General features: G+C 57.3%; 59 protein-coding genes (2 of these 59 cut by a window edge). 28 read left to right on the forward strand and 31 right to left on the reverse strand.

The genetic code is table 11. The features are described from left to right. Positions 1-665, forward strand: partial view of a DUF3772 domain-containing protein gene (locus ETG88_RS04085; protein WP_129034748.1) — the 3' portion only. The gene continues 1,759 nt to the left of window position 1, outside the view; 665 of the gene's 2,424 nt are visible here — the last part of the coding sequence; its start codon lies off the left edge, out of view; its stop codon occupies positions 663-665. A 128-nt stretch (positions 666-793) separates the two neighbouring features. Then, positions 794-1,819, forward strand: coding sequence for a TerC/Alx family metal homeostasis membrane protein (locus tag ETG88_RS04090; protein ID WP_100778514.1), 1,026 nt, complete (start codon positions 794-796; stop codon positions 1,817-1,819). Between the two features lie 75 nt (positions 1,820-1,894). On the opposite strand, the gene ETG88_RS04095 is transcribed toward ETG88_RS04090, so the two are convergent. Continuing rightward, complete coding sequence (locus ETG88_RS04095) at positions 1,895-2,554, reverse strand: HAD family hydrolase (RefSeq protein WP_100780795.1); 660 nt, start codon at positions 2,552-2,554, stop codon at positions 1,895-1,897. A 240-nt stretch (positions 2,555-2,794) separates the two neighbouring features. Here ETG88_RS04095 and ETG88_RS04100 point away from each other — a divergent pair, with 240 nt between their 5' ends. Beyond that, a complete protein-coding gene (locus ETG88_RS04100; protein ID WP_129034749.1) occupies positions 2,795-3,322 on the forward strand; it encodes a C40 family peptidase in 528 nt (175 codons plus the stop codon). Here the strand turns inward: ETG88_RS04100 and ETG88_RS04105 are convergent. Next, positions 3,319-4,113, reverse strand: coding sequence for an SDR family NAD(P)-dependent oxidoreductase (locus ETG88_RS04105; protein WP_129034750.1), 795 nt, complete (start codon positions 4,111-4,113; stop codon positions 3,319-3,321). The two genes, ETG88_RS04100 and ETG88_RS04105, sit on opposite strands and share 4 nt — an antisense overlap. 527 nt (positions 4,114-4,640) lie before the next feature. Here ETG88_RS04105 and arnB point away from each other — a divergent pair. The 7 genes from arnB to arnF are packed head-to-tail and all read left to right on the forward strand — an operon-like array spanning position 4,641 to position 12,016. Continuing rightward, on the forward strand, positions 4,641-5,789 hold the full coding sequence (gene arnB / locus ETG88_RS04110; protein ID WP_100778517.1) for a UDP-4-amino-4-deoxy-L-arabinose aminotransferase: 1,149 nt from the start codon (positions 4,641-4,643) through the stop codon (positions 5,787-5,789). Continuing rightward, the gene (arnC, locus tag ETG88_RS04115) at positions 5,782-6,765 is read left to right on the forward strand and encodes an undecaprenyl-phosphate 4-deoxy-4-formamido-L-arabinose transferase (protein WP_100778518.1); all 984 of its coding nucleotides are present in this window, start codon (positions 5,782-5,784) and stop codon (positions 6,763-6,765) included. Before arnB ends, arnC begins: the two co-directional genes overlap by 8 nt. After that, positions 6,762-8,744, forward strand: a complete 1,983-nt coding sequence (gene arnA, locus ETG88_RS04120; RefSeq protein ID WP_129034751.1) for a bifunctional UDP-4-amino-4-deoxy-L-arabinose formyltransferase/UDP-glucuronic acid oxidase ArnA — start codon at positions 6,762-6,764, stop codon at positions 8,742-8,744. Before arnC ends, arnA begins: the two co-directional genes overlap by 4 nt. Next, entirely contained in the window at positions 8,741-9,643 is a 903-nt protein-coding gene (arnD, locus tag ETG88_RS04125) for a 4-deoxy-4-formamido-L-arabinose-phosphoundecaprenol deformylase (RefSeq protein WP_123429822.1), read from the forward strand. The genes arnA and arnD overlap by 4 nt, the downstream gene beginning before the upstream one ends. Then, complete coding sequence (arnT, locus tag ETG88_RS04130) at positions 9,640-11,295, forward strand: lipid IV(A) 4-amino-4-deoxy-L-arabinosyltransferase (protein WP_129034752.1); 1,656 nt, start codon at positions 9,640-9,642, stop codon at positions 11,293-11,295. Before arnD ends, arnT begins: the two co-directional genes overlap by 4 nt. Continuing rightward, complete coding sequence (gene arnE, locus ETG88_RS04135) at positions 11,292-11,630, forward strand: 4-amino-4-deoxy-L-arabinose-phosphoundecaprenol flippase subunit ArnE (RefSeq protein ID WP_107702675.1); 339 nt, start codon at positions 11,292-11,294, stop codon at positions 11,628-11,630. Before arnT ends, arnE begins: the two co-directional genes overlap by 4 nt. After that, complete coding sequence (arnF, locus tag ETG88_RS04140) at positions 11,627-12,016, forward strand: 4-amino-4-deoxy-L-arabinose-phosphoundecaprenol flippase subunit ArnF (protein ID WP_129034753.1); 390 nt, start codon at positions 11,627-11,629, stop codon at positions 12,014-12,016. The genes arnE and arnF overlap by 4 nt, the downstream gene beginning before the upstream one ends. Here the strand turns inward: arnF and acpT are convergent. The 20 genes from acpT to ETG88_RS04240 form a co-directional block, all read right to left on the reverse strand. Next, positions 11,982-12,581 carry a 4'-phosphopantetheinyl transferase AcpT gene (gene acpT / locus ETG88_RS04145; protein WP_100778524.1) on the reverse strand — a complete coding sequence of 200 codons (600 nt, stop codon included), beginning with the start codon at positions 12,579-12,581 and terminating at the stop codon, positions 11,982-11,984. The two genes, arnF and acpT, sit on opposite strands and share 35 nt — an antisense overlap. 2 nt (positions 12,582-12,583) lie before the next feature. Continuing rightward, complete coding sequence (locus ETG88_RS04150; RefSeq protein WP_100778525.1) at positions 12,584-13,813, reverse strand: beta-ketoacyl-ACP synthase; 1,230 nt, start codon at positions 13,811-13,813, stop codon at positions 12,584-12,586. Further along, entirely contained in the window at positions 13,810-14,541 is a 732-nt protein-coding gene (locus tag ETG88_RS04155) for a 3-ketoacyl-ACP reductase FabG2 (RefSeq protein WP_102105293.1), read from the reverse strand. The genes ETG88_RS04150 and ETG88_RS04155 overlap by 4 nt, the downstream gene beginning before the upstream one ends. Beyond that, complete coding sequence (locus ETG88_RS04160) at positions 14,538-15,011, reverse strand: hotdog family protein (protein WP_129034754.1); 474 nt, start codon at positions 15,009-15,011, stop codon at positions 14,538-14,540. The genes ETG88_RS04155 and ETG88_RS04160 overlap by 4 nt, the downstream gene beginning before the upstream one ends. Further along, positions 15,008-16,177, reverse strand: coding sequence for a beta-ketoacyl-[acyl-carrier-protein] synthase family protein (locus ETG88_RS04165; protein ID WP_129034755.1), 1,170 nt, complete (start codon positions 16,175-16,177; stop codon positions 15,008-15,010). The genes ETG88_RS04160 and ETG88_RS04165 overlap by 4 nt, the downstream gene beginning before the upstream one ends. A 1-nt stretch (position 16,178) precedes the next feature. Continuing rightward, the gene (locus ETG88_RS04170; RefSeq protein ID WP_129034812.1) at positions 16,179-16,760 is read right to left on the reverse strand and encodes a DUF3261 domain-containing protein; all 582 of its coding nucleotides are present in this window, start codon (positions 16,758-16,760) and stop codon (positions 16,179-16,181) included. Beyond that, a complete protein-coding gene (locus tag ETG88_RS04175; RefSeq protein WP_129034756.1) occupies positions 16,760-19,081 on the reverse strand; it encodes an MMPL family transporter in 2,322 nt (773 codons plus the stop codon). The genes ETG88_RS04170 and ETG88_RS04175 overlap by 1 nt, the downstream gene beginning before the upstream one ends. Continuing rightward, complete coding sequence (locus ETG88_RS04180) at positions 19,050-19,655, reverse strand: LolA family protein (protein ID WP_129034757.1); 606 nt, start codon at positions 19,653-19,655, stop codon at positions 19,050-19,052. The genes ETG88_RS04175 and ETG88_RS04180 overlap by 32 nt, the downstream gene beginning before the upstream one ends. Further along, positions 19,652-20,074, reverse strand: a complete 423-nt coding sequence (locus ETG88_RS04185) for an acyl-CoA thioesterase (protein WP_129034758.1) — start codon at positions 20,072-20,074, stop codon at positions 19,652-19,654. Before ETG88_RS04185 ends, ETG88_RS04180 begins: the two co-directional genes overlap by 4 nt. A gap of 3 nt (positions 20,075-20,077) precedes the next feature. After that, positions 20,078-21,769, reverse strand: a complete 1,692-nt coding sequence (locus ETG88_RS04190) for a glycosyltransferase family 2 protein (protein ID WP_129034759.1) — start codon at positions 21,767-21,769, stop codon at positions 20,078-20,080. Continuing rightward, entirely contained in the window at positions 21,760-22,113 is a 354-nt protein-coding gene (locus tag ETG88_RS04195) for an ApeI family dehydratase (protein WP_100778534.1), read from the reverse strand. Before ETG88_RS04195 ends, ETG88_RS04190 begins: the two co-directional genes overlap by 10 nt. Then, positions 22,100-23,461 carry a class I adenylate-forming enzyme family protein gene (locus ETG88_RS04200; protein ID WP_129034760.1) on the reverse strand — a complete coding sequence of 454 codons (1,362 nt, stop codon included), beginning with the start codon at positions 23,459-23,461 and terminating at the stop codon, positions 22,100-22,102. Before ETG88_RS04200 ends, ETG88_RS04195 begins: the two co-directional genes overlap by 14 nt. Next, a complete protein-coding gene (locus tag ETG88_RS04205) occupies positions 23,454-24,041 on the reverse strand; it encodes a COG4648 family protein (protein WP_129034761.1) in 588 nt (195 codons plus the stop codon). The genes ETG88_RS04200 and ETG88_RS04205 overlap by 8 nt, the downstream gene beginning before the upstream one ends. 6 nt (positions 24,042-24,047) lie before the next feature. Further along, positions 24,048-24,299: an acyl carrier protein gene (locus tag ETG88_RS04210; RefSeq protein ID WP_100780796.1), complete on the reverse strand. Its 252-nt coding sequence runs from the start codon at positions 24,297-24,299 to the stop codon at positions 24,048-24,050. Between the two features lie 13 nt (positions 24,300-24,312). Then, positions 24,313-24,570, reverse strand: coding sequence for a phosphopantetheine-binding protein (locus ETG88_RS04215; RefSeq protein ID WP_100778537.1), 258 nt, complete (start codon positions 24,568-24,570; stop codon positions 24,313-24,315). Further along, positions 24,551-25,366, reverse strand: a complete 816-nt coding sequence (locus ETG88_RS04220) for a lysophospholipid acyltransferase family protein (protein ID WP_129034762.1) — start codon at positions 25,364-25,366, stop codon at positions 24,551-24,553. The genes ETG88_RS04215 and ETG88_RS04220 overlap by 20 nt, the downstream gene beginning before the upstream one ends. Continuing rightward, a complete protein-coding gene (locus ETG88_RS04225; RefSeq protein ID WP_129034763.1) occupies positions 25,363-26,085 on the reverse strand; it encodes a beta-ketoacyl synthase chain length factor in 723 nt (240 codons plus the stop codon). The genes ETG88_RS04220 and ETG88_RS04225 overlap by 4 nt, the downstream gene beginning before the upstream one ends. Positions 26,086-26,149: 64 nt before the next feature. After that, positions 26,150-27,214, reverse strand: coding sequence for a methyltransferase (locus ETG88_RS04230; RefSeq protein ID WP_100778540.1), 1,065 nt, complete (start codon positions 27,212-27,214; stop codon positions 26,150-26,152). A gap of 69 nt (positions 27,215-27,283) precedes the next feature. Continuing rightward, positions 27,284-27,673 (reverse strand): hypothetical protein, encoded by a 390-nt coding sequence (locus ETG88_RS04235; protein ID WP_100780797.1) that lies wholly within the window; start codon positions 27,671-27,673, stop codon positions 27,284-27,286. A gap of 296 nt (positions 27,674-27,969) precedes the next feature. Next, positions 27,970-29,019: an AI-2E family transporter gene (locus ETG88_RS04240; RefSeq protein WP_100778541.1), complete on the reverse strand. Its 1,050-nt coding sequence runs from the start codon at positions 29,017-29,019 to the stop codon at positions 27,970-27,972. A gap of 144 nt (positions 29,020-29,163) precedes the next feature. Here ETG88_RS04240 and ETG88_RS04245 point away from each other — a divergent pair, with 144 nt between their 5' ends. Beyond that, the gene (locus ETG88_RS04245; RefSeq protein ID WP_129034764.1) at positions 29,164-30,378 is read left to right on the forward strand and encodes an MFS transporter; all 1,215 of its coding nucleotides are present in this window, start codon (positions 29,164-29,166) and stop codon (positions 30,376-30,378) included. Between the two features lie 6 nt (positions 30,379-30,384). Here ETG88_RS04245 and ETG88_RS04250 read toward each other — a convergent pair whose 3' ends face one another. Next, on the reverse strand, positions 30,385-30,942 hold the full coding sequence (locus ETG88_RS04250; RefSeq protein WP_100778543.1) for a DcrB family lipoprotein: 558 nt from the start codon (positions 30,940-30,942) through the stop codon (positions 30,385-30,387). A gap of 72 nt (positions 30,943-31,014) precedes the next feature. After that, positions 31,015-31,680, reverse strand: coding sequence for a 7-cyano-7-deazaguanine/7-aminomethyl-7-deazaguanine transporter (locus ETG88_RS04255; protein ID WP_100778544.1), 666 nt, complete (start codon positions 31,678-31,680; stop codon positions 31,015-31,017). Positions 31,681-31,870: 190 nt separating this feature from the next. Here ETG88_RS04255 and tusA point away from each other — a divergent pair, with 190 nt between their 5' ends. Continuing rightward, positions 31,871-32,113, forward strand: coding sequence for a sulfurtransferase TusA (gene tusA / locus ETG88_RS04260; RefSeq protein WP_100778545.1), 243 nt, complete (start codon positions 31,871-31,873; stop codon positions 32,111-32,113). 64 nt (positions 32,114-32,177) lie between these two features. On the opposite strand, the gene zntA is transcribed toward tusA, so the two are convergent. Next, positions 32,178-34,358: a Zn(II)/Cd(II)/Pb(II) translocating P-type ATPase ZntA gene (gene zntA / locus ETG88_RS04265; protein ID WP_129034765.1), complete on the reverse strand. Its 2,181-nt coding sequence runs from the start codon at positions 34,356-34,358 to the stop codon at positions 32,178-32,180. Positions 34,359-34,433: 75 nt separating this feature from the next. Beyond that, positions 34,434-35,060 carry a lysoplasmalogenase gene (locus ETG88_RS04270; protein ID WP_100778547.1) on the reverse strand — a complete coding sequence of 209 codons (627 nt, stop codon included), beginning with the start codon at positions 35,058-35,060 and terminating at the stop codon, positions 34,434-34,436. Between the two features lie 128 nt (positions 35,061-35,188). Between ETG88_RS04270 and ETG88_RS04275 the strand changes: the two genes are divergently transcribed. After that, complete coding sequence (locus tag ETG88_RS04275) at positions 35,189-35,548, forward strand: DUF2500 domain-containing protein (RefSeq protein WP_107702691.1); 360 nt, start codon at positions 35,189-35,191, stop codon at positions 35,546-35,548. A 50-nt stretch (positions 35,549-35,598) separates the two neighbouring features. Here ETG88_RS04275 and ETG88_RS04280 read toward each other — a convergent pair whose 3' ends face one another. Then, positions 35,599-35,880, reverse strand: coding sequence for a DUF1145 family protein (locus tag ETG88_RS04280; RefSeq protein WP_100778549.1), 282 nt, complete (start codon positions 35,878-35,880; stop codon positions 35,599-35,601). Then, on the reverse strand, positions 35,864-36,463 hold the full coding sequence (rsmD, locus tag ETG88_RS04285; RefSeq protein ID WP_100778550.1) for a 16S rRNA (guanine(966)-N(2))-methyltransferase: 600 nt from the start codon (positions 36,461-36,463) through the stop codon (positions 35,864-35,866). The genes ETG88_RS04280 and rsmD overlap by 17 nt, the downstream gene beginning before the upstream one ends. A 127-nt stretch (positions 36,464-36,590) precedes the next feature. Here rsmD and ftsY point away from each other — a divergent pair, with 127 nt between their 5' ends. The 6 genes from ftsY (at position 36,591) to livJ (ending at position 43,617) form a co-directional block, all read left to right on the forward strand. Then, positions 36,591-38,090, forward strand: a complete 1,500-nt coding sequence (ftsY, locus tag ETG88_RS04290; protein WP_129034766.1) for a signal recognition particle-docking protein FtsY — start codon at positions 36,591-36,593, stop codon at positions 38,088-38,090. 2 nt (positions 38,091-38,092) lie between these two features. Continuing rightward, positions 38,093-38,758: a cell division ATP-binding protein FtsE gene (gene ftsE, locus ETG88_RS04295; protein ID WP_100778552.1), complete on the forward strand. Its 666-nt coding sequence runs from the start codon at positions 38,093-38,095 to the stop codon at positions 38,756-38,758. Continuing rightward, positions 38,751-39,806: a permease-like cell division protein FtsX gene (gene ftsX, locus ETG88_RS04300; protein ID WP_100778553.1), complete on the forward strand. Its 1,056-nt coding sequence runs from the start codon at positions 38,751-38,753 to the stop codon at positions 39,804-39,806. The genes ftsE and ftsX overlap by 8 nt, the downstream gene beginning before the upstream one ends. Before the next feature lie 256 nt (positions 39,807-40,062). Next, a complete protein-coding gene (rpoH, locus tag ETG88_RS04305) occupies positions 40,063-40,920 on the forward strand; it encodes an RNA polymerase sigma factor RpoH (protein ID WP_059180334.1) in 858 nt (285 codons plus the stop codon). 134 nt (positions 40,921-41,054) lie between these two features. After that, positions 41,055-42,320 carry a 4-aminobutyrate--2-oxoglutarate transaminase gene (locus ETG88_RS04310; protein WP_123429804.1) on the forward strand — a complete coding sequence of 422 codons (1,266 nt, stop codon included), beginning with the start codon at positions 41,055-41,057 and terminating at the stop codon, positions 42,318-42,320. Positions 42,321-42,516: 196 nt separating this feature from the next. Further along, a complete protein-coding gene (gene livJ / locus ETG88_RS04315; RefSeq protein WP_142503677.1) occupies positions 42,517-43,617 on the forward strand; it encodes a branched chain amino acid ABC transporter substrate-binding protein LivJ in 1,101 nt (366 codons plus the stop codon). A gap of 75 nt (positions 43,618-43,692) precedes the next feature. Here livJ and ETG88_RS04320 read toward each other — a convergent pair whose 3' ends face one another. The 3 genes from ETG88_RS04320 to panM all read right to left on the reverse strand — a co-directional run bounded on the left by ETG88_RS04320 (position 43,693) and on the right by panM (position 45,424). After that, entirely contained in the window at positions 43,693-44,109 is a 417-nt protein-coding gene (locus tag ETG88_RS04320) for a WapI family immunity protein (protein ID WP_129034767.1), read from the reverse strand. 5 nt (positions 44,110-44,114) lie between these two features. Beyond that, entirely contained in the window at positions 44,115-44,825 is a 711-nt protein-coding gene (locus tag ETG88_RS04325) for a hypothetical protein (protein ID WP_129034768.1), read from the reverse strand. Between the two features lie 215 nt (positions 44,826-45,040). After that, on the reverse strand, positions 45,041-45,424 hold the full coding sequence (gene panM, locus ETG88_RS04330; RefSeq protein ID WP_102105314.1) for an aspartate 1-decarboxylase autocleavage activator PanM: 384 nt from the start codon (positions 45,422-45,424) through the stop codon (positions 45,041-45,043). Positions 45,425-45,848: 424 nt separating this feature from the next. Between panM and livK the strand changes: the two genes are divergently transcribed. From livK to ETG88_RS04380, 9 genes are all read left to right on the forward strand, one after another. Further along, positions 45,849-46,958, forward strand: a complete 1,110-nt coding sequence (livK, locus tag ETG88_RS04340; protein ID WP_102105315.1) for a high-affinity branched-chain amino acid ABC transporter substrate-binding protein LivK — start codon at positions 45,849-45,851, stop codon at positions 46,956-46,958. A gap of 47 nt (positions 46,959-47,005) precedes the next feature. Continuing rightward, positions 47,006-47,932 carry a high-affinity branched-chain amino acid ABC transporter permease LivH gene (gene livH / locus ETG88_RS04345; RefSeq protein WP_100778559.1) on the forward strand — a complete coding sequence of 309 codons (927 nt, stop codon included), beginning with the start codon at positions 47,006-47,008 and terminating at the stop codon, positions 47,930-47,932. Next, complete coding sequence (gene livM / locus ETG88_RS04350) at positions 47,929-49,206, forward strand: branched chain amino acid ABC transporter permease LivM (RefSeq protein ID WP_100778560.1); 1,278 nt, start codon at positions 47,929-47,931, stop codon at positions 49,204-49,206. The genes livH and livM overlap by 4 nt, the downstream gene beginning before the upstream one ends. Beyond that, positions 49,203-49,970 (forward strand): high-affinity branched-chain amino acid ABC transporter ATP-binding protein LivG, encoded by a 768-nt coding sequence (gene livG / locus ETG88_RS04355; protein WP_100778561.1) that lies wholly within the window; start codon positions 49,203-49,205, stop codon positions 49,968-49,970. Before livM ends, livG begins: the two co-directional genes overlap by 4 nt. A gap of 17 nt (positions 49,971-49,987) precedes the next feature. Continuing rightward, on the forward strand, positions 49,988-50,701 hold the full coding sequence (livF, locus tag ETG88_RS04360) for a high-affinity branched-chain amino acid ABC transporter ATP-binding protein LivF (RefSeq protein WP_100780798.1): 714 nt from the start codon (positions 49,988-49,990) through the stop codon (positions 50,699-50,701). 245 nt (positions 50,702-50,946) lie between these two features. Further along, positions 50,947-52,263 carry a sn-glycerol-3-phosphate ABC transporter substrate-binding protein UgpB gene (gene ugpB / locus ETG88_RS04365; protein WP_100778562.1) on the forward strand — a complete coding sequence of 439 codons (1,317 nt, stop codon included), beginning with the start codon at positions 50,947-50,949 and terminating at the stop codon, positions 52,261-52,263. 87 nt (positions 52,264-52,350) lie between these two features. Beyond that, positions 52,351-53,238, forward strand: coding sequence for a sn-glycerol-3-phosphate ABC transporter permease UgpA (gene ugpA, locus ETG88_RS04370; protein WP_100778563.1), 888 nt, complete (start codon positions 52,351-52,353; stop codon positions 53,236-53,238). Further along, positions 53,235-54,080: a sn-glycerol-3-phosphate ABC transporter permease UgpE gene (ugpE, locus tag ETG88_RS04375; RefSeq protein ID WP_107702697.1), complete on the forward strand. Its 846-nt coding sequence runs from the start codon at positions 53,235-53,237 to the stop codon at positions 54,078-54,080. The genes ugpA and ugpE overlap by 4 nt, the downstream gene beginning before the upstream one ends. A gap of 1 nt (position 54,081) precedes the next feature. Next, positions 54,082-55,073 carry the 5' portion of a sn-glycerol-3-phosphate import ATP-binding protein UgpC gene (locus tag ETG88_RS04380; protein ID WP_123429800.1) on the forward strand. Its footprint extends 79 nt past the window's final position, so the window shows 992 of its 1,071 coding nt (coding positions 1-992); the start codon lies at positions 54,082-54,084; the stop codon falls past the right edge of the window.

The raw sequence follows: 55,073 nt of genomic DNA on the forward strand, positions 1-55,073 counted from the left end.
TGACGCTCTTTACCAACGTCGGCTACGTGCTCCTGATTATGCTCACCCTGTCGATGCTCGGCATTGAGTGGAACCGTCTGGCGTGGATCGTCAGCGCCCTGTCGGTCGGTATCGGTTTTGGCCTGCAGGAGATTGTGAAGAACTTTATCTCCGGTCTGATTCTGCTGACGGAACGTCCGGTAAAAGTGGGGGATCTGGTGAGTATCAGCGGCGTCGAAGGGGATATTCGCCGCATCAACGTTCGTGCGACAGAGATTCAGCTCGGCGATAAATCAACGGTGATCGTGCCGAACTCGCAGCTGATTTCCCAGAACGTGCGTAACGCTACCATGGGCAATGCGCAGGGCGTCGCGACTATCACGCTGACCTTCCCGCTGGATATCGATCCGGAGCAGGTGCGCAATTTGCTGTTGGATGCCTATACCCTGCATGAGTCGATTCTGGAAGCGCCCGCGCCGTCGGTCAGTTTCAAGGAACTGGGGCCGAACGGGATTGTGCTCAGCGTGACCGGGTATGTAAACAGCCCGCGTATGGTCAGTTCCACGCGCAGCGATTTGCTGTATGAGATCCTCAAAATGCTGCGTGCGGCGGGCATTAGCCTGAGCCAGACTCAAACGATGGTGCTGGAGCAGCCGCATAAAATCACGCCAGTGGAAGAGGCGTAAACTCTCATTTATCCCGTCGCAGCCTGACGGTGATAAACTTCTTCAGGGCTGGCAACGGCCCACTTTTCATTTTGTCTGTTTTTTGAATTCTGCATGGTGTGTGTTTTGTTCTTAAAAAGGGTTGTGTAATGACATCTGCTCATCTCGGTTTCCCGACGGAAACCGTTGTTGTATTCGTAGTGATGGCGGTGGGGGCGATGTTTATCGATCTCTTCATGCATCGTCACGACAAACCGGTCTCGCTGAAAAGCGCCGTGATGTGGTCCATTTTCTGGCTCATGTTAGCGATGGCGTTTGCCGGGTTCCTGTACGTTCATCACGGCGCCGAAATGGCGAGCCTGTTCCTCACCGGTTATGCGCTGGAAGAGGTGCTGTCCGTCGATAACCTGTTCGTGATGATGGCGATTTTCGCCTGGTTTGGCGTACCGGATAAATACCGTCACCGCGTGCTCTACTGGGGCGTGCTCGGGGCGATTGTCTTCCGTGGGATTTTCGTGGCGATCGGCACCAGCCTGTTGAGCCTTGGGCCGTACGTCGAAGTGATTTTTGCGCTGGTGGTCGGCTGGACCGCGCTGATGATGCTCCGTCGTAACGAAGAGAGCGACGAGGTCGAGGACTATTCTCACCATCTGGCCTATCGGCTGGTGAAACGCTTTTATCCGGTCTGGCCGAAGATCAGCAGCAACGCGTTTCTGCTGACCCAGAAAGAGGTGGATGCCGAGCTGGAAAAACCGGAAAACCAGGATGTGATGGTAGGCCGCGTGAAGAAAGCGAAGCGCTACGCCACGCCGCTGCTGCTGTGTGTGGCAGTGGTGGAGCTGTCGGACGTGATGTTTGCCTTCGACTCCGTGCCCGCGATTATCGCCGTCAGCCGTGAACCGCTGATTATTTACAGCGCCATGATGTTTGCGATCCTCGGCCTGCGTACGCTCTATTTCGTGCTGGAAGCGATGAAACAGTATCTGGTCCATCTGGAGAAATCGGTGGTGCTGCTGCTGTTCTTCGTGGCGTTCAAGCTGGGGCTAAATGCGACCGACCACTTCTGGCATCACGGCTATAACATCACCGCGAACATGAGCCTGTTTGTGGTGTTGGGCGTGCTGGCGTTAGGGATCATTGCGAGCGTGGTGTTCCCCGGGAAACGAGCGGCCTGACGCCCTCATCCCGGCTCTCTCCACAGTGAGAGGGGACAAAAACTAAAACGGCAACCCAGGGTTGCCGTTTTGCATTTATTTAATAGGCGAATGACGTCGCGCTCTTGGCGGATGGAAATGCCGCCAGTGGGGGTCCTGCGCTGCGGCCAGCAGTTCATGATCGCCACGCGTATCGCCCCAGGCGCGCAGGTGGTAATCGTTAAGATTGCCGTAAACCCTCTCCAGCCGCGCCACTTTCTGCGCACAGCGACAGTTATGCCCGGTGATGCGGCCGGTCAGTTTCCCGTCCACCACTTCCAGCTGCGTGCCAATCAGTTTAATGCCGAGCTTATCGGCCCACGGCTGCAATACCAGCGCCGGAGAGGCTGAACAGATCGTCACTTCCGCGCCGGAATTGACCTCCGCCGCCACGGCCATCACGCCTGCCGGGCGCATCAGCTTGCTCCAGTATTTCTCGCAAAACAGCTCGGCCTGCTGGCGCAGCCAGTGCTCGTCCACGCCCGTCAGGAACGTCCTCACCAGCACCTCTTTCAGCTCGTCGCGCGTCAGTTTGCGGCGAACGCAGTTGATGGTAGGCAGCGCCATACGCACCAGACGCCCGGCAAAATAGCGTTTACCAAAGGCAAAGCGCAGAAAGGGGATAAAGCTGTCGTGATGCGTCAGCGTTCCGTCAAAGTCGAAAACGGAAAGCACGCTGGATTTTGCCACTGCCTCATCGGCAATCATATTGGTCATAAATAGGTCTTTGCTGAAATACACATTCTGCACATTAGTTTACCTGCTTTACCTTCACAGTCCCGCAATCACGTACTTTTTTTTCACAAAGTTGCGACCCGGCGGCAAAGTCCGTTTTTGGACCTCGCTGTGATTGGATGAAAAGTGAGCTGCCTATATTATCGCCACCTCGAAAGCTGATTCGAGGGAACATTGCCCCCTCACGCGTAAGGAAGAATTCACTCACTTCTTAGAACCTTTATGATGTTTAGACTGTTAATTTCAACCCTGCTGTTAAGTGTTGCTTCGTTTTCCGCAATGAGTTTTGAACTGCCTGCCTCGATGTTATCGCAACAACATGAGCTGTCGTTTTCACCGGCAAAAACGTCGCTTGAGCATCAGGATACTGACCCGCTGCGTGGCCGTATGTTGACGCAATACCAAAAATGGAAAGGGACGCGCTACCTCTGGGGTGGGTCTACGCATCACGGCGTTGACTGCTCGGCGCTGATGCAACATCTGTTTAGCGATGCCGCTGACCTCTCGCTGCCGCGTACCACAGGCGAACAGATCAACCGTGGCGTGCAGGTGGCGGAATATCGCCTTAAAGCCGGGGATCTGATCTTCTTCCAGACGGGTCCGCACCGCCGTCACGTCGGTGTATATATCGGCGATCAGCAATTTATCCATGCCTCAACCAGCGAGGGGGTAACGGTCTCAACGCTGGCGAATCGCTACTGGCAGACGCACTTTATTACCGCCCGCCGGGTGACGGGCAGTGATGCCTAAATAATATCGTCCACGACGCCGCCATCCACGCGCAGTGCAGCGCCAGAGGTGGCGGACGCCTGAGTGGAACAGACATAAACCACCATATTGGCGACCTCTTCCACAGTCGACGCGCGCTGAATCACCGACGTCGGGCGATTGGCCATGACAAACTCTTTCGCCAGCTGCTCAAGCGGTTTGCCGGTTTTCTCCATTTCATCTTTCATCATCGCCGCAAACCCATCCGACATCGTCGGCCCCGGCAGGACGCTGTTCACCGTCACGCCGCTACCCGCCACGAATTTCGCCAGGCCGCGCGCCAGCGACAGCTGCGCGGTCTTCGTCACGCCGTAGTGGATCATATCCGCAGGAATGTTGCAGGCCGATTCGGATGAGATAAACACCACCCGACCCCAGCCTTTTTGCACCATGCCCGGCAGCAGGGCGCGCGACAGACGCACGCCGGACATCACGTTGGTCTGCCAGTAGCGATTCCAGGTGTCATCGTCGGTGGTGTAAAAATCTTCTGGCCCGTAAACCCCGGCGTTGTTCACCAGGATATCGACGTTCGACGCCACCTTAAGCACCGATTCCACGCCTTCAGATGTGCTGAGATCGGCGATTGTCGCCCGCACCTGCACGCCAGGCACCGCCTGCTGAAGCTGCTGAATACCGTTATTGACCGATTCCGCGCTGCGCCCGTTAATGATCACTTCGGCACCGCTTTCCGCCAGTCCGCGAGCGATGGCAAGCCCAATCCCGCCCGTTGAAGCGGTGACCAGCGCGACTTTCCCCGTCAGATCGATTTTCATGGTCTGTTCCTTATGATGATAAAAGTTCAGACCATAAAGCGTAGCAGTTCAGAGAGGAGGGGGATTTCAAACACGCGCAGTTTTGGCCGTTAATATTAAATAGAAGCGACAATGCGCTGCAAAGAAAAGTTCCCCAGAATTTATCCTTTTAATTAAAGAAAACGCACTTTTTCGGTTTGGTTAAGCATTCGTTTACTATTTCTGTTCGTCGCGTACTGAAATATATCTTTAACATGGCGTGAGCAGGGTCACATAATTAATCCTCAATGGCCTGTCATGTAACGTTATGTTATTGAAGTTATTTTATGTGATCCCTTCGCTTGTAATCCTTTTTTTATTATTCCTCTCTTAATTTTTTCCTAATAAAAGAACGTTACTTTGGGGTTAGTTGAGGCTTTGTTGACATTAATGAAGGTCCGACTGGATTTTATTTCAACTTTATTTAAAAAACATCCCGCACTATTTCGGTGAGTTGCCTGTAAAGACAGTCAGTTGATGATGCCTTTAATACCGCAAGGAAATTAATAATGAGTGATTTTCTGCCTTTTTCACGCCCGTCGATGGGTGCGGAAGAAATAGCAGCCCTGCAGGATGTGCTGGCGTCGGGCTGGATCACCACAGGGCCAAAAAACCAGGCGCTGGAAGAGGTATTTTGCACCCTGACAGGAAACCGTCATGCGATTGCCGTTAGCTCAGCCACGGGCGGAATGCACGTCACGCTGATGGCGCTGGGTATTGGTCCCGGCGATGAAGTGATCACCCCGTCCATGACCTGGGTGTCGACGCTGAATATGATCGTGCTGTTGGGCGCCACGCCCGTGATGATCGACGTCGATCGCGATAACCTGATGGTCACGCCAGATGCGATCGAAGCAGCCATCACGCCGCGCACCAAAGCCATTATCCCGGTGCATTATGCCGGCGCCCCGGCGGACATTGACGCCATCCACACCCTTGGCGAGCGCTACGGGATTCCGGTGATCGAAGATGCCGCCCACGCCGCCGGAACTTACTACAAAGGCCATCACGTCGGCTGGCAGGGGACGGCGATCTTCTCCTTCCACGCCATCAAAAATATGACCTGCGCAGAAGGCGGGTTAGTGGTGACGGATGACGAACAGCTGGCGCAGCGCATTCGCAGCCTCAAATTCCACGGTCTTGGCGTCGATGCGTTCGACCGTCAGACGCTTGGCCGCGCGCCGCAGGCGGAAGTGATCTCTCCGGGGTTTAAATACAACCTCGCGGATATCAACGCCGCGCTGGCCCTGGTGCAGCTCGGTAAACTGGGCAATGCCAACCACCGTCGCGCGGAGATCGCCAGCCGCTATTTGCTGGAACTTGCCGACACGCCGTTTATGCCCCTGAGCGTACCCGCCTGGCCGCATCTGCACGCCTGGCATCTGTTCATCATTCGCGTGGACGAAGCCCAATGCGGCATTACCCGCGACGCGCTGATGGAAGCCCTGAAAGCTCAGGGCATCGGCACTGGCCTCCATTTTCGCGCCGCCCACACGCAAAAATACTACCGCGAGCGCTTCCCGGATGTGTCCTTACCGAACACTGAATGGAACAGCGCGCGTATCTGTTCACTCCCTCTTTTCCCGGATATGACTCATGACGACACAACCCGCGTCATTGCCGCGCTCCATCAGCTTGCAGGACATGGACATGTTTAGCACACCGCCTGTAAAAAAAGTCTCGGTGGTGATCCCGGTTTATAACGAGCAGGAGAGTCTGCCGGAGCTGATTCGCCGCACCACAGCCGCCTGCGACACCCTGGGCAAGGAGTATGAAATCCTGCTGGTCGATGACGGCAGCAGCGACGACTCCGCAATGATGCTCACCGACGCCGCGCAGGCTGACGGCAGCCCTATCGTCGCGGTGCTACTGAACCGCAACTACGGGCAACATTCGGCGATCATGGCCGGTTTCAGCCACGTGACGGGCGATCTGATCATCACCCTCGACGCCGATCTGCAGAACCCACCGGAGGAGATCCCGCGTCTGGTGGCGACCGCTGACGAAGGTTATGACGTGGTCGGGACTGTGCGCCAGAATCGCCAGGACAGCGTATTCCGCAAGCTGGCCTCACGCACCATTAACCGCCTGATCCAGCGCACCACGGGCAAAGCGATGGGCGATTACGGCTGCATGCTTCGCGCCTACCGTCGCCACATTGTCGATGCAATGCTGCACTGCCACGAGCGCAGCACGTTCATTCCGATTCTCGCCAATACCTTTGCGCGCAAAGCCACGGAGATCCCGGTGCTGCACGCTGAGCGCGAGCACGGGGAATCCAAATACAGCTTCATGCGCCTGATCAATCTGATGTACGACCTGATCACCTGCCTGACCACCACGCCGCTGCGTCTGCTCAGCGTCTTCGGCAGCATCATTGCGCTGATGGGCTTTGCGCTCTCCGTTCTGCTGGTTGTGCTGCGTCTGGCCTATGGGCCGCAGTGGGCCGCAGAAGGGGTCTTTATGCTCTTCGCCGTACTGTTCATGTTTATCGGCGCGCAGTTTGTCGGCATGGGGTTACTCGGTGAGTACATCGGCCGAATCTATAACGATGTGCGCGCACGTCCGCGCTACTTTATTCAACGTGTTGTTCGTCAGGAACACACCTCCTCTCAGGAAGGAAATCACCCATGAAAGCCGTTGTTTTTGCCTATCACGATATGGGATGTACAGGGACATTAGCCCTTCTGGAAGCGGGTTATGACATCGCCGCGATTTTCACTCACCCGGATACCGCAGGCGAGAACCACTTCTTTAGCTCTGTGGCACGTATCGCCGCCGAACGCGAAATCCCGGTGTATGCTCCCGATGACGTAAACCATCCGCTGTGGGTGGACCGTATTCAGAAGCTCGCGCCTGATGTGATTTTCTCTTTCTACTACCGCAACCTGCTGTGCGATGAGATCCTCAGCGCCGCGACCGTCGGGGCGTACAATCTGCACGGTTCCCTGCTGCCAAAATATCGCGGTCGTGCGCCGCTGAACTGGGTGCTGGTGAACGGCGAAACGGAAACGGGCGTGACGCTGCACCGCATGGTGAAGCGCGCGGATGCCGGGGCGATTGCCGCCCAGCAGCGCGTGAGCATTGAAGCGGATGATACGGCGCTGACCCTGCATCATAAACTTTGTAGGGCGGCACAGACGCTGTTGAATGATGCACTGCCTGCGCTGCGTCAGGGCATTCTCAAAGAGACCGAACAGAATCACAGTGAAGCCACCTGTTATGGCCGTCGTACCCCGGAAGACGGGCGTCTCGACTGGACCAGACCGGCAGCACAGCTGCACAACCTGGTGCGCGCGGTGACTGACCCGTGGCCGGGTGCCGTGGCTTATGTGGGGGCGAGTAAATTTATCGTCTGGAAATCCCGCGTGCGCGCGGACATTCCGGCAGCCAGACCGGGGACGGTCATTTCGGCTTCCCCGCTGATTATCGCCTGCGGTGAACAGGCGCTGGAGATTGTCACCGGACAGACGGAGAACGGCGTATATATGCCGGGCACACAGCTGGCGCAGTCCTTAGGGCTGGTGAATGGTGCACTGGTGACCAGCGCGCCGTATGTTGCCGTGAAGCGTCGTACCCGCGTGCTGATCCTCGGCGTGAACGGTTTTATCGGTAACCATCTGACCGAACGTCTGCTGAAAGACGACAACTACGAAATCTATGGTCTCGATATTGGCTCGGATGCGATCAGCCGTTTCCTCGACTGCCCGCGCTTCCATTTCGTGGAAGGGGATATCAGCATTCACTCCGAGTGGATCGAATACCACATCAAGAAATGCGACGTGGTGCTGCCGCTGGTGGCCATCGCTACGCCAATCGAATATACCCGTAATCCGCTGCGTGTCTTTGAACTCGATTTTGAAGAGAACCTGAAGATCATCCGCGACTGCGTGAAGTACAACAAGCGCATCATTTTCCCGTCCACCTCGGAAGTGTACGGCATGTGCACCGATAGCGTGTTCGACGAAGACACCTCGAACCTGGTGGTGGGGCCGATCAACAAACAGCGCTGGATTTACTCCGTCTCAAAACAGCTGCTGGACCGTGTGATCTGGGCCTATGGCGAAAAAGAGAATCTGCGCTTCACCCTGTTCCGTCCGTTTAACTGGATGGGGCCGCGCCTCGATAACCTGAACGCGGCGCGCATTGGCAGCTCTCGCGCCATCACCCAGCTGATCCTCAATCTGGTGGAAGGTTCGCCGATTAAGCTGATCGAAGGCGGCAAACAGAAACGTTGCTTCACCGATATCAGCGATGGCATTGAAGCGCTGTTCCGCATCATCGAGAACAAAGACGGACTCTGCGATGGGGAAATTATCAATATCGGCAACCCGGAGAACGAAGCGAGCATCCGCGAACTGGCCGAAATGCTGCTTGCAAGCTTCGAACGCCACCCGCTGCGCGACCGCTTCCCGCCGTTCGCCGGTTTCAGCGAAGTGGAAAGCAGCAGCTATTATGGCAAAGGGTATCAGGACGTTGAGCACCGCAAGCCGAGCATCCGCAATGCGAAACGCTGCCTGAACTGGACGCCGACGGTGGATATGGTCCAGACCATCGACGAAACCCTCGATTTCTTCCTGCGCACCGTGGAGCTGTCGGAACAGGCATTATGAAAAAAGTCGGTTTACGCATTGATGTCGATACCTTTCGTGGCACCCGCGACGGTGTGCCACGACTGCTGGAACTGCTGAGCGAGCACCAGGTGCGCGCCAGCTTTTTCTTCAGCGTCGGGCCTGACAACATGGGGCGTCATCTGTGGCGCCTGTTTAAACCGACCTTTCTGATGAAAATGCTGCGTTCACGCGCGGCCTCCCTCTACGGCTGGGATATTCTGCTGGCGGGCACCGCCTGGCCTGGCAAGCGCATTGGTGCGGGTAACGAAGAGGTGATCCGCGCCGCTGCCCTGAGCCATGAGGTGGGGTTACACGCCTGGGATCATCACGCCTGGCAGGCCTGGAGTGGCGTGTGGAAAATTCCCCGTCTGACCCGCGAAGTGGAGCGTGGTCTGATGGAGCTGGAAGCGATCCTCGGCCAGCCGGTTCACTGCTCTGCGGTGGCGGGCTGGCGCGCAGATCAGCGTGTGGTGCGAGCCAAAGAGCCGTTTTCATTTCGCTATAACAGCGACTGCCGGGGCAGTGGGCCGTTTTTACCGCAGCTCGGCGAGACCCGGCTCGGCACCGTGCAAATCCCGGTGACGCTTCCGACCTGGGATGAAGTGGTCGGGCGGGAAGTCACGGCGGAGAATTTTAACCGTTTTATTCTCGACTGCATCCATCGTGATACCGGCACGCCGGTCTATACCATTCACGCCGAAGTGGAAGGGATTGCGTATCAGCAGGATTTCGCCGCGCTGCTGCAACTGGCCGCCCAGGAAGGCATTCAGTTTTGCCCGTTAAGCGAGATGTTACCCGACGATCTCAGCACCTTGCCCGTCGGGAAAATCGTCCGTGATGAATTGGCTGGCCGCGAAGGCTGGCTTGGTTATCAACAAACCGTGAGCCCAGCGCCATGAAATCTGCGCGTTTTAGTGTCGCTCTTTTCGTTCTGTTTGCGCTTTACTATCTTCTGCCCGTCGATATTCGTCTGCTCTGGCAGCCAGATGAGACGCGCTATGCGGAGATCAGCCGTGAAATGCTGGCCACTGGAAACTGGGTGGTGCCGCATTTCCTGGGGCTGCGTTATTTTGAAAAACCGATTGCCGGGTACTGGATCAACAGTCTCGGTCAGATGCTGTTTGGCGACTCAAACTTTGCCGTGCGCGCCGGGGCGATCTTCTCTACGGGGCTGACCGCGCTTCTGGTTATCTGGCTGGCCTGGCGGATCTGGCGTGATAAACGCGTGGCGCTGACCTCGGGTGTGATTTTCCTGACTCTGCTGCTGGTCTACGGCGTAGGCTCGTACGCGGTGCTGGACCCGATGATCACCCTTTGGCTGGTCGCCGCGATGTGCAGCTTCTGGATGGCGGCGCAGGCGAATACCCGCGCAGGCAAAATCGGCGGTTACCTGCTGCTGGGGCTGGCCTGTGGCATGGGGGTGATGACCAAAGGTTTTCTGGCGCTGGCGGTGCCGGTTGTCGCCGTGCTGCCGTGGGTCATCGTGCAGAAACGCTGGAAAGAGGTGCTGTTGTACGGTTGGCTGGCGGTTCTGAGCTGCGTAGCGATCGTCCTGCCGTGGGCGCTGGCGATTGCCCATCGCGAGCCGGATTTCTGGCGCTACTTTTTCTGGGTCGAGCATGTCCAGCGTTTCGCCAGCAGCGACGCCCAACATAAAGCCCCGTTCTGGTACTACCTGCCGTTCCTGATGGCCGGGAGCTTACCGTGGCTGGCGCTGTTGCCCGGCGCATTACGCCTTGGCTGGCGTGATGTGAAAGAGGCGCGCGGTGGGTTCTACTTGTTAGGCTGGGTGGTGATGCCGCTGCTGTTTTTCAGTATCGCGAAAGGCAAACTGCCGACCTACATTCTGCCGTGCTTCGCGCCGCTGGCAATGCTGATGGCGCGCTATGCCTGGTCGCTTGTTGGAAATGGGGTCAAGGTCTTGCGCGTCAACGCGATCATCAACCTGGCGTTTGGCGTGCTGGGCGTCGTCGCGGCGCTGATCGTTTCGCCGTGGGGACCGACCAGACATCCGGTCTGGACTTCCGTCGAGCTGTACAAAGTCTTCTGCGCGGTGGTGGCGTTTCTGGTCTGGGCGCTGGTCGGTTTGTGGACGCTACGCCGGGCGCAGCAGCGCTGGTGGCTGGCGGCGCTCTGTCCGCTGGGGCTGGGACTGTTGCTCGGGTTTGTGGTGCCGAATCGGGTGGTGGATTCCAAACAGCCGCAGTCGCTGGTGGAGACCGTGCGACAACCGTTAACGGAGAGTCGCTTTGTGCTGGCGAACAACGTCGGCATTGCCTCCGGGTTGGCGTGGGACCTGAAACGCAGCGATATCATCATGTTTGGTCAGAGTGGCGAGCTGAAATACGGCCTGGATTATCCTGACGTGCAAGGACGCTACGTGGGCAAAGATGATTTCCGTCGCTGGCTGGCGGAACATCGCGCGCAGGGGAAAATTTCACTGGTGATTCTGCTGTCGAAAAACGATGACCTCGCGCGCGCCGATCTGCCGAAACCGGACAGTCTCTATATTCAGGGACGTCTGGCTTACCTGCAGTATCTCCCGCAATGACGGTCTGGATCTGGCTGGGACTGGCAAGCCTGCTGAGCTGCGCGGGCCAACTCTGCCAGAAACAGGCCACGCGCCCGGCAAAAGACGGCGGGCGAGGGAGGCATATCGTCTTCTGGCTCGGCCTGGCGCTGCTGGCACTGGGCGTCGGCATGGTGCTGTGGCTGATGGTGCTCCAGCGTTTGCCGGTGGGGATTGCCTACCCAATGCTGAGCCTGAATTTTGTCTGGGTGACGCTGGCAGCGAAAGCGTTCTGGCGCGAGAAGATCGCGTTCCATCACTGGCTGGGCGTGGGGCTGATCATGGCCGGCATTGTGCTACTGGGAGGTAGCCTGTGAAGGGGGCATTCTGGGCGCTGTGCAGCGTCGTGCTGGTGAGCGGGGCGCAACTCCTGCTGCGCTCGGCGATGATGGCTTTGCCGCCGGTCGCTGAGCCGATCGCATTGCTTAGGGCATTGCAGCACTTTGCCCCTGGCAGCGGCATGTTGCTGCTGGGCTTAAGCGGTTATGTCGCGTCGATGGGCTGTTGGTATCTGGCGCTGCACCGCATGGCGCTGAGCAAGGCCTATGCGCTGCTCAGCCTGAGCTACATTCTGGTGTGGATTGCCGCTATCGTGCTACCCGGCTGGAATGACACGTTCTCCTGGACCGGGCTGGCGGGTGTTGGGCTGATTATTGCAGGGGTATTGGTCATTTTTCGGCCAGCGGTGCAAAAGGCGAAATAGATTCAGGTGTCAGCGTAAAAGGCGTTGGCGTACAGACCGCCAGACTCAGGGACCCAAACTGAAGCTGGCTCACGGAGTGCGGCTGCTTTGCCGCGCTGTCGATGCTGACGATTTGCCAGGCGCTGCCGCCGCGTTGTTTAACGATCGCTTCTTTGCGCGTCCAGATGCGCCAGAATGCCTGCAGTTTTTCCTCGGGCGTTTCGCGCTCCAGCTCATGATGTTCGGCCACGCTGAACACGGCGTTGGCCAGCGCCTGCCAGTTATCACGCGGGCGAATGACTTCGATATCGCACCCCACTTCGCCTTCATCGCTCAGCAGCAGGGCAATATCATCGCCGCTGTGGCTCAGGTTAAACCACAGGGGTCGATCGCCCACAAACGCCGGTTTTCCCTGTTCGCCAAAGACGATTTCCGGCAACGGGGCGGGCGATAACGCGCGGGTGAGCAGCGTCCGGCCCGCTAACCAGCGGGCGCGTCGGGCACCTTCGGGCGCCCTGTCTGCCAGCGCTGATGCATAGGGATCAGCGTTAAGAGTGGAAATTTTTCCCAGTACAAACTGGTACATAGTCACGCCCAGCGTTTGATGATGATCGAAGTATTGATGCCGCCAAATGCGAAGTTATTGCTTTGCAGGTATTCACAATCAATCCGGCGGGCTTCCCCCATAATATAATCTAAAGCACCGCATTGCTCATCCGGTTGTCTTAAATTGAGGGTCGGGGCGAACCAGCCTTCGCGCATCATTTGCAGGCTCATCCACGCCTCAAGCGCGCCGCAGGCACCAAGTGTATGACCGAAATAGCTCTTTAATGACGAAATCGGCACGTTATCGCCATAGATCGCCGCCGTCGCCAGGCTTTCAGCCATATCACCGCGATCCGTCGCCGTACCGTGGGCGGAGATGTACCCCATATCCATCGCGCTCAGTCCCGCCATTTTCAGCGACTTTTCCATGCAAATTTGCATGGTTTCACGCTGCGGCTGGGTGATGTGGGCGGCGTCGCAGTTGGTGGCGAAGCCGACGATCTCCCCGTAAATGGTCGCGCCGCGTGCTTTGGCGTGCTCCAGCTCTTCCAGAATCAGCGTGCCTGCGCCTTCGCCAATCACCAGACCGTCACGCTGTTTATCGAACGGTGACGGGGTGGTTTTCGGCGCGTCGTTGCGCTGGCTGGTGGCAAACAGGGTATCAAACACCGCCGCTTCTGACGGGCAAAGCTCTTCCGCGCCGCCCGCGACCATCACCGTCTGATAACCGTGGCGAATGGCTTCCCACGCGTAGCCAATCGCCTGGCTGCCGGAAGTGCAGGCGCTGGAGGTCGGGATCACGCGCCCGCGCAGGCCGAAGAACAGACCGGTGTTGACCGCCGTGGTGTGCGGCATCATCTGCACATAGGTCGTGCCGGTGATGTTGTTGGTATGCTTTTCCGTCAGCATGGTGGCGAATTCGCTTACCGGGCCGGTACTGCCGGTGGACGAGCCGTAAGCGATCCCGGTTTCGCCGTTAGTCAGTACCGCTTCGCCAATCAGCCCGGCCTGCTCCAGCGCTTTTTCGGTGGCGCGCGTCGACAACAGCGACACACGCCCCATCGCGCGGATGCGTTTGCGGGTGTAGTGCTCCGGCAGGGTGAAATCATCAATCGGTGCGCCGAGCAGGGTGTGCAGCCCGTCATAGACCTGCCACTCGGGCATTTTGCGCACCGCATTTTCACCGGCAAGAAGTCCCGCCGAAACCGACTGCCAGTCCTCTCCAAAGGCGGTGACGCCGCCCATGCCTGTAATGACCACGCGACGTGTCATAGCATTCCTCCGTTAATGGAAATGACCTGGCGGGTCACATAGCCCGCAATATCTGACATCAGGTAACTGGCCAGGCCAGCCACTTCGTCAGCCTGCCCCATACGTTTCATTGGGATAATGGACATCGCCTCTTTCAGGGCGGTCTCTTCCATTTCGATCATTCCGGTGTCAATCAACCCCGGTGCAATACAGTTGACGGTGATTTTGCGCTTCGCCAGCTCAATCGCCAGCGCTTTGGTGGCGCCGATGATTCCGGCTTTTGCCGCGCTGTAGTTCACCTGTCCACGGTTGCCCATCACGCCTGATACGGAGGAGAGCGTGATTATCCGCCCGCCTTTGCGCAGGCCAATCATCGGCATGATGCACGGGTGAATGACGTTGTAAAAACTGTCGAGATTGGTGTGGATCACGCTGTCCCAGTCATCCTCGCTGAGGGCGGGGAACGCGCCGTCGCGGGTGATACCTGCGTTGCTGACCACGCCATACCATGCACCGTGGGTCTCGATCTCCTGCTCCAGCACCTCGCGGCACTGCTCGCGATTGCCGACGTCAAAAGAGAGCAAACGGCCCTGGCCGCCTGCCTGCTGGATAGACTCCAGCGTCTGCTGCGCGCCCTCGGCGTCGCGGTGATAATGCACGCCCACGATAAACCCGTCAGCGGCGAGTTGTCGGGCGATAGCGCGTCCGATGCCTTTGCTGGCTCCGGTGACCAGAACGGAACGATTCATGTGGATGATTCCTGATTAAAAAGCGAAGTTAACTCTTCCGCGCTCGGCTGGAAGGTATTGACGCGGCCTGTTGCCAGCGTGGTGCCGTCTGCGGCAATGGTGCATTCGAAGCTGCCAAAACGTTCGTCCTGCATCAGCAGCTTCACGCTGATTGTCAGCGCGGAACCCGCCGGAAAGCGCCCCTCGGCGCACACCAGCTCACGCGCGCCCAGCACCATACCCAGCGCGATACTGCTTTGCCCCTGCTGGTGGCGATGCCAGCCGGACCAGACGCCGACGGTCTGCGCCATCAGCTCTAGGGCATACCAGCCGGGCAGATCCCCATCGGCAGTGAGAAAGGGTGCCAGCACGCTCTGAGGGCTGACACGCACGCCACACGCGGCGCTCTCGTCCATGACGTTCTCCACCGTTTCCAGCAGCAGCATCGGTGCATCGTGGGGCAAATAGTCCACGGGCGATAAATAACTCATGACACTCTCCCCAGCAAAATGCTGGCGTTGTTGCCGCCAAACGCGAACGAATTAGACAAAATCACCGGTTTTTCCAGCGCGACGGGCTGATGCAGCACGCCGCAGGGCGGCAGGCTCGGATCGGGTGCATAGCGGGTAAAATCCTGCGCCGGCAGCGGCAGATCGCGGGTCAGGAGCAGCCAGCTGAGTGCGGCTTCCGTAATCCCCGCCGCGCCCAGCGTGTGGCCGGTCAAATGTTTGGTTGAACTGCACGGAACTGCCTCGCCGAAGAGGTCATGTACCACCTGCGACTCAATCTGGTCGTTCAGCGGCGTCGCCGTGCCGTGCAGGTTGATATAGCCAATCTCATCCGGCTTCAGGCCCGCTTCGTTAAGCGCCTGGGTGATGGCGCGAATCGCCCCTTCGCCCTGCGGATGTGGCGCGGAAATGTGGTAAGCATCGCTTGATTCGCCGGTGCCCAGCAGCGCGACGGACTGCGGTTCACGGGTCAGAATCATCAGCGCTGCGCCTTCGCCGATAGTGATCCCGCGACGGTCGCGGCCAAACGGCTCGCACAACGTGGTGGAGAGGGATTCGAGGCTGTGGAATCCATTGACCGGCATCCGGCTCAGCGTATCCGCACCACCAACGATGGCGATATCCGCCAGCCCGGCGTCAATCAGACGGCGGCCGCTGATGATTGCGCGCGCGCTTGAGGAACAGGCAGTAGAGAGCGTAAACGCCGGGCCTTCGAGCTTCAGCCAGTTGGCGAGAAAGCGCGACGGATCGCCCAGCTCCTGCTGCGGGTACTGCCAGCGCGTGCTCGCTTCGCCGTTCAGGGACAGACGCACGTGCTCATCGCCCTCATCCAGCCCCGAGGTGCTGGTGCCGAGTACCACGGCCACGCGGTCATGGCCGAAACGGGCAATCGCCTCGTCAACGGCGGGCTGGATCTGCGCCAGGGCAGCCAGCAGCAGCTGATTGTTGCGCGTACGGTGAGCGGCGGCGTGGTCCGGAATCGGCGGCAGTTCGCCCTCGACGCCGCCGAGCACGATCTCCTCACCGCCCTGAAGCCAGCCTGCGCGGCTGTGCATGCCCGGTGCGACGCCACGCGCCAGGTTTTCGGCGATCTCGTTGGCCGAATTACCCAGCGCATTCACCATGCCCACGGCAGAAATATAGATCATCTTAGTCACCCAGATATTGAATGGTGATGTGGTAGTTAAAGACGTGCTGTTGGATGCTGATCGGCTCGCGTTTGCCTTTGCGCTGCAGATAGACAATCTCGGTCACCAGCGTGCCGCTGGCGTTGCGCAGCTCGCGGCGATCGCCCTTATCCGCAAGCGTCCAGCCCTTCGGCAGCTGCGGCAGCCAGGCGCTGATCGGCCAGTGGCTGAGCATCACATCGGCCAGTACCTGACTGGCGGGCGGCAGTTGCGGCACGATAATCGACTGCTCGGTGTGGATACCGGTCTTGTCATAGGTGGCGAGAAACAGGCGGATCCCCACCGACGACAGCCCGGCCAGCGTGATTTTATCCGCGTCGGCGTTGAGCATCACCAGCAGCGATTGCGTCTGGCCGTTGAAGCTGCCGGTCAGTAGTTGCTGAGAATTGACCGCCGGAGAAATCCCCGGCGCGGGTAGCGTCACCTTGGTACCCGGCTGCAGCCAGGCCTGCGGGCGCGTGCCGTCACTGTTTTGCGTGGAGTGGCTACAGCCTGCCAGCAGCAGAGTCGCCATCAGGGCGAGCGCGCGACCAAACGGGATCATCATCGTTTTCTCTCTCTTTTAGCTGGCATCGCCAGCGGAGCCAGCAGGAAGGCGGTGAAAATACCGCTGACCAGCACAATGCCGAAGCTGCTGATCGCCTGCGTGGCGCTAAAGACCAACATGCCGAGGGTCAGTAAGGTGGTCATCATTGCCAGCGTAATCGCCAGCATGGAAGTAAGCGGTGTACCGCGCGGATTGCTGAAGAAGAGGGTGTAGTTAATGCCGATCCCCAGCACCAGCACGAGGGCCAGCAGCGAAAACAGATTCACCGGATGGCCGGTTACCGCCAGCGCTGCCAGACCACAGCCCAGCGACAGCACCGATGGCACCAGGCTTATCAGCCCCTTACGCCAGCCGAGACGCAGCATTGCTCCGCAGGCGATCACCGCCAGCGCGACCAACAGCAGGCCCGTCAGCACATTGCGATACAGGGAAAACAAGCTGTCGAAGCTCGCTTTGCGATCCACCCACGCCACACCCGGATGCGCTGCCGCCAGTTGACTCAGCGCCGCGCTGTTTTTCACTCCGTCGATCGGCACCAGCACGCCGCTGTGGCCGTCGGGCAGCGTCAGCCACAGCAGACGCCAGCCTTCACTCGCCGGGCTGGCGAGCCAGGCGTCTGTGGTCACGGGCATGGCGTTCAGATCGGGTGATACGCTCGTCAGCCCCGCGCCTTGTAAGACTTTCGTCACTGCCGGCGCGGCCTTGTGCAGCAAGACAAGATCGCTTTTCTGTCGCGTCAGCGAGTTCAGGGGGATGGTGCGGAACGCTTTTATTTCACCGGCTTTTTGCACCTGTGACAGCGCAGGGGTGAAGGCTTCCAGCCGCTCCAGCGTTTGCTGGGCGGAATCACCGTAGACCACAAACCATTTCTGATCGACGCTCTGCCCGGTGAGGGCGGTAATAGTTTTCTCCTGCGCCAGAATCGCTTTCGGCAGCGCCTGGAGCTGGGCGATATCGTCATCCACCCGCAGGCTGGCGATCCCGACCACGGAGACCACGGCCAGCACGACCGGCAGGCCGACGGAGAGCGCCTTGTTGCGCCGCCAGGCGGCCAGCCAGCGCAGCATCAGCACCATCGCTGGCACCGGGCGAACAGGCAGCCCACGGCACAGCCACGGATGCCAGAAAATCACTGTCAGGCAGGAGGCGCTCAGCCCCACGGCGGCAAACACCGCCATCTGACGAATGCCAGGGAACGGGGCGAGCATCATGATGAAGTAAGCCGCCACGGTGGTCAGCAGGGCCAGCAGCAGGGCGTTACGCACTTTCGCCAGGCTTTGCCACGGCGAATCCTGCGCGCCGTGGACCATCCGTTCGGTCAGGTAATAGAGCGTGTAATCCGCGGAAATCCCGATGATGCTCATGCTCATCACCAGCGTCATCAGATGCAATTCGCCAAAGATTGTCAGCGTGGCGACGGTTCCGGCCAGTGCGCCGATGCCGATGGAAATCAGGCATAACAGCAGCGGGCGCAGGGAGCGGAACACCGCCACAATCAGCAAAATCACCCCCAGAAGGGTGGCGACGCCGAGAGTCGAAATATCCTGTTTTGCCTGCTGGCTGGCGTAGTCGCTGTAAAACACGGTGCCGCGCGATAACAGCTGAGACTGCGGGAAAGCCGTTTTCAACTGGTTTTCCAGACCCTGCAGCGTAGTCACCAGACGGTGCGTTTGCTGCATATCGAACGACTCGCCCGCCAGCTCGCCGTGCAGCAGATACCAGTAGTTTCCGGCGGCGTCCTGGGTCACCAGCCAGCCGTCCATCAGCCGCAGTTTTTGGCTGTTTTGCGCCAGCGCCAGCTGCGAACCGCGCATCAGCATCAGCGGGTCGTTTTGCAGCTCTTTGCCGCTGACGCCGGAGAAGGCCGAGTACAGCTGAGATAAGATCCACTGGGCCTGTGCCTCACCGCCGTTTTGCAGGCGGGCGCGGGTGGCGCTGTCGAGCAGGCCGTTACGGTGCTGCCAGAAAAATTCGCCCCAGGCTTTTTGGCTGTTGGCATCCATAGGGCCTTTGACCTGGCTGAGGGCGTCCGATTTTTGCAGCAGGGTTAACCACCGTTGAGCCACGCGCGGGTCCAGCGTTTTACCGGGGCTGACCAGCCATACCAGCTGACGGTCCAGACGCTGCATAAATCCGTCGTTGAGCGCAGGCGGAATCGCCCCGAGCGTCTGCTTGGGCAGCATCGCCAGCACGCTGCTGTTGAGTCGCGCGCCGGGCAGCAGCGACAGCAGGACGCCCAGCAGAACCAGGCATACCACACCCCAGAGCAGCGCCGGGCGCCGGGAGTTACGGTGCGGCAAAGCGTTGGCGTTCGTCATGAGTCAGGCTGGCGGGCGACAGTTGATGGCGGGAAAGGACGATATCCGTGCGGTCGCCCTGCTTGTCGTTGAGCTGGATCGACTCCAGATAGGTCGCGCCACCCAGATTCATAGTGGCGAAAATCTTGTCCAGCGGCGTGGTGATGGGCGTGAGCACCAGCGACCAGCGGCCCGCGCCGAGATCCTTAAAATCAATGCGGAAGTTCTCTTCCAGCACGTGGCGGTCGGCCTGGAACAGGGCGCGCAGCAGATGGTTAAACTGGAACATCTGCGGGTTGTTATCGGCGGTGATCGTCTGCGGCGGCTGGCCGTTGATCGCCTGCACCATGCGTTTGTCGTCCAGCAGCAGGGTCATCGGGAACGGGGCTTTCTGATCCCACAGCAGACCGTCGTCGCGGGCGATCAGCATTTCGCCCTGCGAGCGCAGCGGCTGCGGCAGGTCTTTGATGGTGCGGGTCTGCTCGAAATGCGCGCGCACCACGGGCTGCTCGGTAAAGCGCTGCTGCAGTTCATCGAGCGTAACCGCGCTGACCAGCGGGCTGACCAGCAGCGCCAGCAATGGCAACCATTTCATGGCGTAACTCCCATTCGTTCAAACAAAATTGCCGGGCTGACGAAACACAACTCCTGGCTGCTCTCTTCCACGGCCACCTGGATGGTGTACCCGGTGGTGGTTCGCTTTCCGGTTTCGGCGTCGAAAATCTGGTAGGCGATACGCAGACGGTTTTCAAACTCTTCGATGTGCGCCCGGACGCGGATGCGCTGTTCGAATTTCACCGCATCGCGGTACTTCACCCGCGTATCGACCACTGGCCAGACGTAGCCGGATTCCTTCATCTGCCGATAGCCATAATCAAACTGGTTGAGTAGCGCCTCGCGGGCGATCTCAAAGTAGCGGAAATAGTTACCGTGCCAGACCACGCCCATCATATCCACGTCGTGGAAAGGGACGGTCAGCTCGACGTCAGTCGTAAAACGGGGATCGGTCAGCACCCTTTACTCCTTCTCTTTGGCATCCGGCAGATGCCAGAAATCGAAAAAATTAAACCAGTCGAGCGGCGACATGAGCGCGTAATGCTCGAGGCGTTGTGCATAGCGATCAACGGCCTGCTGCAACGCCTGCTGGCGCTCGCCGCGCGGCAGTAGCAGCGGATCGGCAAAGGTTTCGCAGTGAATGTGCAGCTTCTCCTGCTGGCGCAGTGCGAAAATCAGTGCCACCGGGCAGCGCAGAATAGAGGCGAGAATAAACGGCCCCTGCGGGAACGGAGCCTGTTTTCCCATAAATTCGCTCCAGATCACGCGCCACTCGCCGCCGCGCTGTGGATTGACGGCGATGCGATCGCCGACGATCGCCACCCATTCACCGCGATCGAGCTTCTCTTTCAGGGCGATGGCGGTCTCCGGCCCGATATCGGTGACGGGCATCAGGTTCAGCCCGGCCTGGGGGGCCATCTCCTGCATGATCTGTTTAAAGCGCTGGGCGTTATCGCTGAACACCAGCGCGTTGATGGTTTTGCTGCCGTCGAGTTGCGCCAGCGCGCGGCAGGCTTCGACATCGCCGAGATGCGAGGCCAGCAGCAGCTTGCCCTGTGGGGCCTCTACGTTCAGCGCTTCGCGCGCGCCGGGCGCAAAGACCACATCCCGGTTCATCTCCAGCTCGCCGCGCCAGCCCGCGACTTTATCCAGCATCGAATTGCCGAAGCGCATAAAGTGGAAAAAGCTGTTACAGCGCGGCGGCAGCGGGCGGTTTTGTGCGTGAAGCACGTCAGCCACGCGCGCCAGCCACTGCCGCGACGCCTGTCGCGCCGGGCGGGCGACCAGCCAGTAAACGCCGATCACTGGCCACAGCAGCAGGCTGAAGGCACGGCGTCCAAAAAGCTGCCAGACGCGTAGCATCAGGCGCATGCCCCACAGCCCTTTTACTTCCTGCTGCTCGGCCCAGTGCTCGCGACGGCGACGCAGCAGAAGCGAAGGCATACGCGGCAGCATGCCGAAGAACAGGCGGGTGTGCATCAGGGAGATGCGGACGTTGTCTTTCAGGGCATCGAAATGGGACAGGCCATCGTGGGGATAGGTCACCCGCGTCGGCACAAAGTAGCTGGTGTTGCCCTGCCAGTAGAGGCGGACCATCACTTCCGTATCAAAATCCATCCGCTTGCCGAGGGTGGCGTGTTCTGCCAGTTTCAGCGTGGGGCCCACGGGATAGACGCGGAACCCGCACATGCTGTCTTTCAGCTGCAGCGACAGGGTTTCGATCCACACCCAGACGTGGGTGATCCAACGGCCATAGAGGCGCGAGCGGGGGATCGAATCATCATAAATGGGCTGGCCGGAGATCAGCGCATCCGGGTGGCGTTCGGCCAGCGCTAACAGTTGCGGAATATCTTCAATGGCGTGCTGTCCGTCGGCATCCACCTGCACCGCGTGGGTAAACCCTGCGCGGGAAGCCGCCTCCAGCCCACGGATGACCGCCGTGCCTTTGCCGGCATTTTCCGGCAACCGGATAAGTGTGATCTGTGGATAGGCACCCGCCAGGCGTTCCAGCTCCAGGCGGGTGCGCTCGTCACTGCCGTCATCGACGATCAGGCACGGCAGCGCGCACGATTCCAGCCGCGACAGCACGCTCGCCATCATCGCGCCGTGGTTGTAGCAGGGGATCAGCACGCAGGGGCGGAACGTCAGCGACATAACCGGATCTTCCCGCTGCTGGCGGTGTGGCGCGCGTCGCCGTCGTGACGCTGATAGCTAAAGGTGAGGATCTGGCGTTCGGCATTCCAGTTGAGCGTCAGCGTGACGGTGGCATCCGGCAGCAGCGGCGCCTGAAACTTCACATTCTGAATGCTGTGAAAACGGTATTCCGGAGCCAGCAGCGTGGTGGCGTAGTGCATCACCCAGTCGAGCTGTGCGACGCCCGGCAGCAGCGGCTGTACGGCAAAATGGCCCTGGAACCAGAACAGCATCGGGTCGAGATGCAGGACAATCTCAAGATTCTGTGGCTGCGACTGGTGGCGCTCGATTTCATGGATTTTCATGAAATAACTCCTGTAACTGTGCATAGACACGCTTGTTCATGCTGTTGACGGGCATCTCATCGATGATCCTCCAGTAGCGCGGCACGGCGACCGGCTCAAGCCACGGCAGCAGGGCGCGGCGCCAGGCAAACTCCTGCGCTTTATTGCCCTGCTGATGCAGACGCTGACGCGCGTCGTCGTTGAGCACCAGCAGTACGCCGATACCCTGGCGACCCCCGCGTGTGACGGGCAGAGCGGCGACTTCGCGAATGCCGTCCAGCGTCAGCAGACGCTGCTCAATTTCATTGAGCGAAACGCGCTTCTCTTCGATTTTGACCACCCGGCCACGGCGACCGGCGATGCTGAACGTCCCGTTATCCTCAAAGTGCAGGATATCGTCGAGCGGTAGGCCTTCGGCCTCGTGGATCAGCGGCGAGGTGACATGGCAGGTCTCCCCTTCGTGACGGAAATGCACGCCGGGGAACGGAAGCCACGGAATCGACGCCTCCTGACGATGCCGCCAGGCCAGAATGCCGGTCTCAGTGCTGCCGTAAATTTCATCCGGCCAGACGTTCATCCAGCGATGCGTGGCGGTGACATCATCCCACGGCAGCATACCGCCCGCAGAGAGCAGCATCGCCACGGGCGGCGGCGCAAGCTGAGTGTCGAGACGCTTCAGAAACGCCGGACTGCTGATAAATACGTAGCGCCGGTCATGGGGCAGCGCCGCCAGCTGTTCGGCGTAGTAGAGCATCGCCGCGTGCAGCGGCAGCCCCTGCGACAGGGGTAAAAAGATGCGGAACGTCAGGCCGTACAAATGCTGCGGCACCACGGAGGCGACAATACTGCCGCCCGTCAGACGCTCGCCAAAACGGTCGGCCAGCAGGCTAGCTTCGCGATCGAGGCGGGCGACAGGCTTTATGATGCGCCGCGGTGCGCCGGTCGAGCCGGAGGTGAACAGCTCGACAAAACTGTCTTCGCCAATCGGCGGCAACGGCGTAAAGGCGTCTGCGCTGCGACGGGCTGAATTCACCACGATCAGACGGCCCTGATAGCTCAGGGTTTGATCGCTCAGCACGCCGCTGAACAGTGCGCGCTGCTCTTCAAGCAGCGACACGCGGCTATGGCCGGGGATCACCGGCGTTTTTCCCGCATGCAGCGTCGAGAGCAGGGCGACGATAAACAGGTAGCTGTTTTCAAAGCACAGCGCCCAGCGCTCGCCCTCCTGCTGACGGAGCATGTTGGTCAGGGAGGAGACGTCGTGACGGAGCTGCCCGAGTGTCCAGGTGTGATCGTCAAGCCAGGCGATCGGCGTATCATCCGGGCGCGGCGCGTTCAGCCACTGCCCCAGAGGAAGGGGTTTAGTCATGTGCTTCACTTTTTTTAATCACCCGTTGACGCACCAGCCACTCCGTCGCCATGAGCGTCCCCATCAGGATGTACGCGATCATGCCGTTCCACAGCGTCCAGAGCTGCATATCACCGTGGATGACGGTAAACAGCGCCACCGAACCGTTCACAATGAAAAACCCGCACCACACGCGGGTGACATTGCGGGTGTAGCAAATGCCTTCCGGCGGCAGTTGGGGATCGCGCAAACGCGCCAGCCGTTCGACCAGCGGCATTGCCGTCCACAGAGAACCGCCAAACACGGCCAGCATCACGAGATTCACCACCACGGGATAGAGCAGCAGCCACTGGTGCGCTTTCAGCAGATAGCTCGCCGTGCAGAGGGCAATGCCCGCCAGCGCCACGCTTTGCACCACAAAGCGCATCGGCCCGGCGTTATGCCGCGCCTGACGCAGGCGACAGACCAGCAGCAGCGCCATCAGCGGCAGCAGCCAGTGCAGGCTGTTGTGCGTCAGCCCAAAGCCAATCAGAAATGGCCAGGCGAGCAGCATCAGCCCCGTCAGCAGCGGGATGGCCGGAAAAGATCGTCCGCCACGCATGGCGTCTTACTCTTCGCGCAGAAGCTGTTCTACAGCGTCCACCACGTCCTGAACGGTACGCACCGATTTGAAGGTTTCAGGTTTGATTTTTTTGCCTGTTTTCTTCTGCAGGTGAACAATCATGTCGACGGCGTCGATGCTGTCCAGCTCCAGATCTTCGTACAGGCGCGCCTCGGGAGAGATCGCGTCCGGTTCGATTTCAAACAGTTTGGTCAGGAGTCCGCAGACTTCCTGATAAATGGCATTTTGTTCTGTCATAGCAAATTCGTTCTCAGGCGCGTTGGGCATGGATAAATGATGCCAGCGTGGCGACGGAATAGAAGTGCTGACGCATCTCTTCGCTTTCCGCAGAGAGCACAACCCCGTACTGGTTTTTCACTGCCAGGCCAAGCTCCAGCGCGTCGATGGAATCGAGGCCCAGGCCATCACCAAACAGCGCCGCATCCGTTTCGATATCGTCGGCGGTAAGTTCGTCCAGATTCAGCGTAGAGATAATAAGATTTTTAATTTCAAGATAAAGCGCTTGCATCATTAATTCCTGACAAAGATTGAAGGCCTGATGTTAAGCGATGCTGCAGATGCCGGTTCAGCTGGCGCGCTGCCAGAGCCGGTTCTTGTTCTGTTGCATCGTAAAAATCGTGAATATTGACCCGTTCACGGACATCAACCGTGAAGAAGGGCTTGCGCGGCGGTACGTCGTACCAGCGGCTGTTTTTATCGAGCAGGTGCTCGCTGCAGTGGATCACCACCACCCGCAGATCGCTGCCGCAGCGCACGGCGATATTGGCCGCACCGCGTTGGAGCGTCATCGCTTCCCCGACGCGGGTGCGCGTGCCTTCGGGGAAAATCAGTAAGGTATCGCCCTGTGCCAGACGTCGCTGGCTGGCGGCGAGCAGGGTATCTGCTTCACTGTTGATCAGATAATCCGCTGCCCGAATCACGCCGCTGACGAAGGGGTTACGCAGCAGGGCGCTTTTCACCAGGCAGTCGGTTTCTGGCATGACCGAGGCGAGGATCACGTAATCAATCAGCGTGGGATGGTTGGCGATGACAAGGCAACCGCGCTCGCTGCGCAGGGCCTCGAGGTTATCAATGCGGTAATCCAGCACGCCCGTCAGGCGCATGACGTTCATGAAGAAACGAAAGCTGGCGGCGATACTGCGGCGTGCCAGCCGACGGCGTTTGACGCGATCGCGCTGAACAATCAGCAGGAGATTAAACCAGACCAGCGACAGCAGCAGCCCGCCCACGCCAAACAGCGCGAAGCAGAATCCGGTCATGACCAGACGCCATAGCCGATTAAGAGTGCTGGCTAACGCGTTCATGCGCGGGACCACTGCCACAGCAGGCGCTCACCGGAAACCACAAACTGCGGCTCGCCAGTAAGATAACGTTGCAGGAACATCAGGCTTTGCGGCAACGGCGGCTCTTCGCCGAGGCTGCCAGAACGGGTTTCACAGCGCAGCGCATCACCGGCTTCGATCACTAACGCCATCGCATACGGCCAGGTGGGCATGTGCGCGGGTAAATGAGGGTGGTAAAACACCGGCAGTGAACCGTCGAAATCGACCAGCAGGACGCGGGTGTAACCCGCCTGCAACATGCACAGTACTTCACATAAGCCCTGCTGGAAGGTGTCCAGCCCGGCGGAAAGGGAAGAGGAGACAATCGGCTGGCGCGCGGCGATAGTGAGATTACCCACGGAAGAGTTGTGCACGGACATGGCGAAATCGGTGGGCGACACGGCCTGATCCGTCGCCAGGGCATGCAGAATGCGATAGTTGCGCTCCAGCTCGCCGTGACGGCTGGTGTAGACCACGGCGTCGATGGCGTGCTTGCGCAGCATCGACAGGCCGCAATCGACGGCCAGCTTGCTGCCAGAGTTGAGGCGACGCGCGGTCATCATCGGCAAATCAGTCAGTTTTGCCTGTGGCGCAGTGGGATCAATGGTGAGTGAATCGCGTGACCACGCCTGCCATTGTTCGGCATCACTGAGACCCGGCGCTCTGGCCTGCCAGTCGATAATGTTAAGTGCAAATTTCATCTACGCGCGTCCGCGATCTATCGTCATTAAATAACGGCGTCAGCCGTCAGGTATTTCACAGAATTTATTGTTCGTTTTTCTGACAAATCAGTAAGGTATGCCCTAACCCTAAATTGTCCAGTCGTTGCTCTACGTGGAAACCCGCCTGCTCCAGGTAGTGATAAAATTTCTCGGCACTATAAAAGCGACTATTGCCATTCGCCATGCAGGTGAAATAGAGCGAGGTCGCGTTCAGGCTGAACGAGGCCGCTTCGAATTTCTGGGCATCCCAGAACAGCTCCATAATGCATAACCGTGCGCCCGGCTTCATGACCTGAGCCACGTTTCCCAGCATGGTGACAATCTGATCGGGAGAGAAGCAGTCGAGGAACTGGCTCATCCACCACACGTCAGCTTCGCCCGGCAGTGCCGCGTTGCTAAGCATATCGACAGCATGGAACCCAATGCGATGAGATAATCCTGCAATTGCGATATTTTCCTGCGCCAGCGCTATTTGCTGCGGGAGGTCGAGGATCGTAATGGCGACATTTTCATCATAGCGGCAACAGCGTAAAGCCCATTTACCGGTATTTCCGCCTACATCGTACAATTTTGTCGGCTTGCTTGCGAATATATATGGCAAAGCGGCATCAAAAGCGGCGTCAGAATAGTAATGATCAAACGCAAACCAACTCTCTTTCGCCTGCGCCGGTAATTGCGACAATGCAGGATAGATAGTCGGCCATTCGCCAAATACCGATAATCCCGCGGGTTTTTCCTGTTTAAGGGAATCGGAGAGGTGGAATAAACCCTGATAACAAACGTCCTGGGTAAAATCCATATTTACGCGGGTCATGGTGTCATGCAGAAGAAAATGGCCTATTTTTGCCAGGTAGTACAGCCCCTCTTTATGGGTAACGATCCGTCCGCTTAATCCCATATCCAGCAGGACGCTCACTGCATATTCATTCAGTGTGCTGTTTTCAACAATCTCAGCCAGGCATGCACCCTGTTTTCCCTGTTTATCCAGCCAGGCTAAAACGCCAGAGTTACGCAGACAGAGCGCGGTTTGAAACAACATCGGAGCAAAAGCGATACGTTGTGCTTCTGTAATGGCATCCAGCGCACTGAGCGAATCCGTTTCGTACATTATTGCGTAACCTTTAACTGGTCAGAGAAATACGTTATCGGGCCGATAGCGGCCCGACTTTAAACAAATTTACTGCGCGGCGCTTCTGGCGAGATTCAGCTGAATATCTTTGTCGAGATTGCGAACCCAACGGTTGTAATTTTTATGAATCTTACCGTCACTGGCTTTCAGGTTCAGGCTATTTTCGTAATTAATTGAATAGCTTGTGGCCGTGTACGGGATGCGCACTTCGGCGCTATGGTCGCGTGCCTGCAGGCGGCCTTTGATCACACCCGGGCTGACTTCGGTCATAATCCAGTCGCGCTGAAGACCGGCTTTCAGAATCGCCGACTTAACCTGCTCCGCAGAATGGCCCGCGCTGACAGTAGAATGAACCTGATCAACCGGGGCAGTACGCGCACAGCCTGCCAGCGCACCCATAATGGCAAACGCCGCACACCATTTCACAATCTTCTTCATCAACAACTCCGTATCAATAATAGTGATTTCGTCCGCGATATTCACGCAATATAATCCTTAAGATAAATTGAAACCATTGCGATAAATATCATTCTTGCGTTATTTCTTTTTTTTCATTGCCAATTTAACTTTAATTAACGCGATAGCAATGTAGACAACGATTTTGTTATCGGCTTTGCTAAGAGAATATTCACTTAAATATAACAATTATGCCGATTTAAAAAAATCGGCATAGAGTGTATAGACCTGATGAGGAACGTAAACCTACCCCGGTTGGTAGGTTTATGCTGAAAACGTTATCCGGGGAGCCGGCTTTTCGGACGTCCTGGTCCGAGAAGAATGGCCAGTTTACCGCCGCCTTTCGTGGTCTCCATCCATATTTTACAGACGCTGGTCAGCGGTACCGAAAGGAGCATTCCCACGGGGCCGAGTAGCCATCCCCATATTAATAATGACAAAAAGACCACCATTGTCGACATGCCCAGACGGTGGCCCATCATGCGCGGCTCGACGATATTCCCGAGCACCATATGCACCGCCAGAAATAGCGCGCCCACCAGCATACATTCGTAAAAGCCGTTGAACAGAAACGCCTGAATCATCGGCGGCACGGCAGAGAGCACCGCGCCGATGTTAGGCACGTAGTTGAGCAGAAACGCCAGCACGCCCCACATAAGCGCGAACTGCACGCCCATCAGCGCCAGCCCCAGCCAGACAATCGCCCCAGTCCACAGGCTCAGCAGCGTTTTCAGCGCCAGATAGTGCGAAACACCCTTCAGCGCGCGGTGCAGCCCGGCGATGTGGATTTGCGGATTGTTCAGGGCGAAGCGCAGTTTGTACGGTACGTGGCGCACTTCGAACAGCATAAACACCACCGTCATCACCAGCAGTAAAATGCTGGCCATCGCGCCAGAAAGCCCGGTCATCAGGGTGGTGGCGAAGGTCATGACTTTTTCGGAGTCCATGCGTCTTAGCATGCGTTCAGGGGAGATGTGCAAGTTGAGGAACGGCAGCATCTGCTGCAGATCGACAATCTTGCGCGTCAGCTCTTTATTGTATTTCGGCAGCAGGGTGGAGAACTCACTCAGCGACGCCGCCAGCACGCCAAACAGCGCGGTCAGCACGATGAGCATCACAATGACTACGATGGTGATGGCAAGCGGGCGCCGCACGCCACGTCGAATAAACCAGGTAACTAACGGATTGAGTACAATGGCAAAAAAAAGCGCCAGCAACAGCTGAACGATAATATCCGCCGCTGCGTGAATGCCAGCGAGGATCACCACCAGACAGGCGAGCTTTAATAAAATGTGGAGGCCCGTCTTGTCGGGCTGGGGGGTTGTCATGCTGATTCCTTTTGTTGTGTGCCCGTTAAGTGTAGCGCCTGGAGACCGCTGCGTTTGACGCCGTTAATCTGAAAGTCACTGCTGCTTTTCGCCCCATGACGTGGTAATAGTGAAACACTGTTGCAAAATTCCAGGTAGAACCTCATGCCCGTACCTGCCGCCGAACCGGCGCTGAGCGGATTGCGCCTCAATCTGCGCATTGTTTCTGTTGTCATGTTTAACTTCGCCAGTTATCTCACCATTGGGCTGCCGCTGGCGGTTTTGCCCGGTTACGTCCATGACGTGATGGGATTTAGCGCCTTCTGGGCGGGGCTGGTGATTAGCCTCCAGTATTTCGCCACGCTGTTGAGTCGCCCGCAGTCGGGGCGCTACGCGGATCTGTTTGGCCCGAAAAGTATTGTCGTGGTGGGGTTGTGCGGCTGTTTCCTCAGTGGCCTGAGCTATCTGCTGGCGGCGACCACCAGCGCCTGGCCGATGGTTAGCCTGGCGCTGCTGTGTCTTGGGCGTGTGATTCTGGGCATCGGGCAAAGTCTGGCGGGCACCGGCTCGACCCTGTGGGGCGTGGGCGTTGTCGGCACGCCGCATATCGGGCGCGTGATTTCGTGGAACGGGATTGTCACCTACGGCGCGATGGCTCTCGGCGCGCCGCTTGGCGTGGTGTGTTACGCGTGGGGCGGGCTGCACGGGCTGGCCATCACCATTATGGTGGTGGCGCTGATTGCAATTTTACTGGCGCTGCCGCGTCCGAAAGTGAAAGCCAACAAAGGTAAACCGCTGCCGTTTCGCGCGGTGCTCGGACGCGTCTGGCCTTACGGCATGGCGCTGGCGCTGGCCTCCGCCGGTTTCGGTGTGATCGCCACCTTCATCACCCTCTTTTACGATGCCAAAGGCTGGGACGGCGCAGCGTTCGCCCTGACGTTGTTTAGCTGTGCCTTCGTTGGCACGCGGTTACTCTTCCCGAACGGCATCAACCGCCTCGGCGGGCTGAACGTGGCCATGATCTGCTTTGCCGTGGAGATTGTTGGCCTGCTGCTGACGGGCATTGCCAGCGAGCCGTGGGTGGCGAAAATCGGCGTGTTCCTCGCAGGCGCGGGCTTCTCGCTGGTCTTCCCGGCGCTGGGCGTGGTGGCGGTGAAAGCCGTGCCACAGCAAAACCAGGGCTCAGCACTGGCGACCTATACGGTATTTATGGATATGTCGTTGGGCGTGACCGGGCCACTGGCCGGGCTGCTGATGGCATGGGCAGGCGTTCCGATGATCTATCTGGCGGCGGCGGGGCTGGTGGGCGTGGCGCTGTTGTTGACCTGGCGCCTAAAAAAACGGCCCCCGGCGCAAGCGACGGAGGCCGTTGAATCGTGATGAAAATTACTTGATCACGACGGTATTAATGATGTTTTCCGCAGCGGTTTGTGCCTTCTGCTGATCGTCAGCAGGCAGGGTGATTTGCATGGTCAGCAGTTTACCGTCCACTTTACCCAGCACCACGGAGGAGTAAGCGGTCTGGCCTTTGGCAGAGATAATGCTGTCCAGCTGTTGCAGGGTGTGGCCTTTCAGTTCGATGGACTTGTTGGTCACGACCTGCAGCTGCGGATCGCGGCTACGCTGTTGATCTTCCAGACGCTTGGTCAGCACGGCCAGGTCTTCGCTGGTGTCGTCACCGACAATCACGATCACCGCTTTCTGCCCGGTGGCGTCTGAATAGACGTGCATGTTGTTCGCCTGGGTACCCAGCTTGCCGCTCTGATCGGTCATATCCGCCGGCAGAGAGAAACTGAGTTTGCCATCCATCAAATTCACCGGTTGTCCGGTGGCGTTACTTTCAGCAGACGCGCCCTGAGCAGGGGTCTTCGTATCGCTGTTATCACAGGCCGCAAGACCCACAACCAGCAGGCCAATCCCGACATATTTAACCAGATTGCGCATTGACTTCTTCCTTTCGATAAACGGCCATAACGGCTCATTTGTCCATCTTATCACAACTGATAAAGCGAACCTTTAACCAGCCTGTAATGCAGACATTTCGGATTTATCCGCCAGCCTTTTCAGCAGCATATTCAGCAGCACGCCGTACATCGGCAGGAAGAACACAATGCTGATCAGCACCTTGAAGCAGTAGTCCACCAGCGCAATCTCCATCCAGTGGGCGGCCATAAAGGCATCCGGGCTGCGCCAGAAGGCGATAAAGAAGAAGGCGAGGGTATCGCTGACGTTGCCAAACAGCGTGGACGCCGTCGGTGCCATCCACCAGCGGTGGTTTTGTCGCAGGCGGTTAAAGACGTGGACGTCGAGGATCTGCCCCAGCGCATAGGCCATAAAGCTCGCGGCGGCGATACGGGCGACAAACAGATTGAAGTGCGTCAGCGCTTCAAAACCCTGCCAGCTTCCCATATAGAACAGGGATGAGATGACGTAGGAGATGAACAGCGCGGGCAGCATCACCGCGAAAATAATGCGTCGGGCCAGCGGCGCGCCGAAGATGCGCACGGTCAAATCTGTCGCAAGGAAGATAAACGGGAAACTGAACGCGCCCCAGGTGGTATGGAAACCAAAAATGGAGATGGGCAGCTGCACCAGATAGTTACTGGAGGTGATCACCAGCAGATGAAATAGCGATAGCCAGAACAACGCTTTTACGCGCTGCGATTGAGAGAACTGCGTCATATTGTGACCTTTTTATGATTTGGGGTGAGGGAACCCAATAAAAACCTACCGGGGTAGGGTTTAAAGCCGCCGCATAATACTGCTTTTGGAGGGTAATGCAATGGCTAATTTTCGCGCAATCGTTAACCTGGTTTGCTTTGCCGAAAACGCGGCGTAAACTACAGCCGTTTTTGATTTGAACGAGAAGATGATGACCAACCTGTTTTCCAGCCCTGACCACACGCTTGATGCACAAGGCCTCCGTTGCCCGGAGCCGGTAATGATGGTGCGCAAAACCGTGCGCAACATGCAGACCGGCGAGACGCTGCTGATCATTGCTGACGATCCTGCTACCACCCGCGATATTCCGGGCTTTTGTACCTTTATGGAACACGAGCTGGTGGCGCAAGAGACGCAATCGCTGCCGTACCGGTATCTGCTGCGCAAAGGATAATCGTGGTTTCCGGGTGGCGACGACGCCTTACCCGGCCTACAACATTATCGCGTTTGCCCGGCGGTTATGACTTCCGACGTAACAACCGCAGGGCGTTGGCTGTCACCAGCACTGTCGCCCCCGTATCCGCCAGCACCGCCAGCCACAGACCTGTTATCCCGAGCAGTGTTGTCACCAGGAAGATCCCCTTCAGCCCCAGCGCAATCGTAATGTTCTGACGAATATTGGCGCGGGTGGCGCGCGCCAGGGATATCATCTGCGCAAGCCCGGTCAGACGGTTATGGGTAAGCGCCGCATCGGCGGTTTCCAGCGCCACGTCGGTGCCGCTGCCCATCGCAATCCCAATCGTCGCGGCTTTCATCGCCGGGGCGTCGTTAATGCCGTCGCCGACCATCGCCAGCGGTGCCTGAGCGTTCAGCCCGGTAACAGCCTGCACTTTATCTGCTGGCAACAATCCTGCCCGGTATTCCAGATCAAGCTCACTGGCAATTGCAGCCGCTGCACGTGGGTTATCGCCGGTCAAAATCACACCCTGAATACCGAGCTTATGCAGTGCCGCCACGGCCTCTTTGGCATCGTCACGCAGGGTATCGCGCAGGGCCAGAACCCCTTTCGCCACGCCGTCGACAACGACGATCACCACCGTCTGCCCGGCCTGTTCCAGCTCGCGGATCTGCGGGCTGAAGGCGTCAGCGGGGAATTTATCGGCGGCACAGATCAGCACCTGGCGCCCTTCGACTACCGCTTCGATCCCTGACCCCATTAGCGCGCGCTGCGCACTGGCTGCGGGGATAGGCAGCCCGCGTGACTGGGCCTCACGCACAATCGCCTGCGCCAGGGGATGGGTCGATCCCTGCTCAACGGCGGCGGCCAGTGACAGCATTGCGTCGTCGGCAGGGTAGATCCCGGTAACCTGCGGTTTACCAACCGTCAGGGTCCCGGTTTTATCGAAGGCGATCTGCTGAACCTGGCTGAGCTGCTCCAGCGCGGCACCGCCTTTAATCAGCGCTCCGCGTCGCGCTGCTGCCGCCAGACCTGAGGTAATGGCCGCAGGTGTTGAGATCACCAGCGCACACGGACAGCCGATCAGCAGCAGCGTCAGCCCTTTATAAATCCAGGCCTCCCACGGGGCGCTGAACAGCAGCGGCGGAACCACCGCCACCAGCAGGGCAATCAGCATAATCACCGGCGTGTAAATACGGCTGAAGCGATCGATAAAGCGCTCGACGGGCGCGCGGCGCTCTTCGGCTTCTTCGATAAGCTTCAGAATCCGGTCAATGGCGCTGTCGCCCGGTTCGGACAGCACCGTGAGCTGCACCAGACGGTCCACGCTGGTGGCCCCGGCAGGGACTTTCTCGCCCGTCTCCCGTTCGACAGGAATTGATTCCCCGGTCAGGGCGCTTTCATCGAAACTGGCGTTTGCGGTGATGAGCGTACCGTCCGCAGGCAGACGGCCCCCGGCAGCCACTTCCATTACATCGCCGGGGCGAAGTGTAGTGATGGCGACAGTTTTTCGTTCTCCGTCGACCACGACCGTTGCCGTTTCCGGTTTCAACGCCATTAACGCGCTGACCCCTTTGCGTGCGCGGCTCGCCGCCCAACCTTCAAGGCGTTCGCCAATCAGGAACAGCAGCAGGACCATCGCCGCTTCTGCCGTCGCACCAATAAACAGCGCGCCAATCGCCGCGACGCTCATTAGTGTTTCAATGGCGAACCAGCTGCCGCTTTTCATCAGGCGCAGGGCCTGACGGGCGATCGGGAACAGGCCGACCAGGGTCGTTGCGATAAACGCCAGATTGCCGAACGGATGATTAAAGTGTTCCAGCGTCCAGCTCAGCGCCATCATGATAATCAGCGTGATGAGCGGCAGATTTTCCCGCAGGGGAGAGGTTTTTTCGGCAGGCGTCTGCTCGCTGCGCAGGGAATAGCCCGCGCGGGTGACGGCCGCTTCGACTTGCGCACTGACATCTTTTTCAGCGCTGATGAGCAGCTTTTCGGTCGCGAACAGCACCTGAACGTGGTTAACGCCAGCCACCTGTTTGACAGCGTTTTCGACTTTGCGCGCGCAGGCGGCGCAGTCCATCCCGTTGACGATCCAGGTGTAGCGCTCGCCGTTTTCAGGCAGCACGGGTGCCGTCTGGGTTTCGCATCCGCTGTCGCAGCAGCAGTCGTCTTTCGCAGGCGCGGGGCTGAGTTTCAGCGCCGAGAATTGCGGCACTTTTTTCGGTGTTTCTGGAGTCGACATGGCACTCTCCGGTAATGATAATTTTCTCATTAACCGCAGCATACACTCTGGAGTCGACTCCAGAGTCAAGCACTATTAAATATACAGCGAGCGGACTATCAGGAAATGCCCGGCGAAGTAGCAGGCGGCGGCGATAGCGTTATCCGCGCGGAAGCGACGGCGGTAGTGACTTCCCAGCCAGACGATATTCCCAATCAGCAGCAGGGCGGCACCGAAGAACGCCGACATTGCAGGTGACGTTGGGCGGAAGAACCACAGTTCGCCGGCCAGCCAGACCATCACCAGCGTCATGGCGATAAAGGTACAGACCGGCCAGCGCATCTCTTCCAGTCGTGTCCAGATCACCGCCACCAGCAGCGCGCCCATGACCAGTAAGATCAGCGGCAGCGGCCAGAAGAAGGAGAGGGTCATCTGGCTGGCGAAGTAGATGGTATAGAGCAGATGGGAAAGGAAAAATGCCCCGATGGCATACAGCAAACGCTGGCGCGGCAGCAGGGTAAGCGCGTCACCAATCAGCGAGGCGCACAGACCCGCGAGTACCAGATAGCTCACGGCGTTGAACATCGGCGCCTGCCAGGCGAGCAGCAGCAGGAGCAGCAGTGTCACCGGTTTAAACAGCCAGCGCTGCCACGTCGGACCGCGATACGACGCATCGACATAAAGCCATGCGGAAAAACAGACAGCGATAAATGACCAAAGCATATTAACTCCCTGTATCTGTTATTTTTGAATCATACATTCTGATTCAGTGTAGTGACGCGAGCAGGCGTTTGGCAATGCCGGATAAGCCGCGATATCCTGATTTCCGCATAATCTGATGGGATTCAACAATGAGCAAAATGCCGCTTTTCTTCGTAGTGGTGGTGGCCATCATCGTCATCGCCGCTTCGTTTCGCTTTGTGCAGCAGCGCCGCGAAAAAGCCGATAATGACGCCGCACCGCTCTTACAAAAACGGGTGGTGGTGAGCAATAAGCGCGAGAAAGCGCTCAATGAGCGCCGTTCCCGGCAGCAACAGGTGACGCCAGCAGGCGCGTTAATGCGCTATGAGGCGAGCTTTAAGCCGCAGGGCGGTGGGCTGGAGATGACGTTTCGTCTCGACGAGAAGCAGTACCATCAACTGACGGTGGGGGATCGCGGGCTGTTGAGCTATAAGGGATCGCGTTTTGAAGGGTTTGCAGTCGAGCCGTAACTCGCCGGATGGCCCGGTCTACAAAAGCTGTATACCGGGCTGCATACGACTTATTTCTTCGCCTGTGCTTTAAACTTTTTCATCCACACCAGCAGCTCGAACACGCCGAAAATAAAGACGCGCAGTTGCTGCCAGCCGGTCATCGGCGGCCCGTCTTTCGGCAGACCGTTTTTCAGCATCACCATCTGCAGGGCGTGCATAAAGGCGGTGAAAATCAGCGCCACGTTGACGAAAATGTTCATCGGCCGTGGGAACGGGTGGACGAGGTTCAGGAGCAGAAACGCCCAGACGCCCAACATCAGCAAACGGCCAAGATTAATCAGAACTGGCATCAGGCTCTCCTTCTACTTCACGGTGATACAAACGATAGGCGACCTGCCCTGCGACCTGCTCGCGGTGCAGATCCCAGTGAACGGGAACTGGCGGTAGGCCATTTTCCACTTCACTTTCGACATAAATAAGCGCGTCATCCGCCAGCCAGCCGTTGTTTTCCAGCAGCGTCAGCGTCTCTTCCAGCAGCCCCTTGCGGAACGGCGGGTCGATAAATACCACGTCGTGCGGCGTGCCCTTTTGCGCGAGGAACGACAGAGTATTGGTATTCACCACGTTGCCGTTGGTCGCTTTAAGGGTCGCCAGATTTTGCTGCAACTGCTGCGCAACGCCGCGCTCCATCTCCAGCAGGGTAGCGCTTGCGGCATAACGCGACAGCGCTTCAAGGCCGAGCGCGCCGCTTCCGGCAAAACAGTCCAGGCAGCGGGCGTCAACCATCGACGGAGCCAGCCAGTTAAATAGCGTCTCGCGGACGCGATCGGTTGTCGGGCGCAGCCCAGGGCTGTCGGGCACAGGCAGTTTGCGGCCTCGCCACTGGCCGCCAATAATACGAATTTGTCCGGCCGGGCGGTTCGTTTTCTTCATTTCAGGAAAGCTCTGCTAACAATTGGCCTGCGATTCCAGGCGGTGATGTTAATTAGGTAAAGTGTTAGACTATTTCATCATTTTTATAGCTTCCATGTATATAGCACCGCGAGGAGTGTCGTCGCAGATGGCAAAACAAAAAAAACGTGGCTTCTTTTCCTGGCTGGGCTTCGGCGAAAAAGAGCAAGAAACAGAACAGAAAATCGAAGAACAGCAAGCGGTTGAAGAGCAGTCACAGCCCGAAACGCCTGTTGAAACCGCCGCGGTTGTAGAAGCGGAAGAGCCCGCACACAGCAAAGAAGAGATCGACTCCTTCGCTGAAGACGTGGTTGAGGTGACCGAACAGATTCAGGAGATCGAGAAACCGGAGCCGGTGATTGTTCCTCAGGCGGTCGAGGTTGTCGTTGAGCCGGTTGTTGAAGAAGCGCCTCAGGCCGTGATTGAGCAAGAAGAGCTACCGCTGCCGGAAGAGGTCAAAGCCGAAGCGATCGCGCCAGAAGAGTGGCAGGCGGAAGCGGAAACCGTAGAGATCGTTGAAGCCGTTGAAGAAGAAGCGGAAAACGCGCCTGAAATCACCGATGAAGAGCTGGAAGCCCAGGCGCTGGCCGCCGAAGCCGCAGAAGAAGCGGTGATCGTGGTGCCGGTCGAAGAGACGGAAGAAGAGGCCCCGGCGGAAGAGATCGTTCAGGAGCAGGAAAAACCGACCAAAGAAGGTTTCTTCGCGCGTCTGAAACGCAGCCTGGTCAGAACCAAAGAAAACCTCGGTTCCGGATTTATCAGTCTGTTCCGTGGCAAAAAAATCGACGATGATCTGTTTGAAGAGCTGGAAGAGCAGCTGCTGATTGCCGATGTCGGCGTGGAAACCACGCGCAAAATTATCGCGAAACTGACGGAAAGCGCGAGCCGTAAACAGCTGCGTGATGCCGAGGCGCTGTACGGCCTGCTGAAAGACGAGATGGGCGAAATTCTCGCAAAAGTTGACGAACCGCTTAATATTGAAGGCAAAACGCCTTTTGTTATTCTGATGGTGGGCGTTAACGGTGTCGGGAAAACCACCACCATCGGTAAGCTGGCGCGTCAGTTTGAGCAGCAGGGCAAATCGGTGATGCTGGCGGCGGGCGATACCTTCCGTGCAGCGGCCGTCGAGCAGTTGCAGGTCTGGGGTCAGCGCAACAACATTCCGGTGGTTGCGCAGCACACTGGCGCAGATTCTGCGTCTGTGATTTTCGATGCCATCCAGGCGGCGAAAGCGCGAAATATCGATGTGCTGATTGCGGATACCGCAGGGCGTTTGCAGAATAAATCGCACCTGATGGAAGAGCTGAAGAAAATCGTCCGCGTGATGAAGAAGCTGGACGAAGACGCGCCGCATGAAATTATGCTGACCATTGATGCCAGCACCGGACAGAACGCCATCAGCCAGGCGAAGCTGTTTGATGAAGCGGTCGGGCTGACCGGGATTACGCTGACCAAACTGGACGGCACCGCCAAGGGGGGAGTGATCTTCTCCGTGGCGGATCAGTTCGGCATCCCAATCCGTTACATCGGTGTCGGCGAACGTATCGAGGATTTGCGTCCGTTTAAATCGGACGACTTTATTGAGGCACTATTTGCCCGAGAGGATTAACAATGATTCGCTTTGAACACGTCAGCAAGGCCTATCTCGGTGGGAGACAAGCGTTGCAGGGGGTGACATTCCACCTGCAACCGGGCGAGATGGCATTCCTGACCGGCCACTCCGGCGCGGGGAAAAGTACCCTGCTCAAGCTTATCTGTGGGATCGAGCGGCCAAGCGCCGGGAACATCTTTTTTAGCGGGCATGATATCAGCCGCCTGAAAAACCGTGAGGTGCCGTTTCTGCGTCGCCAGATCGGCATGATTTTCCAGGATCACCACCTGCTGATGGATCGCACCGTTTTTGATAACGTGGCGATCCCGCTGATCATTGCGGGTGCCAGCTATGACGATATCCGCCGTCGCGTTTCGGCGGCGCTGGATAAAGTCGGGCTGCTGGACAAAGCGAAGAACTTCCCGATTCAGCTTTCCGGCGGTGAACAGCAGCGCGTGGGTATTGCTCGCGCGGTGGTGAACAAACCCGCCGTCCTGCTGGCGGATGAACCGACCGGTAACCTGGACGATGCGCTCTCGGAAGGGATCCTGCGTCTGTTTGAGGAATTTAACCGCGTTGGGGTAACAGTCCTGATGGCGACGCACGACATCGGGCTGATTTCCCGTCGTTCGTACCGCATGCTGACCCTGAGCGAAGGTCATTTGCACGGAGGCCACGTTGAATAAGCGCGACGCAATAAACCAGATTCGGCAGTTTGGTAATCGATTCGACCGCTTCCGCAAGCCGCAGGGCGGCGGAGAGGGTAACCGCAACACGCCAAAGCGTGCGAAAGCGGCGCCGAAGCCAAACTCTCGCAAGACCAACGTCTTTAACGAACAGGTGCGCTACGCCTTCCACGGCGCGGTGCAGGATCTGAAAAGCAAACCGCTGGCGACGTTCCTGACGGTGATGGTGATCGCCATCTCCCTGACGCTGCCGAGCGTCTGCTATATGGTCTACAAAAACGTCAATGAGGCGGCCTCACAATACTATCCATCTCCGCAAATCACGGTGTATCTGGATAAGGCGCTGGATGACAGCGCCGCCGCACAAGTGGTGGGGCAGCTCCAGGCGGAGCAGGGCGTCGAAAAGGTGAACTACCTGTCGCGCGACGAAGCGCTGGGCGAGTTCCGCAACTGGTCCGGGTTTGGCGGCGCGCTGGATATGCTCGAAGAGAACCCGCTGCCCGCCGTGGCGGTGGTGATTCCGAAACTGGACTTCCAGGGCACGGATTCGCTGAACACCCTGCGCGATCGCATCACCCGTATCAACGGTATTGATGAAGTGCGTATGGACGACAGCTGGTTTGCGCGTTTGGCCTCCCTGACGGGGCTGGTAGGGCGCGTGGCGGCAATGATTGGCGTGCTGATGGTGGCGGCGGTCTTCCTGGTCATCGGTAACAGCGTGCGTCTGAGCATCTTCGCCCGTCGCGATACGATTAACGTGCAGAAACTGATAGGTGCGACGGATGGATTCATCCTGCGCCCGTTCCTGTATGGCGGCGCATTGCTCGGTTTTTCCGGCGCATTTCTTTCACTGATTCTGTCAGAAATTTTGGTGATGCGGCTCTCTTCTGCCGTCACCGAAGTGGCGCAGGTTTTCGGAACTAAGTTTGATATCAGTGGCTTATCCTTCGATGAGTGCCTGTTATTACTGCTGGTGTGCTCGATGATTGGCTGGGTGGCCGCCTGGCTTGCCACCGTACAACATTTACGCCACTTTACCCCGCAGTAAAAAATCTCTGGTATAATCTTTCCCTGCAATGAGTACTTCACTCTGCAGGGAAAGAGTCCCTGTTGGCTCTCCCCCGCAATCAGTTGTCCATGTCACAATTTGTGCGTAATTTATTCACAGCATTACATGGAACTTGTGGATAAAATCACGGTCTGATAAAAATGTGAATGTTAGTCTCACTGCTCAAATGCTTTGGCATGCTTGTTGCCTGATGGGGACAAACAAACGCCAGAAGACACTAAATTGAGAGGAATGAATGACCAAAGAAATGCAAACTTTAGCTTTAGCCCCTGTTGGTAACCTGGAATCTTATATCCGGGCTGCGAACACCTGGCCGATGTTGACGGCTGAGGAAGAAAAGGAGCTTGCTGAAAAGCTGCATTACCAGGGCGATCTGGAAGCAGCTAAGACGCTGATCCTGTCTCACCTGCGCTTTGTTGTTCACGTTGCTCGTAATTACTCGGGTTACGGTCTGCCGCAGGCGGACTTGATTCAGGAAGGTAACATCGGTCTGATGAAGGCTGTACGTCGCTTCAACCCGGAAGTGGGTGTGCGACTGGTCTCCTTCGCCGTTCACTGGATCAAAGCGGAAATTCACGAATACGTGCTGCGTAACTGGCGTATTGTGAAAGTCGCTACGACCAAAGCACAGCGCAAACTGTTTTTCAACCTGCGTAAAGCCAAGCAGCGTCTGGGCTGGTTCAATCAGGATGAAGTCGAAATGGTAGCGCGTGAGCTGGGCGTTTCCAGCAAAGATGTGCGTGAGATGGAATCCCGTATGGCCGCTCAGGACATGACATTCGATATGTCTTCTGACGACGATGCGCAGGATAGCCAGCCGATGGCACCGGTTCTGTATCTGCAGGATAAAACCTCTAACTTTGCCGACGGCATCGAAGAGGATAACTGGGAAGATCAGGCCGCGAACAAACTCACCCACGCGATGGAAGGTCTCGACGAGCGTAGCCAGGCGATTATCCGCGCCCGCTGGCTGGACGAAGACAACAAGTCCACCCTGCAGGAGCTGGCCGACCGCTACGGCGTTTCAGCAGAGCGTGTGCGTCAGCTTGAAAAGAACGCCATGAAAAAACTTCGCGCCGCTATCGAAGCGTAATTCCCGCGAAGTTCCCCGATAACCCCTGGATGAAAATCTGGGGGTTTTGTTTTTTTAACGACCGCTCTGGCGAATTCCTCCCCCCTGGCAAACACTTACAGATGCGCTACGCATGCGAATCTTAGGGGGACAGGGTGAACAATCACGAGTTAAATGAACGGCGTTTGCAGGCAACGCCGCGCGGCATCGGGGTGATGTGCGGTTTCTACGCCGATAAAGCGGAAAACGCGACGCTGTGGGATATCGAAGGCAACGAAGTGATCGACTTCGCCGCCGGGATTGCAGTGCTGAACACGGGCCATCGCCATCCCAAAGTGATCGCCGCCATCGAAAAGCAGCTTCAGTCGTTTACCCACACGGCGTACCAGATTGTGCCGTACGAAGGCTATATCGCCCTCGCAGAGCGCATCAATGCCCGTGTGCCGATTGAAGGGCCAGCCAAAACCGCCTTCTTCTCGACGGGCGCAGAAGCCGTCGAAAACGCGGTCAAAATCGCCCGCGCCTACACCAAACGACCCGGTCTTATCACGTTCGGCGGCGCCTTCCACGGGCGTACCTTTATGACCATGGCTCTCACAGGCAAAGTGGCGCCCTACAAACTCGGCTTCGGCCCGTTCCCTGGCTCGGTCTATCACGCGCAATATCCCAACACGCTGCACGGCGTGAGTTCTCAGGACGCCCTGAAAAGCCTTGAGCGTATCTTTAAAGCCGATATCGCCCCGGATCAGGTGGCAGCGATTATCCTCGAACCGGTTCAGGGTGAAGGCGGATTCAACGTCGCGCCGCCCGATTTTATGCAAGGGCTGCGCGCCCTGTGCGACACCCACGGAATTTTGCTGATCGCTGACGAAGTGCAGACCGGCTTTGCCCGTACCGGGAAACTGTTCTCGATGGAGCATCACTGCGTTAAACCGGATCTGATCACCATGGCGAAAAGCCTGGCGGGTGGGATGCCGCTCTCGGCGGTGTCGGGCCGTGCCGAGGTGATGGACGCTCCCGCACCGGGCGGGCTGGGCGGCACCTACGCCGGGAACCCGCTGGCGATTGCGGCGGCACTGGCGGTGCTAGACGTGATCGACGAAGAGGATCTGTGCGCTCGCGCATCGCACCTGGGCCATCATCTGGTGGAAGTGCTGAGCAAGGCCAAATCTGGTTGCCCATATATCGCTGACATCCGCGCGCAAGGCTCGATGGTGGCGGTGGAGTTCAACGATCCCGAGACCGGGCAGCCCTCACCGGAATTTACCCGCCAGGTTCAGGAGCGCGCGCTGGCGGAAGGGCTGTTGCTGCTCAGCTGCGGCGTGTACGGCAACGTCATTCGTTTTCTCTATCCACTCACCATTCCTGACGCGCAGTTCCGCAAAGCGCTGGATATCATCTCTGCCTCGCTGACTCGATAAAGCCCGAGCCCGGTCGCAAAACTGCACCGGGCTGGCATAGTTACATTTCAAATTAGCTATTCCAAAATCATAAAAATGGGGTATGTTTTAGCAGAGTGTGCTGAAAAAGCGCGGACGGCAGACCTATAATTGAAATAAAGCGCTACACAACAACATCACAACAATCGTAATAACCATAATAATGGGGAATCTCAGGATGAATATGAAGGGTAAAGCGTTACTGGCAGGATGTATCGCGTTGGCATTCAGCACTATGGCTCAGGCGGATATTAAAGTGGCTGTTGTCGGTGCGATGTCCGGTCCGGTAGCGCAATACGGCGACCAGGAATTTACCGGCGCAGAACAAGCGGTTGCAGACATTAATGCCAAGGGCGGCATCAAAGGCGAAAAACTGCAGATCGTAAAATATGACGATGCCTGCGACCCGAAACAAGCGGTAGCAGTGGCGAACAAAGTGGTGAACGACGGGATCAAATACGTTATAGGTCACCTGTGCTCCTCATCCACCCAGCCTGCGTCTGATATCTACGAAGACGAAGGCATTCTGATGATCACTCCGGCGGCGACCGCTCCAGAGCTGACCGCGCGTGGGTATAAACTGATTCTGCGTACCACCGGTCTGGACTCCGACCAGGGCCCAACCGCCGCGAAATACATTCTTGAGAAAGTGAAGCCGCAGCGCATCGCGATTGTTCACGATAAACAGCAGTACGGCGAAGGCCTGGCGCGCTCCGTACAGGACAGCCTGAAAAAAGCCAATGCGAAAGTGGTGTTCTTCGACGGCATCACCGCCGGTGAGAAAGACTTCTCCACGCTGGTGGCGCGTCTGAAGAAAGAGAACATCGACTTCGTGTACTACGGCGGTTATCACCCGGAAATGGGCCAGATCCTGCGTCAGGCGCGCGCGGCCGGTCTGAAAACACAGTTCATGGGGCCAGAGGGCGTGGCGAACGTTTCCCTGTCTAACATCGCGGGCGACTCGGCTGAAGGGATGCTGGTCACCAAGCCGAAGAACTACGATCAAGTTCCAGCGAACAAACCGATCGTGGATGCCATCAAGGCCAAGAAACAAGATCCAAGCGGCGCGTTCGTGTGGACCACCTACGCAGCGCTGCAATCCCTGCAGGCAGGCCTGAACCAGTCAGCCGATCCGGCTGAGATTGCGACCTGGCTGAAAGCGAACTCCGTCGATACCGTCATGGGGCCGCTGTCCTGGGACGAGAAGGGCGATCTGAAAGGTTTTGAGTTCGGTGTCTTTACTTGGCATGCAGACGGTTCAGCGACCGACGCTAAGTAATTACAGTAACCCTCTCCCTTCGGGAGAGGGTTCTCTGATAATGTGTCACACCTATCCAACCGCTGATGAAGGGAATCAGAAATTAATTATTTGACGAACCCCATGAATAATTTCATGTATATACGTTTGATCCATCCCGATAATGCCCTCGACAGAAATCTCAGCGCGTACTTCCGTTGAGAGTTTAAATTTCAAATAATAACTCTCACTAGGCTGCATATTTTTTCCGACCGTCAGCGTAATCATTCCCTCCATTGGGCTGAAGGTGATTTCTTTGTTACTGTTAATGTCGCGTAATTCTACGAGTTGTCTATGGAATTCCTCAAACTCACCAACAAAGCAATCCCATTTTGTATCGAGGCTTATACCTTTGGATTTGAACTCGACATACAAATGTAGATACTCATGATAAAATCCAGGTTCGGACGTATTAATCATTTTCTCATAAGGCGTTATCGTTAAGCTGACTTCATTATTAATAATCTGCAGCACATTAATTACCTCAAAGGTTTGTATGCAAAATGCGTGATGGTCCAGTTGTTCTCATTGACAATAACTTCAAGAGTATAATCTTTGTTCTCATAGCTTCCTAAATGTTTATTATACCTTGAACGACGAATGCCTATCTCATAGCGAATCGTTTTGAGATCCGATTTACGCAGTAGGTCCGGCATTCTTCTCCCATAGCGAAGCGCTTTTTCCTGGATGTAAACGGGAACGTACCTGGCGGGTTCTTCCATATGTTTTGCCGCTGCTGGTGTAAATTTTAATGCTTCAGGAGACAACCCCACCTTAATCCTTCCTCTAAGGATATTCATGATACCTTCGCCGAGTAAGGATTTTAACTCGACAAATAATCCTCGCTGGGTTAATGCCTTAAATGAAAATGAGCCAAATCGAAACGCTTTGAAAATTAAAGCGCCAACAAATACAAAATCCAAAGGATCGAACCAGGGATGTTCTAACGGCAACTCCATCCTGGTAACATAGTATCCATTGTAATCATAGACATCATAAATATCTGACATGCTATTATTGAGATAGCCAATGCACAAACCATTTTCTTCATCAATAATTGGAGAGAAGGTTTCAGGTATGTTTCTTTCAGGTATGAGAGAAAAGAAAACGTCGTCTTCTAAAGGTGACGTGAAATTGTAATGCATTCCATAATGCACATCGTATAGAGAGTTGGAAGTTATATCTTTCATGAATTATTTCGCCGAATTATTACGTGCGACTAAAAATAATTATTTCATTTGAAAAATAAAAGATGAATGCGTGCTTTAAAGCGATATAACCCGAATATTCCCTGGCCAGGATGCGGGGCAGTATTGACTGTAAAAGTTCCTTTGGGGGAAAACTCCCCCTTCGACGATAAGCATCAGGGGGATCAGAATGAGGGATTAAGGGGAAAGGACTGCCGTCACCGCCGCTCCCACCCATTCTCCCGCTCTGCGAACCCTGTCGCCTGCATAAATGCAGACATCACGCTGCGGTCTTCCACACCGATATCGGACATCCACCAGGCTGACACGTCCGGATTATCGCGAATCACCTCTTCAATCAAATACTGCCCCACGCCGCGACGGCGGGTGATTTCCCGCACGCGCAGGGAGTCCAGCGCGCCATCGGTTCCGCTCAGGGTCACGCGCACTGCGCCCAGCAGACGCTCGTTAAAGCGGGCGGCATAAATTCGATGGGTTTCATCCACGGTCAGGGAGGAAGGAGAATATTCCGGCCAGATCTTGCCCAGGTCGATATGATCCTGGTCGCTAAAGGACACCAGACGAAGGATGGTCAGTTTCATTAGCTGCTTGTCCAAATCAAAAAGAGTAAAGGCAGTGTACTCAATTTATCTCTTCAGCGGCTTCCCCTTTTTTGAACCATTCTCCAGCTGATTACTTTTTTAGCAACGCGATGTGTAGCGAGAAAGAGCAGGGATCGAAAATTAAGCAGAATTTTACTCTAAAAGGCAGTGTTTTATTCGGTGCTTTGTACCGTTATTTTATGCTGCAAACTGCACTTTTATTTGTTTATCTCTGTCTGATTTCAGAATATTATCTTTGCTTAATCGCCTGAAAAATAGAGATTTTAGTCTGGTTTTTATCAAAAAACTGCGCTAAACCATTAAAGGCACTGGTAAAAATAGCGTTGTTCATTAAAAGTACAGAATGCTTTTTAACCATAATAAAACAAAATATATACATCACGTCACGAATGGGGATTCACAGATGAAAAGGAACGCGAAAGCATTGATCGCGGGAATGGTTGCATTAGCGATTTCGCAGGCAGCCATGGCGGAAGAGATTAAAGTTGCCGTCGTCGGTGCGATGTCCGGTCCGGTTGCCCAGTGGGGTGATATGGAGTTCAACGGCGCGCGTCAGGCGATCAAAGACATCAACGCCAAAGGCGGGATCAAAGGGGATAAGCTGGTTGGCGTGGAATATGACGACGCCTGCGATCCGAAACAAGCCGTCGCCGTGGCGAACAAAATCGTTAACGACGGTATTCAGTACGTTATCGGCCACCTGTGCTCCTCTTCCACGCAGCCCGCTTCAGATATCTATGAAGACGAAGGCATTCTGATGATCACGCCAGGCGCTACCAATCCGGAGCTGACGCAGCGTGGCTATCAGCACATCATGCGTACCGCCGGTCTGGACTCTTCTCAGGGGCCGACTGCCGCGAAGTATATCCTCGAGAAAGTGAAGCCGCAGCGCATTGCGATCATTCACGATAAACAGCAATACGGCGAAGGCCTCGCGCGTTCCGTACAGGATGGCCTGAAAAAAGGTGGCGCGAATGTGGTCTTCTTCGACGGCATCACCGCAGGTGAGAAAGATTTCTCTGCCCTGCTGGCACGCCTGCAAAAAGAGAACATCGACTTCGTGTACTACGGCGGTTACTACCCGGAGATGGGCCAGATGCTGCGCCAGGCGCGCGCGACCGGTCTGAAAACGCAGTTTATGGGCCCGGAAGGCGTGGGTAACGCGTCTCTGTCCAACATCGCAGGCGATGCGGGCGAAGGCATGCTGGTGACAATGCCAAAACGTTATGACCAGGAACCGGCGAACAAGGCTATCGTGGAGGCACTCAAAGCGCAGAAGAAAGATCCGAGCGGTCCGTACGTCTGGATCACCTACGCGGCGGTGCAGTCTCTGGCGACTGCCATGGAGCGCACCGGCAGCAAAGAGCCGCTGGACTTAGTGAAAGATTTAAAAGCACACGGAGCAAACACCGTGATTGGGCCGCTGAACTGGGATGAGAAAGGCGATCTAAAGGGATTTGAATTTGGTGTCTTCCAATGGCACGCCGATGGTTCTTCTTCGGTAGCCAAATAATCATCCCGCCGCCCGCGCAAAACGGGCGGTTATAAAAAGGTTTTCTTATGTCCGAGCAGTTTCTCTATTTCTTGCAGCAGATGTTTAACGGCGTCACGCTGGGAAGCACCTATGCGCTGATCGCCATCGGTTACACGATGGTTTACGGCATTATCGGCATGATCAACTTCGCCCACGGCGAGGTCTATATGATAGGCAGCTATGTCTCCTTTATGATCATTGCCGCACTGATGATGATGGGTATCGACAGCAGCTGGCTGCTGGTGGGTGCCGGTTTTGTCGGTGCGATTGTGATTGCCAGCGCCTACGGCTGGAGCATCGAGCGCGTGGCCTATCGGCCTGTGCGCAGCTCCAAACGTCTGATTGCGCTGATCTCCGCCATCGGGATGTCCATCTTCCTGCAAAACTACGTCAGCCTGACGGAAGGCTCGCGCGATGTGGCGCTGCCAAGCCTGTTTAACGGCCAGTGGATTATCGGGGCCAGCGAAAACTTCTCGGCTTCTATCACGACCATGCAGCTGGTGATCTGGGTTGTGACCTTCCTTGCGATGCTGGCGTTGACCATTTTCATCCGTTACTCCCGCATGGGCCGCGCTTGCCGCGCCTGTGCAGAAGACCTGAAAATGGCCAGCCTGCTGGGTATTAACACCGACCGCGTGATCGCCCTGACCTTTGTGATTGGTGCCGCGATGGCGGCGGTGGCGGGTGTGCTGCTCGGTCAGTTCTACGGCGTTATCAACCCCTACATCGGCTTTATGGCCGGGATGAAAGCCTTTACCGCTGCGGTGCTCGGCGGGATCGGCAGTATTCCTGGTGCGATGATCGGCGGCCTGATTCTGGGCGTTGCCGAAGCGCTCTCCTCGGCGTATCTGAGTACCGAATATAAAGACGTCGTCTCCTTTGCACTGCTGATTCTGGTGCTGCTGGTGATGCCTACCGGGATTCTGGGTCGTCCGGAGGTAGAGAAAGTATGAAACCGATGCATTTTGCGATGGCGCTGCTCTCTGCCGCCATGTTCTTCGTCCTCGCGGGCGTCTTTATGGGTGTGCAGTTAGAACTGGATGGCACCCGACTGGTGGTCGATACCGCTGCGGATATCCGCTGGCAGTGGGTGTTTGTCGGTACGGCAGTGGTGTTTCTGTTCCAGCTGCTGCGTCCGGTGTTCCAGAAGACGATGAAAAACGTCTCTGGCCCGAAATTCGTGCTGCCAGCCATTGATGGCTCGACCGTTAAGCAGAAACTGTTCCTGGTGGCGCTGCTGGTGGCCGCTGTTGCGTGGCCGTTCATGGTGTCGCGCGGGACGGTGGATATTGCCACCCTGACCATGATCTACGTGATTCTGGGTCTGGGCTTGAACGTGGTGGTCGGTCTGTCTGGCCTGCTGGTGCTGGGCTATGGCGGTTTTTACGCCATCGGTGCCTACACCTTTGCGTTGCTGAACCATTATTACGGGCTGGGCTTCTGGACCTGTCTGCCGCTGGCGGGCCTGGTGTCTGCCGCCGCAGGTTTCCTGCTCGGCTTTCCGGTGCTGCGTCTGCGCGGTGACTATCTGGCGATTGTGACCTTAGGCTTTGGCGAGATCGTCCGTATCCTGCTGCTCAACAACACCGAAGTGACCGGCGGTCCGAACGGCATCAGCCAGATCCCGAAACCGACCTTCTTCGGCCTGGAGTTCAGCCGCACGGCGCGCGAAGGCGGCTGGGATACTTTCAGCAACTTCTTCGGCGTGAAGTACGATCCCTCCGACCGCGTGATCTGGCTCTACCTGGTGGCGCTGCTGCTGGTGGTGATCACCCTGTTCGTGATCAACCGTCTGCTGCGCATGCCGCTGGGCCGCGCGTGGGAAGCGCTGCGTGAAGACGAAATCGCCTGCCGCTCCCTGGGGCTGAACCCGACGCGCATCAAACTGACCGCGTTCACCATCAGCGCCGCGTTTGCCGGTTTTGCCGGAACGCTGTTTGCCGCGCGTCAGGGCTTCGTCAGCCCGGAATCCTTCACTTTTGCCGAATCAGCCTTTGTGCTGGCCATCGTGGTACTCGGCGGGATGGGCTCCCAGTTTGCGGTGATCCTCGCGGCGATTCTGCTGGTGGTCTCCCGCGAGCTGATGCGCGACTTTAACGAATACAGCATGTTGATGCTGGGTGGTTTGATGGTACTGATGATGATCTGGCGTCCGCAGGGCTTGCTGCCGATGACCCGTCCACAGTTGAAGCTGAAGAACGGGCAAGCGAAAGGAGAGCAGGCATGAGTCAGCCATTATTATCCGTGAACGGCCTGATGATGCGTTTTGGCGGCCTGCTGGCGGTCAATAACGTCTCACTGGACCTGTTCCCGAAAGAGATTGTCTCCCTGATCGGCCCGAACGGCGCAGGGAAAACCACGGTGTTTAACTGCCTGACCGGTTTCTACAAGCCGACGGGCGGGACCATCATGCTGCGCGATCAGCATCTCGAAGGGCTGCCGGGCCAACAGATCGCCCGTATGGGCGTGGTGCGTACTTTCCAGCACGTGCGCCTGTTCCGTGAAATGACGGTGATTGAAAACCTGCTGGTGGCACAACATCAGCAGCTGAAGAGCGGGGTGTTCTCCGGCCTGCTGAAAACCCCGGCCTTCCGCCGCGCGCAGAGCGAAGCCCTGGACCGCGCCGCAACCTGGCTGGATCGTATTGGGCTGTTGCAGCACGCAAATCGTCAGGCCAGCAATCTGGCCTATGGCGACCAGCGTCGCCTGGAAATTGTTCGCTGCATGGTCACGCAGCCGGAAATCCTGATGCTTGATGAGCCTGCCGCCGGTCTGAACCCGAAAGAGACCAAAGAGCTGGACGAGCTGATCGTCGAGCTGCGTAACCATCACGACACCACCATTTTGCTGATTGAGCACGATATGAAGCTGGTGATGGGCATCTCGGATCGGATCTACGTCGTCAACCAGGGGACGCCGCTGGCGAACGGCACGCCTGAAGAAATTCGACATAACCCGGACGTGATCCGCGCCTACTTAGGTGAAGCATGATGGGGGCGAGTCATAATATGGAAAAAGCGATGTTATCTTTTGACAAGGTGAATGCCCACTACGGCAAGATTCAGGCGCTGCACGATGTCAGCCTGCATATCAATCAGGGTGAGATCGTGACGCTCATCGGTGCCAACGGCGCGGGGAAAACCACGCTGCTCGGCACCCTGTGCGGCGATCCGCGTGCTTCCAGCGGGCGTATCATCTTTGACGGTAAAGACATTACCGACTGGCAGACCGCGAAAATCATGCGCGAAGCCGTGGCGATAGTGCCGGAAGGCCGCCGCGTGTTTTCCCGTATGACGGTGGAAGAGAACCTGGCGATGGGCGGCTTCTTTGCCGAGCGCGAACAGTATCAGACCCGCATTAAGCGCGTGTATGAACTCTTCCCGCGCCTGTATGAGCGCCGTATTCAGCGTGCGGGCACCATGTCAGGCGGTGAACAGCAGATGCTGGCGATTGGTCGTGCGCTGATGAGCCAGCCGCGTCTGCTGCTGCTCGATGAGCCGTCCCTCGGCCTTGCGCCGATCATCATTCAGCAGATTTTCGACACCATTGAGCAACTGCGTAAAGAGGGGATGACCATCTTCCTCGTGGAGCAAAACGCCAACCAGGCGCTGAAACTCGCGGATCGCGGCTACGTGCTGGAGAACGGCCACGTCGTGCTGTCCGATACCGGCGAAGCGCTGCTAGCGAACGAAGCGGTGCGAAGTGCATATTTAGGCGGTTAAGTTGTCTGTTGCCCGGTGGCGCTGCGCTTACCGGGCCAGTAAAACCTGAATCACAGGCCGGGTAGGGCGATGCCTCCCGGCTTTTTTTTGCCATGCTATCGTCACCATTCCATCATCCCCCTGACCCCGGTCTGTCATCATTCTGTAAATAAACAGTTATTTTTCTGTCATTCGAGCATGTCATGTTACCTCGCGAGCATAAAACGCGTGATATCGCGCATCCGGCACAAAAAAGAGAGATGACAATGACATCGTTACGACACACAGCTTTGGGTCTGGCAATCGGTCTGGCTTTTGCGACGAACGCAATGGCTGTCACGACCATTCCGTTCTGGCATTCCATGGAAGGGGAGTTGGGCAAAGAGGTTGATTCTCTGGCGCAGCGTTTCAACGACACCCATCCGGATTACAAAATTGTGCCGGTGTACAAAGGTAACTACGAGCAGAGCCTGAGCGCGGGCATCGCCGCGTTCCGCACCGGGAATGCACCGGCGCTGCTGCAGGTGTATGAAGTCGGCACCGCCACCATGATGGCCTCGAAAGCGATAAAACCGGTCTATGAAGTGTTTAAAGACGCGGGCATTAACTTCGATGAATCCCAGTTTGTGCCGACGGTTTCCGGTTACTACACCGATTCCAAAACCGGGCATCTGCTGTCTCAGCCGTTTAACAGCTCCACGCCGGTGCTCTATTACAACAAAGACGCCTTCAAAAAAGCCGGTTTAAACCCGGATCAGCCGCCGAAAACCTGGCAGGACCTGGCGGAGTACACCGCCAAACTGAAAGCGGCAGGCATGAAGTGTGGCTACGCGAGCGGCTGGCAGGGCTGGATTCAGATTGAAAACTTCAGCGCCTGGCACGGTCTGCCGGTCGCCACGAAGAACAATGGCTTTGACGGCACCGACGCCGTGCTGGAGTTCAACAAACCCGAGCAGGTGAAACACATCGCGCTGCTGGAGGCCCTGAATAAGAAGGGCGATTTCAGCTACTTCGGCCGTAAAGACGAATCTACCGAGAAGTTTTACAACGGCGACTGTGCGATCACCACCGCCTCTTCCGGTTCGCTGGCGGATATCCGTCACTACGCCAAATTCAACTACGGCGTGGGCATGATGCCTTATGACGCCGATGCCAAGGGCGCACCACAGAACGCCATCATCGGCGGAGCGAGCCTGTGGGTAATGCAGGGCAAAGACAACGGCACCTACAAAGGCGTGGCGGAGTTCCTCGACTTCCTCGCGAAACCTGAAAACGCCGCCGAGTGGCACCAGAAGACCGGCTACCTGCCGATCACCAAAGCCGCTTACGACCTGACGCGCGAGCAGGGCTTCTATGACAAAAACCCAGGGGCGGATATCGCGACGCGCCAGATGCTGAACAAGCCGCCGTTACCGTTCACCAAAGGTCTGCGTCTGGGCAACATGCCGCAGATTAGGACCATCGTGGATGAAGAGCTGGAAAGCGTATGGACCGGTAAGAAAACGCCACAGCAGGCGCTGGATTCAGCGGTAGAGCGCGGAAATCAGCTGCTGCGCCGCTTTGAGCAGTCGACGAAGTCTTAATGTTTTTATGCCGGATGACCCGGCCTGCGAGGGGGACATTCTCTTCGTTGGCCGGGTCATCCGGCACTGTTCAGGAATCCAATCTCAATGTCATCCTCCCGTCCGGTATTCCGTTCGCGCTGGCTGCCCTATTTGCTGGTCGCCCCGCAGCTGATTATCACCGTCATCTTTTTTATCTGGCCTGCGGGCGAAGCGCTCTGGTACTCGGTACAAAGCGTCGATCCGTTCGGGCTTTCCAGCCAGTTTGTCGGTCTGGATAACTTTACCGCGCTGTTCCACGACAGCTATTACCTCGACTCCTTCTGGACGACGATCAAATTCAGCGCCATGGTGACGGTCAGCGGCCTCGTCGTGTCGCTGTTTTTTGCGGCGCTGGTGGATTATGTGGTGCGCGGCAGCCGTCTCTATCAGACGCTGATGCTGCTGCCCTACGCCGTCGCGCCTGCCGTCGCCGCCGTGCTGTGGATCTTCCTGTTTAATCCAGGGCGCGGGCTGATTACCCATTTCCTCGGTGAATTCGGCTACGACTGGAACCACGCGCAAAACAGCGGTCAGGCGATGTTCCTGGTGGTGTTTGCCTCGGTCTGGAAGCAGATCAGCTACAACTTCCTGTTCTTTTTCGCCGCGCTGCAATCCATTCCGCGCTCGCTGGTCGAAGCCGCCGCGATTGACGGCGCAGGGCCGATTCGCCGCTTCTTCAAACTGGCGCTGCCGCTGATTGCGCCGGTGAGTTTCTTCCTGCTGGTGGTTAACCTGGTTTACGCCTTCTTCGACACCTTCCCGGTGATCGACGCCGCCACCGCCGGTGGGCCGGTACAGGCGACCACCACGCTTATCTACAAAATCTATCGCGAAGGCTTTGCGGGGCTGGATCTGTCGGCCTCTGCCGCGCAGTCCGTGGTGCTGATGGGGCTGGTGATTGTGCTGACGGTGGTTCAGTTCCGCTATGTCGAAAGTAAGGTGCGCTACCAATGATTGAGAACCGTCCGGGGCTGACGATTTTCAGCCACACCCTGTTAATACTCGGGATCATCGTCATTCTGTTCCCGCTGTACGTGGCCTTTGTTGCCGCCACGCTGGATACCAAAGCCGTGTTCGACACGCCGATGACGCTGGTGCCTGGTGGCCATCTTTTCGAAAATATGGCAACTATCTGGACCCAGGGCGTAGGGGCCAACAGCGCGCCGTTCTGGCTGATGATGCTCAACAGTTTCATCATGGCCTTTGGCATTACGGTGGGGAAGATCGTGGTGTCGATGCTCTCGGCCTTCGCTATCGTCTGGTTCCGTTTTCCCCTGCGTAACCTCTTCTTCTGGATGATCTTTATCACTCTGATGCTGCCGGTCGAAGTGCGTATTTTCCCGACCGTCGAGGTGATCGCCAATCTCGGGATGCTCGACAGCTACGCGGGCCTGACGCTGCCGCTGATGGCGTCGGCCACCGCGACGTTCCTGTTCCGCCAGTTCTTTATGACCCTGCCGGACGAACTGATTGAAGCGGCGCGCATCGACGGCGCATCGCCGATGCGTTTTTTCCGCGATATCGTGCTGCCGCTCTCCAGAACCAACCTCGCCGCGCTGTTCGTGATCACCTTTATCTACGGCTGGAACCAGTACCTGTGGCCGCTGCTGATTGTGCAGGACGTTAATCTCGGCACCGCCGTGGCGGGCATCAAAGGGATGATCGCCACCGGCGAAGGCACCACCCTCTGGAATCAGGTGATGGCGGCGATGCTGCTCACGCTGATCCCTCCGGTCGTTATCGTTTTAGCCATGCAGCGCGCGTTCGTGCGTGGTTTAGTAGACAGTGAGAAATAAGATGGCTGGATTAAAATTACAGGCAGTAACTAAAAGCTGGGACGGCAAAACCCAGGTGATTCAACCCCTGACCCTCGACGTGGCAGACGGTGAATTTATCGTGATGGTCGGCCCGTCCGGCTGTGGGAAATCGACGCTGCTGCGCATGGTGGCGGGGCTTGAGCGCGTGACCAGCGGCGACATCTGGATTGACCGCCAGCGTGTCACCGAGATGGAGCCGAAAGATCGCGGTATCGCGATGGTGTTCCAGAACTACGCCCTCTATCCGCACATGAGCGTGGAAGAGAACATGGCCTGGGGCCTGAAAATTCGCGGGATGGGCAAAGGCCATATCGACGAACGGGTGAAAGAGGCGGCGCGCATTCTGGAGCTGGACGGCCTGTTAAAACGCCGTCCGCGTGAGCTTTCCGGCGGCCAGCGTCAGCGCGTGGCGATGGGCCGCGCCATCGTGCGCGATCCGGCGGTGTTCCTGTTCGACGAACCGCTCTCTAACCTCGACGCCAAACTGCGCGTGCAGATGCGTCTTGAGCTGCAACATCTGCATCGCCGCCTGAAAACCACCTCCCTGTACGTCACCCACGATCAGGTGGAAGCCATGACGCTGGCGCAGCGCGTGATGGTGATGAACAAAGGTATCGCCGAGCAGATCGGCACGCCGGTGGAGGTGTATGAAAAACCTGCCAGCCGCTTTGTCGCCAGCTTTATCGGCAGCCCGGCGATGAACCTGCTGGAAGGGCGCATCAGCAACGCGGGCACGCATTTTGAGCTGGAGAGCGGCATGGCGCTGCCGGTGAACTGGTTTTATCGCGGCTACGCCGGGCGTAAAATGACGCTCGGTATCCGCCCGGAACATATTGCGCTAAGCTCGCAGGCGGAAGGCGGCGTGCCGCTGGTGATGGACACGCTGGAGATGCTGGGCGCGGACAACCTGGCGCATGGACGCTGGGGCGATCAAAAGCTGGTGGTGCGTCTGGCGCATCAGGAACGCCCAAA

The sequence above is a fragment of the Lelliottia nimipressuralis genome (assembly GCF_004115925.1).
GTDB classification, from domain to species: Bacteria; Pseudomonadota; Gammaproteobacteria; order Enterobacterales; family Enterobacteriaceae; genus Enterobacter; species Enterobacter nimipressuralis.

What these genes read in the sequence shown, in the direction of transcription:
- rpoH (WP_059180334.1), top strand. Translation starts at nt 40,063, where the DNA reads ATGACCAAAGAAATGCAAACTTTAGCTTTAGCCCCTGTTGGTAACCTG.
- ftsY (WP_129034766.1), top strand. Translation starts at nt 36,591, where the DNA reads ATGGCAAAACAAAAAAAACGTGGCTTCTTTTCCTGGCTGGGCTTCGGC.
- ETG88_RS04255 (WP_100778544.1), bottom strand. Translation starts at nt 31,680, where the DNA reads ATGACGCAGTTCTCTCAATCGCAGCGCGTAAAAGCGTTGTTCTGGCTA.
- ETG88_RS04165 (WP_129034755.1), bottom strand. Translation starts at nt 16,177, where the DNA reads ATGATCTATATTTCTGCCGTGGGCATGGTGAATGCGCTGGGTAATTCG.
- ETG88_RS04195 (WP_100778534.1), bottom strand. Translation starts at nt 22,113, where the DNA reads ATGAAAATCCATGAAATCGAGCGCCACCAGTCGCAGCCACAGAATCTT.
- ETG88_RS04105 (WP_129034750.1), bottom strand. Translation starts at nt 4,113, where the DNA reads ATGAAAATCGATCTGACGGGGAAAGTCGCGCTGGTCACCGCTTCAACG.
- ETG88_RS04190 (WP_129034759.1), bottom strand. Translation starts at nt 21,769, where the DNA reads ATGTCGCTGACGTTCCGCCCCTGCGTGCTGATCCCCTGCTACAACCAC.
- arnA (WP_129034751.1), top strand. Translation starts at nt 6,762, where the DNA reads ATGAAAGCCGTTGTTTTTGCCTATCACGATATGGGATGTACAGGGACA.
- ftsE (WP_100778552.1), top strand. Translation starts at nt 38,093, where the DNA reads ATGATTCGCTTTGAACACGTCAGCAAGGCCTATCTCGGTGGGAGACAA.
- ETG88_RS04150 (WP_100778525.1), bottom strand. Translation starts at nt 13,813, where the DNA reads ATGACACGTCGCGTGGTCATTACAGGCATGGGCGGCGTCACCGCCTTT.
- ETG88_RS04215 (WP_100778537.1), bottom strand. Translation starts at nt 24,570, where the DNA reads ATGCAAGCGCTTTATCTTGAAATTAAAAATCTTATTATCTCTACGCTG.
- ETG88_RS04095 (WP_100780795.1), bottom strand. Translation starts at nt 2,554, where the DNA reads ATGACCAATATGATTGCCGATGAGGCAGTGGCAAAATCCAGCGTGCTT.
- ETG88_RS04210 (WP_100780796.1), bottom strand. Translation starts at nt 24,299, where the DNA reads ATGACAGAACAAAATGCCATTTATCAGGAAGTCTGCGGACTCCTGACC.
- ETG88_RS04175 (WP_129034756.1), bottom strand. Translation starts at nt 19,081, where the DNA reads ATGACGAACGCCAACGCTTTGCCGCACCGTAACTCCCGGCGCCCGGCG.
- ugpA (WP_100778563.1), top strand. Translation starts at nt 52,351, where the DNA reads ATGTCATCCTCCCGTCCGGTATTCCGTTCGCGCTGGCTGCCCTATTTG.
- ETG88_RS04200 (WP_129034760.1), bottom strand. Translation starts at nt 23,461, where the DNA reads ATGACTAAACCCCTTCCTCTGGGGCAGTGGCTGAACGCGCCGCGCCCG.
- tusA (WP_100778545.1), top strand. Translation starts at nt 31,871, where the DNA reads ATGACCAACCTGTTTTCCAGCCCTGACCACACGCTTGATGCACAAGGC.
- ETG88_RS04205 (WP_129034761.1), bottom strand. Translation starts at nt 24,041, where the DNA reads ATGCGTGGCGGACGATCTTTTCCGGCCATCCCGCTGCTGACGGGGCTG.
- ETG88_RS04180 (WP_129034757.1), bottom strand. Translation starts at nt 19,655, where the DNA reads ATGAAATGGTTGCCATTGCTGGCGCTGCTGGTCAGCCCGCTGGTCAGC.
- livM (WP_100778560.1), top strand. Translation starts at nt 47,929, where the DNA reads ATGAAACCGATGCATTTTGCGATGGCGCTGCTCTCTGCCGCCATGTTC.
- ETG88_RS04325 (WP_129034768.1), bottom strand. Translation starts at nt 44,825, where the DNA reads ATGAAAGATATAACTTCCAACTCTCTATACGATGTGCATTATGGAATG.
- ETG88_RS04250 (WP_100778543.1), bottom strand. Translation starts at nt 30,942, where the DNA reads ATGCGCAATCTGGTTAAATATGTCGGGATTGGCCTGCTGGTTGTGGGT.
- livF (WP_100780798.1), top strand. Translation starts at nt 49,988, where the DNA reads ATGGAAAAAGCGATGTTATCTTTTGACAAGGTGAATGCCCACTACGGC.
- ETG88_RS04100 (WP_129034749.1), top strand. Translation starts at nt 2,795, where the DNA reads ATGATGTTTAGACTGTTAATTTCAACCCTGCTGTTAAGTGTTGCTTCG.
- ETG88_RS04090 (WP_100778514.1), top strand. Translation starts at nt 794, where the DNA reads ATGACATCTGCTCATCTCGGTTTCCCGACGGAAACCGTTGTTGTATTC.
- ETG88_RS04280 (WP_100778549.1), bottom strand. Translation starts at nt 35,880, where the DNA reads ATGCCAGTTCTGATTAATCTTGGCCGTTTGCTGATGTTGGGCGTCTGG.
- ETG88_RS04155 (WP_102105293.1), bottom strand. Translation starts at nt 14,541, where the DNA reads ATGAATCGTTCCGTTCTGGTCACCGGAGCCAGCAAAGGCATCGGACGC.
- ETG88_RS04240 (WP_100778541.1), bottom strand. Translation starts at nt 29,019, where the DNA reads ATGACAACCCCCCAGCCCGACAAGACGGGCCTCCACATTTTATTAAAG.
- ETG88_RS04220 (WP_129034762.1), bottom strand. Translation starts at nt 25,366, where the DNA reads ATGAACGCGTTAGCCAGCACTCTTAATCGGCTATGGCGTCTGGTCATG.
- arnD (WP_123429822.1), top strand. Translation starts at nt 8,741, where the DNA reads ATGAAAAAAGTCGGTTTACGCATTGATGTCGATACCTTTCGTGGCACC.
- ugpE (WP_107702697.1), top strand. Translation starts at nt 53,235, where the DNA reads ATGATTGAGAACCGTCCGGGGCTGACGATTTTCAGCCACACCCTGTTA.
- rsmD (WP_100778550.1), bottom strand. Translation starts at nt 36,463, where the DNA reads ATGAAGAAAACGAACCGCCCGGCCGGACAAATTCGTATTATTGGCGGC.
- arnB (WP_100778517.1), top strand. Translation starts at nt 4,641, where the DNA reads ATGAGTGATTTTCTGCCTTTTTCACGCCCGTCGATGGGTGCGGAAGAA.
- zntA (WP_129034765.1), bottom strand. Translation starts at nt 34,358, where the DNA reads ATGTCGACTCCAGAAACACCGAAAAAAGTGCCGCAATTCTCGGCGCTG.
- ETG88_RS04230 (WP_100778540.1), bottom strand. Translation starts at nt 27,214, where the DNA reads ATGTACGAAACGGATTCGCTCAGTGCGCTGGATGCCATTACAGAAGCA.
- livG (WP_100778561.1), top strand. Translation starts at nt 49,203, where the DNA reads ATGAGTCAGCCATTATTATCCGTGAACGGCCTGATGATGCGTTTTGGC.
- ETG88_RS04225 (WP_129034763.1), bottom strand. Translation starts at nt 26,085, where the DNA reads ATGAAATTTGCACTTAACATTATCGACTGGCAGGCCAGAGCGCCGGGT.
- ugpB (WP_100778562.1), top strand. Translation starts at nt 50,947, where the DNA reads ATGACATCGTTACGACACACAGCTTTGGGTCTGGCAATCGGTCTGGCT.
- ETG88_RS04170 (WP_129034812.1), bottom strand. Translation starts at nt 16,760, where the DNA reads ATGATCCCGTTTGGTCGCGCGCTCGCCCTGATGGCGACTCTGCTGCTG.
- acpT (WP_100778524.1), bottom strand. Translation starts at nt 12,581, where the DNA reads ATGTACCAGTTTGTACTGGGAAAAATTTCCACTCTTAACGCTGATCCC.
- ETG88_RS04275 (WP_107702691.1), top strand. Translation starts at nt 35,189, where the DNA reads ATGAGCAAAATGCCGCTTTTCTTCGTAGTGGTGGTGGCCATCATCGTC.
- panM (WP_102105314.1), bottom strand. Translation starts at nt 45,424, where the DNA reads ATGAAACTGACCATCCTTCGTCTGGTGTCCTTTAGCGACCAGGATCAT.
- livH (WP_100778559.1), top strand. Translation starts at nt 47,006, where the DNA reads ATGTCCGAGCAGTTTCTCTATTTCTTGCAGCAGATGTTTAACGGCGTC.
- livJ (WP_142503677.1), top strand. Translation starts at nt 42,517, where the DNA reads ATGAATATGAAGGGTAAAGCGTTACTGGCAGGATGTATCGCGTTGGCA.
- ETG88_RS04245 (WP_129034764.1), top strand. Translation starts at nt 29,164, where the DNA reads ATGCCCGTACCTGCCGCCGAACCGGCGCTGAGCGGATTGCGCCTCAAT.
- ETG88_RS04270 (WP_100778547.1), bottom strand. Translation starts at nt 35,060, where the DNA reads ATGCTTTGGTCATTTATCGCTGTCTGTTTTTCCGCATGGCTTTATGTC.
- livK (WP_102105315.1), top strand. Translation starts at nt 45,849, where the DNA reads ATGAAAAGGAACGCGAAAGCATTGATCGCGGGAATGGTTGCATTAGCG.
- arnE (WP_107702675.1), top strand. Translation starts at nt 11,292, where the DNA reads ATGACGGTCTGGATCTGGCTGGGACTGGCAAGCCTGCTGAGCTGCGCG.
- ETG88_RS04235 (WP_100780797.1), bottom strand. Translation starts at nt 27,673, where the DNA reads ATGAAGAAGATTGTGAAATGGTGTGCGGCGTTTGCCATTATGGGTGCG.
- ETG88_RS04160 (WP_129034754.1), bottom strand. Translation starts at nt 15,011, where the DNA reads ATGAGTTATTTATCGCCCGTGGACTATTTGCCCCACGATGCACCGATG.
- arnC (WP_100778518.1), top strand. Translation starts at nt 5,782, where the DNA reads ATGTTTAGCACACCGCCTGTAAAAAAAGTCTCGGTGGTGATCCCGGTT.
- arnT (WP_129034752.1), top strand. Translation starts at nt 9,640, where the DNA reads ATGAAATCTGCGCGTTTTAGTGTCGCTCTTTTCGTTCTGTTTGCGCTT.